Annotated in this window: 54 protein-coding genes (2 of these 54 only partly in view); 39 read left to right on the top strand and 15 right to left on the bottom strand. The window is 66.6% G+C overall.

From position 1 onward, the window contains the following. The 7 genes in view from E3O65_RS12420 to idi are tightly spaced (at most 30 nt apart) and all read right to left on the bottom strand, a layout consistent with a single transcriptional unit that may run on beyond the window. A protein-coding gene (locus tag E3O65_RS12420; protein ID WP_134364007.1) for a prenyltransferase crosses the window boundary here: on the bottom strand, nt 1-158 show its 5' portion. Its footprint begins 745 nt before the window's first position; only the first 158 of its 903 coding nucleotides appear in the window; the start codon lies at nt 156-158; its stop codon lies off the left edge, out of view. After that, complete coding sequence (locus tag E3O65_RS12415; RefSeq protein ID WP_134364006.1) at nt 151-459, bottom strand: lycopene cyclase domain-containing protein; 309 nt, start codon at nt 457-459, stop codon at nt 151-153. Before E3O65_RS12415 ends, E3O65_RS12420 begins: the two co-directional genes overlap by 8 nt. Next, nucleotides 456-815 carry a lycopene cyclase domain-containing protein gene (locus tag E3O65_RS12410; protein WP_134364005.1) on the bottom strand — a complete coding sequence of 120 codons (360 nt, stop codon included), beginning with the start codon at nt 813-815 and terminating at the stop codon, nt 456-458. The genes E3O65_RS12415 and E3O65_RS12410 overlap by 4 nt, the downstream gene beginning before the upstream one ends. Before the next feature lie 30 nt (nt 816-845). After that, nucleotides 846-2,450, bottom strand: coding sequence for a phytoene desaturase family protein (crtI, locus tag E3O65_RS12405; RefSeq protein WP_134364004.1), 1,605 nt, complete (start codon nt 2,448-2,450; stop codon nt 846-848). Beyond that, nucleotides 2,447-3,340, bottom strand: coding sequence for a phytoene/squalene synthase family protein (locus E3O65_RS12400; RefSeq protein WP_134364003.1), 894 nt, complete (start codon nt 3,338-3,340; stop codon nt 2,447-2,449). The genes crtI and E3O65_RS12400 overlap by 4 nt, the downstream gene beginning before the upstream one ends. Next, nucleotides 3,337-4,380 carry a polyprenyl synthetase family protein gene (locus E3O65_RS12395; protein ID WP_134364002.1) on the bottom strand — a complete coding sequence of 348 codons (1,044 nt, stop codon included), beginning with the start codon at nt 4,378-4,380 and terminating at the stop codon, nt 3,337-3,339. The genes E3O65_RS12400 and E3O65_RS12395 overlap by 4 nt, the downstream gene beginning before the upstream one ends. Continuing rightward, the gene (idi, locus tag E3O65_RS12390; RefSeq protein ID WP_134364001.1) at nt 4,373-4,912 is read right to left on the bottom strand and encodes an isopentenyl-diphosphate Delta-isomerase; all 540 of its coding nucleotides are present in this window, start codon (nt 4,910-4,912) and stop codon (nt 4,373-4,375) included. The genes E3O65_RS12395 and idi overlap by 8 nt, the downstream gene beginning before the upstream one ends. A gap of 156 nt (nt 4,913-5,068) precedes the next feature. Between idi and E3O65_RS12385 the strand changes: the two genes are divergently transcribed. Together E3O65_RS12385 and E3O65_RS12380 are read left to right on the top strand one after the other, a co-directional pair. Then, on the top strand, nt 5,069-5,596 hold the full coding sequence (locus tag E3O65_RS12385; RefSeq protein ID WP_134364000.1) for an adenine phosphoribosyltransferase: 528 nt from the start codon (nt 5,069-5,071) through the stop codon (nt 5,594-5,596). A 59-nt stretch (nt 5,597-5,655) separates the two neighbouring features. Then, nucleotides 5,656-6,102, top strand: coding sequence for an NUDIX domain-containing protein (locus E3O65_RS12380; protein WP_134363999.1), 447 nt, complete (start codon nt 5,656-5,658; stop codon nt 6,100-6,102). On the opposite strand, the gene E3O65_RS12375 is transcribed toward E3O65_RS12380, so the two are convergent. Next, the gene (locus E3O65_RS12375; RefSeq protein ID WP_134363998.1) at nt 6,099-8,555 is read right to left on the bottom strand and encodes an ATP-dependent DNA ligase; all 2,457 of its coding nucleotides are present in this window, start codon (nt 8,553-8,555) and stop codon (nt 6,099-6,101) included. The two genes, E3O65_RS12380 and E3O65_RS12375, sit on opposite strands and share 4 nt — an antisense overlap. Before the next feature lie 68 nt (nt 8,556-8,623). Between E3O65_RS12375 and ku the strand changes: the two genes are divergently transcribed. From ku to E3O65_RS12350, 5 genes are all read left to right on the top strand, one after another. Further along, complete coding sequence (ku, locus tag E3O65_RS12370) at nt 8,624-9,496, top strand: non-homologous end joining protein Ku (RefSeq protein ID WP_134363997.1); 873 nt, start codon at nt 8,624-8,626, stop codon at nt 9,494-9,496. A 48-nt stretch (nt 9,497-9,544) separates the two neighbouring features. Then, a complete protein-coding gene (locus tag E3O65_RS12365) occupies nt 9,545-10,162 on the top strand; it encodes a CDP-alcohol phosphatidyltransferase family protein (RefSeq protein ID WP_277870386.1) in 618 nt (205 codons plus the stop codon). Nucleotides 10,163-10,247: 85 nt separating this feature from the next. Continuing rightward, complete coding sequence (locus E3O65_RS12360) at nt 10,248-10,661, top strand: FHA domain-containing protein (protein WP_134364123.1); 414 nt, start codon at nt 10,248-10,250, stop codon at nt 10,659-10,661. Next, nucleotides 10,661-11,359: a transcriptional regulator FtsR gene (ftsR, locus tag E3O65_RS12355; RefSeq protein ID WP_134363996.1), complete on the top strand. Its 699-nt coding sequence runs from the start codon at nt 10,661-10,663 to the stop codon at nt 11,357-11,359. Before E3O65_RS12360 ends, ftsR begins: the two co-directional genes overlap by 1 nt. Nucleotides 11,360-11,471: 112 nt before the next feature. Next, nucleotides 11,472-12,023, top strand: coding sequence for a MerR family transcriptional regulator (locus E3O65_RS12350; protein ID WP_134363995.1), 552 nt, complete (start codon nt 11,472-11,474; stop codon nt 12,021-12,023). 62 nt (nt 12,024-12,085) lie between these two features. Here the strand turns inward: E3O65_RS12350 and E3O65_RS12345 are convergent, their stop codons facing one another. Then, the gene (locus tag E3O65_RS12345) at nt 12,086-12,892 is read right to left on the bottom strand and encodes a ParA family protein (protein ID WP_134364122.1); all 807 of its coding nucleotides are present in this window, start codon (nt 12,890-12,892) and stop codon (nt 12,086-12,088) included. 77 nt (nt 12,893-12,969) lie between these two features. Between E3O65_RS12345 and E3O65_RS12340 the strand changes: the two genes are divergently transcribed. Genes E3O65_RS12340 through def form a run of 3 tightly spaced genes read left to right on the top strand, consistent with a single transcriptional unit; the run spans nt 12,970 to nt 18,213 of the window. Continuing rightward, nucleotides 12,970-16,374 carry a pyruvate carboxylase gene (locus E3O65_RS12340; RefSeq protein WP_134363994.1) on the top strand — a complete coding sequence of 1,135 codons (3,405 nt, stop codon included), beginning with the start codon at nt 12,970-12,972 and terminating at the stop codon, nt 16,372-16,374. Between the two features lie 35 nt (nt 16,375-16,409). Beyond that, on the top strand, nt 16,410-17,663 hold the full coding sequence (locus E3O65_RS12335; protein ID WP_134363993.1) for a MinD/ParA family ATP-binding protein: 1,254 nt from the start codon (nt 16,410-16,412) through the stop codon (nt 17,661-17,663). Between the two features lie 58 nt (nt 17,664-17,721). Then, a complete protein-coding gene (gene def, locus E3O65_RS12330; protein ID WP_134363992.1) occupies nt 17,722-18,213 on the top strand; it encodes a peptide deformylase in 492 nt (163 codons plus the stop codon). 61 nt (nt 18,214-18,274) lie between these two features. On the opposite strand, the gene E3O65_RS12325 is transcribed toward def, so the two are convergent. Further along, nucleotides 18,275-20,107 (bottom strand): AMP-dependent synthetase/ligase, encoded by a 1,833-nt coding sequence (locus E3O65_RS12325; RefSeq protein ID WP_134363991.1) that lies wholly within the window; start codon nt 20,105-20,107, stop codon nt 18,275-18,277. 175 nt (nt 20,108-20,282) lie between these two features. On the opposite strand from E3O65_RS12325, the gene E3O65_RS12320 reads away from it, so the two are divergent. The 3 genes from E3O65_RS12320 (at nt 20,283) to E3O65_RS12310 (ending at nt 23,412) form a co-directional block, all read left to right on the top strand. After that, a complete protein-coding gene (locus E3O65_RS12320) occupies nt 20,283-21,230 on the top strand; it encodes an ROK family glucokinase (RefSeq protein ID WP_134363990.1) in 948 nt (315 codons plus the stop codon). Nucleotides 21,231-21,257: 27 nt separating this feature from the next. Next, complete coding sequence (locus tag E3O65_RS12315) at nt 21,258-21,947, top strand: lysophospholipid acyltransferase family protein (RefSeq protein ID WP_134363989.1); 690 nt, start codon at nt 21,258-21,260, stop codon at nt 21,945-21,947. 94 nt (nt 21,948-22,041) lie between these two features. Continuing rightward, entirely contained in the window at nt 22,042-23,412 is a 1,371-nt protein-coding gene (locus tag E3O65_RS12310) for a class II 3-deoxy-7-phosphoheptulonate synthase (protein WP_422386421.1), read from the top strand. Between the two features lie 104 nt (nt 23,413-23,516). On the opposite strand, the gene pknB is transcribed toward E3O65_RS12310, so the two are convergent. Both pknB and E3O65_RS12300 read right to left on the bottom strand, forming a co-directional pair. Continuing rightward, nucleotides 23,517-25,460, bottom strand: a complete 1,944-nt coding sequence (pknB, locus tag E3O65_RS12305) for a Stk1 family PASTA domain-containing Ser/Thr kinase (RefSeq protein ID WP_134363988.1) — start codon at nt 25,458-25,460, stop codon at nt 23,517-23,519. Between the two features lie 88 nt (nt 25,461-25,548). Further along, on the bottom strand, nt 25,549-26,853 hold the full coding sequence (locus tag E3O65_RS12300; protein ID WP_134363987.1) for a muramidase family protein: 1,305 nt from the start codon (nt 26,851-26,853) through the stop codon (nt 25,549-25,551). Between the two features lie 144 nt (nt 26,854-26,997). On the opposite strand from E3O65_RS12300, the gene E3O65_RS12295 reads away from it, so the two are divergent. After that, on the top strand, nt 26,998-27,342 hold the full coding sequence (locus E3O65_RS12295) for an Rv2175c family DNA-binding protein (protein ID WP_134363986.1): 345 nt from the start codon (nt 26,998-27,000) through the stop codon (nt 27,340-27,342). A 171-nt stretch (nt 27,343-27,513) separates the two neighbouring features. On the opposite strand, the gene E3O65_RS12290 is transcribed toward E3O65_RS12295, so the two are convergent. Further along, nucleotides 27,514-28,626, bottom strand: a complete 1,113-nt coding sequence (locus E3O65_RS12290) for a polyprenyl synthetase family protein (protein ID WP_134363985.1) — start codon at nt 28,624-28,626, stop codon at nt 27,514-27,516. 72 nt (nt 28,627-28,698) lie between these two features. Here E3O65_RS12290 and E3O65_RS12285 point away from each other — a divergent pair, with 72 nt between their 5' ends. From E3O65_RS12285 to E3O65_RS12180, 22 genes are all read left to right on the top strand, one after another. Then, nucleotides 28,699-29,076 carry a DUF3040 domain-containing protein gene (locus E3O65_RS12285; protein ID WP_134363984.1) on the top strand — a complete coding sequence of 126 codons (378 nt, stop codon included), beginning with the start codon at nt 28,699-28,701 and terminating at the stop codon, nt 29,074-29,076. A 264-nt stretch (nt 29,077-29,340) separates the two neighbouring features. Beyond that, complete coding sequence (mraZ, locus tag E3O65_RS12280; protein ID WP_134363983.1) at nt 29,341-29,772, top strand: division/cell wall cluster transcriptional repressor MraZ; 432 nt, start codon at nt 29,341-29,343, stop codon at nt 29,770-29,772. 96 nt (nt 29,773-29,868) lie between these two features. Continuing rightward, the gene (gene rsmH, locus E3O65_RS12275; RefSeq protein ID WP_134363982.1) at nt 29,869-30,822 is read left to right on the top strand and encodes a 16S rRNA (cytosine(1402)-N(4))-methyltransferase RsmH; all 954 of its coding nucleotides are present in this window, start codon (nt 29,869-29,871) and stop codon (nt 30,820-30,822) included. Further along, entirely contained in the window at nt 30,819-31,439 is a 621-nt protein-coding gene (gene ftsL, locus E3O65_RS12270) for a cell division protein FtsL (RefSeq protein ID WP_134363981.1), read from the top strand. The genes rsmH and ftsL overlap by 4 nt, the downstream gene beginning before the upstream one ends. A gap of 101 nt (nt 31,440-31,540) precedes the next feature. After that, the gene (locus E3O65_RS12265; RefSeq protein ID WP_241985572.1) at nt 31,541-33,334 is read left to right on the top strand and encodes a peptidoglycan D,D-transpeptidase FtsI family protein; all 1,794 of its coding nucleotides are present in this window, start codon (nt 31,541-31,543) and stop codon (nt 33,332-33,334) included. 13 nt (nt 33,335-33,347) lie between these two features. After that, the gene (locus tag E3O65_RS12260) at nt 33,348-34,892 is read left to right on the top strand and encodes a Mur ligase family protein (RefSeq protein ID WP_134363980.1); all 1,545 of its coding nucleotides are present in this window, start codon (nt 33,348-33,350) and stop codon (nt 34,890-34,892) included. After that, nucleotides 34,893-36,305, top strand: coding sequence for a UDP-N-acetylmuramoyl-tripeptide--D-alanyl-D-alanine ligase (locus E3O65_RS12255; RefSeq protein ID WP_134363979.1), 1,413 nt, complete (start codon nt 34,893-34,895; stop codon nt 36,303-36,305). Then, a complete protein-coding gene (gene mraY, locus E3O65_RS12250) occupies nt 36,302-37,393 on the top strand; it encodes a phospho-N-acetylmuramoyl-pentapeptide-transferase (RefSeq protein ID WP_134363978.1) in 1,092 nt (363 codons plus the stop codon). Before E3O65_RS12255 ends, mraY begins: the two co-directional genes overlap by 4 nt. Next, the gene (murD, locus tag E3O65_RS12245) at nt 37,393-38,919 is read left to right on the top strand and encodes a UDP-N-acetylmuramoyl-L-alanine--D-glutamate ligase (RefSeq protein WP_174722305.1); all 1,527 of its coding nucleotides are present in this window, start codon (nt 37,393-37,395) and stop codon (nt 38,917-38,919) included. The genes mraY and murD overlap by 1 nt, the downstream gene beginning before the upstream one ends. Continuing rightward, nucleotides 38,888-40,228, top strand: coding sequence for a putative lipid II flippase FtsW (gene ftsW / locus E3O65_RS12240; protein ID WP_134363976.1), 1,341 nt, complete (start codon nt 38,888-38,890; stop codon nt 40,226-40,228). Before murD ends, ftsW begins: the two co-directional genes overlap by 32 nt. Then, nucleotides 40,225-41,313: a UDP-N-acetylglucosamine--N-acetylmuramyl-(pentapeptide) pyrophosphoryl-undecaprenol N-acetylglucosamine transferase gene (locus E3O65_RS12235; protein ID WP_134363975.1), complete on the top strand. Its 1,089-nt coding sequence runs from the start codon at nt 40,225-40,227 to the stop codon at nt 41,311-41,313. Before ftsW ends, E3O65_RS12235 begins: the two co-directional genes overlap by 4 nt. A gap of 58 nt (nt 41,314-41,371) precedes the next feature. After that, nucleotides 41,372-42,769 carry a UDP-N-acetylmuramate--L-alanine ligase gene (murC, locus tag E3O65_RS12230; RefSeq protein ID WP_134363974.1) on the top strand — a complete coding sequence of 466 codons (1,398 nt, stop codon included), beginning with the start codon at nt 41,372-41,374 and terminating at the stop codon, nt 42,767-42,769. Between the two features lie 13 nt (nt 42,770-42,782). Next, on the top strand, nt 42,783-43,844 hold the full coding sequence (locus E3O65_RS12225; RefSeq protein WP_241985574.1) for a cell division protein FtsQ/DivIB: 1,062 nt from the start codon (nt 42,783-42,785) through the stop codon (nt 43,842-43,844). Nucleotides 43,845-43,984: 140 nt separating this feature from the next. Next, nucleotides 43,985-45,163 carry a cell division protein FtsZ gene (gene ftsZ, locus E3O65_RS12220; protein WP_134363973.1) on the top strand — a complete coding sequence of 393 codons (1,179 nt, stop codon included), beginning with the start codon at nt 43,985-43,987 and terminating at the stop codon, nt 45,161-45,163. 14 nt (nt 45,164-45,177) lie between these two features. Continuing rightward, a complete protein-coding gene (locus E3O65_RS12215; protein WP_134363972.1) occupies nt 45,178-45,885 on the top strand; it encodes a YggS family pyridoxal phosphate-dependent enzyme in 708 nt (235 codons plus the stop codon). Between the two features lie 35 nt (nt 45,886-45,920). Next, nucleotides 45,921-46,475: a cell division protein SepF gene (locus tag E3O65_RS12210; RefSeq protein WP_134363971.1), complete on the top strand. Its 555-nt coding sequence runs from the start codon at nt 45,921-45,923 to the stop codon at nt 46,473-46,475. 8 nt (nt 46,476-46,483) lie between these two features. Then, on the top strand, nt 46,484-46,783 hold the full coding sequence (locus E3O65_RS12205; RefSeq protein WP_134363970.1) for a YggT family protein: 300 nt from the start codon (nt 46,484-46,486) through the stop codon (nt 46,781-46,783). A 140-nt stretch (nt 46,784-46,923) separates the two neighbouring features. After that, nucleotides 46,924-47,547 carry a DivIVA domain-containing protein gene (locus E3O65_RS12200; protein ID WP_134363969.1) on the top strand — a complete coding sequence of 208 codons (624 nt, stop codon included), beginning with the start codon at nt 46,924-46,926 and terminating at the stop codon, nt 47,545-47,547. 28 nt (nt 47,548-47,575) lie between these two features. Next, nucleotides 47,576-48,088 carry a signal peptidase II gene (gene lspA / locus E3O65_RS12195; protein WP_134363968.1) on the top strand — a complete coding sequence of 171 codons (513 nt, stop codon included), beginning with the start codon at nt 47,576-47,578 and terminating at the stop codon, nt 48,086-48,088. 8 nt (nt 48,089-48,096) lie between these two features. Next, on the top strand, nt 48,097-49,017 hold the full coding sequence (locus E3O65_RS12190; RefSeq protein ID WP_134363967.1) for an RluA family pseudouridine synthase: 921 nt from the start codon (nt 48,097-48,099) through the stop codon (nt 49,015-49,017). A 107-nt stretch (nt 49,018-49,124) separates the two neighbouring features. Then, nucleotides 49,125-52,592: a DNA polymerase III subunit alpha gene (gene dnaE / locus E3O65_RS12185; protein ID WP_134364118.1), complete on the top strand. Its 3,468-nt coding sequence runs from the start codon at nt 49,125-49,127 to the stop codon at nt 52,590-52,592. 166 nt (nt 52,593-52,758) lie between these two features. Further along, nucleotides 52,759-53,541 carry a lysophospholipid acyltransferase family protein gene (locus E3O65_RS12180; protein WP_134363966.1) on the top strand — a complete coding sequence of 261 codons (783 nt, stop codon included), beginning with the start codon at nt 52,759-52,761 and terminating at the stop codon, nt 53,539-53,541. Here E3O65_RS12180 and E3O65_RS12175 read toward each other — a convergent pair. Beyond that, nucleotides 53,538-54,080 carry a flavin reductase family protein gene (locus E3O65_RS12175; RefSeq protein WP_134363965.1) on the bottom strand — a complete coding sequence of 181 codons (543 nt, stop codon included), beginning with the start codon at nt 54,078-54,080 and terminating at the stop codon, nt 53,538-53,540. The genes E3O65_RS12180 and E3O65_RS12175 overlap by 4 nt on opposite strands. 72 nt (nt 54,081-54,152) lie before the next feature. Here E3O65_RS12175 and hisD point away from each other — a divergent pair, with 72 nt between their 5' ends. The 3 genes from hisD to E3O65_RS12160 are packed head-to-tail and all read left to right on the top strand — an operon-like array spanning nt 54,153 to nt 57,019. Next, nucleotides 54,153-55,466, top strand: coding sequence for a histidinol dehydrogenase (hisD, locus tag E3O65_RS12170; protein WP_134363964.1), 1,314 nt, complete (start codon nt 54,153-54,155; stop codon nt 55,464-55,466). Between the two features lie 12 nt (nt 55,467-55,478). Beyond that, nucleotides 55,479-55,973 (top strand): transcriptional regulator NrdR, encoded by a 495-nt coding sequence (nrdR, locus tag E3O65_RS12165; RefSeq protein WP_134363963.1) that lies wholly within the window; start codon nt 55,479-55,481, stop codon nt 55,971-55,973. A gap of 8 nt (nt 55,974-55,981) precedes the next feature. Beyond that, a complete protein-coding gene (locus E3O65_RS12160) occupies nt 55,982-57,019 on the top strand; it encodes a quinone-dependent dihydroorotate dehydrogenase (protein WP_134363962.1) in 1,038 nt (345 codons plus the stop codon). Nucleotides 57,020-57,029: 10 nt separating this feature from the next. On the opposite strand, the gene E3O65_RS12155 is transcribed toward E3O65_RS12160, so the two are convergent. Next, a protein-coding gene (locus E3O65_RS12155; protein ID WP_166785742.1) for an App1 family protein crosses the window boundary here: on the bottom strand, nt 57,030-57,671 show its 3' portion. The gene runs 384 nt beyond the window's last position; only the last 642 of its 1,026 coding nucleotides appear in the window; its start codon lies beyond the right edge, outside the window; it ends in the stop codon at nt 57,030-57,032.

The following is a 57,671-nucleotide window of genomic DNA, read 5'->3' as shown; positions in this document are numbered from 1 at the left end:
AAGAACAGGGTGCCCACCACCAGCAGGGCGTCCACCCGGCCGGTCGTCACGACGTAGGCGGCAGCGAAGGGGAAGGCCGTATTGATCCAGCTCAGCGGCCGCGACGAGAGCAGAACCTGACGGGTCTTCCACAGTGGCGGGGTGCGGGTCTCAGTCATTCGTCTTTCTTTCCAGCAGGGCCCAGACCGAGGGCAGCAGGAGAGCTGCCCCCACGGGATAGGCGAAGTCTTCGATCGGGGCCAGGCCGATGCGCAGCCCGACGATCCTGGTGGGATCGTAATCGACCAGTCCGACACCGATCATGATGCTGTCGAAAACGGCAGTCAGCACGAGCACGACGGCCAGGGCGATCCCGGTGGCCGCGATGCCGCGCCGGGAGAGCCGGCCGCGGCGCACGGCCACGAGGAACACGACCGTCGCCAGGCCGAGGAAGAGGGTGTTCAGGAGGAGGTAGGTCATCCGTGCGTCCCCTTATCGATCCCGGGGCGGGATGCGTGGACAGCTCGCGCCGCCAGCAACAGGCGTGCTCCCTGCACGGCGTTCATGGTGAGGTAGCAGAGGAAGGTGAGGAAGAAGAATTCCTCCACGGGCAGCTCCGGGGCAAGCTGCAGGCCGGTCATCAGGGTGGTTTCGCCGCGGTAGAAGATGCCGAGGCCGATGCCGAAGAGGTCCCAGATCAGGAAGTAGGCGAGCCCGACGGTGAGCACGATGGATGCCTGCGCCGGGCTTCGCCAGAAGAACAGCCGGAACCGACGGTCGAGCAGCACCATCGCCCCGAGGCTCAGGAGCAACGTCAGCAGGTACGCGAACGTCACAGCGCTTCCCCGATCACAGTGTTTCCGGAGTCACGGGGCTTCCGGCAGCGGTGTCCGCATAGAGTTCGGCGCAGGCTCCGGGAGTGGGCCCGTGGTCGTGTCGCCGTTGATCCGCTTCAACAGGATTTCCGCACTGATCAGGCACATCGGGAGTCCGATGCCCGGAATTGTGGTGCCTCCGGCGTAGAACAGGCCGCCGACCTTCGCGGACGCGTTGGAACCGCGAAGGAACGCGCTTTGCCGCAGGGTATGTGCCGGGCCGAGGGCCCCGCCGCGCCAGGAGTTCAGGTCGTCGGCGAAGTCGCCGGGCCCCACGGTGCGGCGCACCACGATGCGGTCAGCCAGATCGGGAATGCCGGCCCAGTCGCTGAGCTGCCTGATGGTGTCGTCCGCGACCTTCTCGATAGCGGCCGAGCCTTGACCGTTGATGCCGCCGTGGCCAAGACTCGGGTCGGCCGGGATCGGCACCAGCAGGAACATATTCGTGTAGCCGTCGGGGGCGACACCAGGGTCGGTCGCGCTGGGCATGCACGCATAGAACGAGGCAGGGGAGGGCACACTGGTCGTCTTGCCGAAGATGCGGCCGAAGTTCTCGGACCAGTCTCTGGTGAAGAACAGACTGTGGTGCTGCAGTTCGGGCAGGTCGCCCTTGATTCCGAGCAGCACGAGCACGGCACCCGGGCCGGAGACGCGTTTCTGCCAGTAGTTCTCCGGGTAAGTCTGGGCGGAGGCCGGCAGCAGTTCGGTCTCCGTGTGGTGCAGGTCGGCGGCCGAGACGACGGTGTCAGCGTCGAGAGTGACGATGGCGCCGTCCGCAGTGCGGTAGCTGACGCCGGCGACGGCTGTGGTGGAGCCCGGGGTGGTGTGGATTGCGGTGACGCTCGCCTCGGTGATCACGGTCACTCCCTGGGCGCGAGCGATATCGGCGATGCTGTCGATCAGTCGGGTGAACCCGCCCTGGGGATAGAGCACGCCATCTGCCATGTCGAGATGGCTCATCAGGTGGTACATCGACGGGGTTTGGTCGGGGGAGGAGCCGAGGAACACCGCCGGGTAGCCGAGAATCTGGCGCAGCCGGTGGTCCTTCACATAGCCGGCCACGAACTTGTCCAGCGGCTGGAGCAGCAGGCGGGCCAGCCGACCGAGCCGCTTGAGGACATCCGGGACCAGCAGGGGCGTGAAGGAGGCAAAGCTCGTGTACAGGAACCGCTTCACAGCCATGTCGTACGTCTCTTTGGCCGAGTTGAGGTAGCGGTCGAGGGCCGCGCCCGCACCCGGCTCCAGGCTCTCGAACAGACGGATGTTGTCGGCCCGCTCGGCCGCGATGTCCACCGGTTCCTTCGTGTCCTCGAAGAACACCCGGTAGCCGGGGTCGAGCCGAGTCAGGTCGAGCTGTTCCGCGGAGGATGTGCCGAACAGGCGGTAGAAGTGGTCGAACACCTGAGGCATCAGGTACCAGGACGGCCCGGTCTCGAACCGGAACCCGTCGACCTCCCAGAAGCCGGCGCGGCCGCCGAGGGTCGCGTGCTTCTCCAACAGCGTGACCCGGTGGCCGTCGCGCGCCAGAAGCGCGGCGCTGGCCAGACCGGCGATTCCGCCGCCGATGACGACGGTGTGGGAGCCGGATGCAGTCATCGCTTCCACGCTCCCGGTCCGAACGATGCGGTCAGTGCAATCATCAATTTCTCCGGATCCGGCACCCGTACGCGGGCGCTCATCAGTGCTCGCGCGGGGGTGACTCGCAGTTTCGCCGAGAGACGGGCGAAGAGGTGGTGTGCGGCGGTGACCGCGCGGCGGCTGCCCACCGGGAGCATGGGCAGCACCCGGGCGGCTGCGTCCAGGTCGGCGTCCATGTCGTCGAGGAGTTCGTTCTTCTGCGTCTCGGTCATGGTCAGCAGGTTCACGCCGGGAAAGTAATTGCGGCCGAGGGCGTCCCGGTCGGCGGCCAGGTCGCGCAAGAAGTTGACCTTCTGGAAGGCCGCGCCGAGGCTGCGGGCGCCGGTTTCGAGCACCTCGAGGTCCTCCTTCGTGCGGGGGGTGTCCTGAACGAAGCAGCGCAGGCACATCAGCCCGATGACCTCCGCCGAACCGTAGATGTATTCGGCGACACCTGCGGCGTCGAACGGCGACGGGTCGAGATCCCGGCGCATTGAGGCGAAGAACGGCTTCGTCAGGCTGGCGTCGATCCTGGCCTCCCGCGCCGTCGCCGCGAAGGCATGCACAACGAGGTTGGTGCTGAAGCCGGTCACGATGGCCTGAGTGGTCTCCCGCTCGAGGGCGTCCAGGAGTTCTCGCTGGCCGTCGACACTGACACCGGCCTGGCTGGCCGCGCCGTCGACGATCTCGTCGGCCACACGCACAAGGGCGTAGATGGTGCGTACCTGGCCACGCACCCGCGGTGCGAGGAGCCGGGCCGCGAGGCCGAACGAGGTGGAGTAATGGCCGATGACCGTTGCGGAGCTGGCCCGCGCCGCGGCGTTGTACTTGGCGATGCCGGTGTGCTCGGCGGGTACGTCGCGCTTCATCGAGTGCGATTCACGGCGGTGCCGGCCAGCACGGTGAGCATTTCGCGCAGGGCAGCAGGCACGGCGGGAGTATCCAGGGCTGCCACGGCGCGGGCCGCATGGTCGGTGGCCAGTTCGTCGGCGGCCTGCAGTGCGCCGCAGGCCCTCAGCCGCTCCCGCACCAGCGCCGCTTCCTCTTCGGTGAGGTTCGACTTGCCCACGAAGGCGGCTATCTCGGCCCAGCCGGGCGTGGTGCCCGCGTGGGCGATCAAGGTCGTCTGCTTGCCCTCACGCAGATCGGTGAGGATGCTCTTGCCGGTCTTCTCCGGGTCGCCGAACACGCCGAGAATGTCGTCGGTGAGCTGGAAGGCCACACCGATCAGGCGGCCGTAGGAGCCGAGCACGTCGATCGCCTCCGGAGAGGCGCCGGCCAGGATGGCGCCCGCCTGCAGGGGAGCCTCGAAGGAGTAGACGGCCGTCTTCTGTTCCAGGGTGGAAACCACCTGCGCCACCGTCAGCGGATGCTTCGAGGCGGCGTTGGTGACGTCCGCCAGTTCCCCGGCGGCCGAGACGAAAACCGCGCGGTCGAGCAGGTCGAGCAGCCGGCCGCGCAGTTCGAGCTCTACGGGAAGCATCGCGAGGGCGCGGTGGGCTTCGCTGAGCGCCAGGTCGCCGGCCAGGATCGCGGCGGTGGCGGCCCACGCCCCTGCCTGGTCTCCGGCGCCGTGGGCAAGGGCTCGCTCGGTGAACCTCCCGGCGATGTTGGCCACTCCGCGGCGGGCGAGGTCATGGTCGATCACGTCGTCGTGGATGACGAAGGCCGTGTGCAGCAGCTCGAAGCTGACCGCGACGGGGGTGGCCAGGGTGAGGTCGGTGCCGCCCAGACCGGTGAACGCGGCCAGGACGAGAGCGGGACGCACCCGCTTGCCCCCGCTGCTAGCCTGCTCGAGAGAGTCCCAGAGGGCTACATAGTGATCGCCGTAGTCACTCGCCCGCAGGCGCGCAGCAGCAAAGAACCGCTGCAGTTCCGTTGCGACACCGAGCGTCTGGATTTCATGCATCGAAACTGGTCAATTCCCGCAGTTGCAGGCCGAGCCAGGGGCTGAACGCCCAGGGAGCGTCACGCACGGAACGCTGCAGGGCAGCGGGTTCGACCCACGCGAACTCCATGACCTCGTCGGCGTTGGGATGCGGGTCGGTGGTGGCGCTGGCGACGTAGACCGGGCAGATCTCGTTCTCGACGATGCCGCTGCTGTCGACGGCGCGGTAGCGGAAGTCCGGCAGTGTGATGCGGAGATCCGTGATCTCGAGTCCGAGTTCGAACCGAGCGCGGCGTTCGATGGCGTCCACGAACGCCTCCCCGGGCAGCGGATGCCCGCAGAAAGAGTTGGTCCAGACGCCCGGCCAGGTCTTCTTCGCCAGGGCACGCCGGGTGACGAGGACCTCGCCCGCGTGATTGAGAACGTGGCAGGAGAAAGCGAGGTGAAGCGCGGTGTCCGTATCGTGCACGCCGAGCTTCGGGGCCGTGCCGATTTCGCGGCCGGACTCGTCCAGCAGGACCACCAGTTCTTCAAGCACTTCGACCGGCCGCATTAGCAATCCCTTCGGGTGATTCAGTCACGATACCGGATAAAATACCTAATCATATTAGCTAAATCGAGGCTAGCACGGGGCCCTGTCCGAACCGGCCAATCCGGCCCGTCGGGAGGCCCGTGCGGCATGCGTCGGGCATGCGCTTAAGCTCAATGGGTGCCAACACCCGCTGCAGCCCATGTCCACTCCCTCCTGGCGTCCTACCCGGACTTTCCTCAAGAGGGAATAGTCTTCCGCGACCTCAACCCCGTGTTCGCGGACGCGAGCGCATTCCGGTCGCTGATCGATGAGCTTGCGGCTCGGTTCCAGGGTGAGTTCGATGCGGTGGCGGGCATCGAAGCGCGCGGGTTCCTGCTGGCCGCGGCCATCGGCTACGCGGCGGACGTCGCAGTGCTCGCCGTGCGCAAGGGCGGCAAGCTGCCCGGCACCGTGTTGAGCGAGGAGTACGACCTCGAATACGGCTCGGCGTGCCTCGAGCTCGAGGTCGGTCAGCTCGCTCCGGGCGCCCGCGTTCTGATCGTCGACGACGTGCTTGCCACGGGCGGCACCATCGCGGCCACCGCCCGCCTCGTCGAGCGAGCAGGCTACAAGCTGACGGGCGTCGGCGTTGTGCTCGAGCTGACCGATCTGGTCGGCCGCACCCGGCTCGGCGACGCCGCCGTGCACGCCATCGTGGCCCTGTAGCCTCGCCGGTAGCACAGACGCACGGTGTGTTTTGAGGTACCGAGGCGCATGCTTGGACCATGAGCACAAACGGTGACAGGTGGGTGTACGGGCCCGATGGCGGCAAGTTCTGGGGGCTCTACGGCGCTGCCGGCCTGCTCGTTCACCACGAGGAGCTGGGGGTCCTGCTGCAGCATCGCGCTCTGTGGAGTCATCAGGGTGACACCTGGGGTCTCCCCGGTGGGGCACGCCACGAGAACGAGAGCGCCCTGGAGGCTGCCCTGCGCGAAGCCGGTGAGGAGGCCGGCGTTCCCCCCGAGCTCGTCACCGTTCGGTTCAGCTCCGTGCTCGACCTCGGGTTCTGGTCCTATACGACGGTCGTGGTGCGCGCCACCCAGCGCTTCGAACCGGTGATCAGCGACCAAGAGAGCATCGCCTTGCGCTGGGTGCCGACCCGGCAGGTCGAGGCCCTACCGTTGCATCCTGGCTTCGCCGCCAGCTGGCCGGCTCTATCAGCCCGCCTCTAAACCCTGACCACCTCGGCCGGCGATTTGTCCGGTCGCCAGCCGCGCCAGACCGGGTGGCGCAGCCGCCCCCTACCAGTCCACTCGGAGAATTCCACCTCGCCCACCAGGATCGGGCGCACCCAGCGCGCATCGCGAGCGTCGGCGGCAGGGACGCCGGTGAATGGGTTGTCCCCGGCGGCGATGCCATCCAGTCGTTTCTGCACAGGGCCGAGGTCTGCGTCCCGGAACCCGGATCCCACCCGTCCGACGTAGACCAGCCCGTCTTCGTGCGGAATTCCCAGCAATAGCGACCCCACGGAACCCGTTCGGTGTCCCTTGCCCGGTCGCCATCCGCCGATCACCACCTCCTGGCTCCGATGGTGCTTGATCTTGATCCAAGACCGGGATCGCCGCCCTGCCTCATAGCGTCCGCTCCGGGTCTTGGCGACGATCCCTTCGAGGCCGAGTTCGCTGCTGGCCGCCAGGGCCTGGGCGTAGTCACCCGTGAAGACGGGCGGCACCTGCACGGCACCGGCACCGGTCACGATCTCCTCCAGCACGCGACGCCGGGCCGTGTACGCGAGGTCCAGCAGCGGCTCACCGTCACGTTCCAGCACGTCGAAGGCCAGAAACTGTACCGGCACGGCTGCCTCGGCCGCCTCGATCTGACGGCGGTCGGTCAGCCCCAGCCGAGTCTGCAACAGGCCGAAGTCCGGGCGTGCGTCGGCAGCGAGCGCGACGATCTCCCCGTCGAGCACCGCCGAGTCGGCCGCGAGCGCACCCGGCAGCGCCCGCACGATCTCGGGGCAGATGAGGGTCACGTCGGTCTGGTTGCGGGTGAACAGCCGCACCACAGGACCGGGCGACTGAACGGAGACGTACGCGAGCGCACGGACGCCGTCCCACTTCATCTCGTAGGTCCAGTCGTCGTCTTCGGGCATGTCGGCTGTGGGACCGAGCGTGGCCAGCATGGGCGCATACCGGGGGCGACGGGCGGTACCCGTGCCCGCCGCCGTGCCCTCGGCACGGCCCGCCGGCTTCGGCTTCATCAGGTGGATCAGCCAGTTCCGTCCGGATCCGTCGTGTCCGTCGGTGCGGATGAGTGCGAAGCGCCGCGTGCCGCCCAGCCCGCCGCCCGGTCCGCCGTGCAACACGGCGATGACCTCGTCGTCGCGCCATTTCTCCAGATCGAACTGGCCCTGGTCCCAGATGCTCACGGTCCCGCCGCCGTATTCGCCGGCCGGGATGTCGCCCTCGAATCGGGCGTATTCGAGCGGGTGATCCTCGGTGCGCACCGCGAGCCGGTTCTTCGCCGGGTCGGTCGGCACTCCGCGCGGAAGCGCCCATGACGCCAGCGCCCCGTCGTGCTCGAGCCGGAAGTCGAAGTGCAGGTTGCGGGCGTGGTGCTCCTGGATGACGAACGACCGCCCGGCGGATGTCTTCGGCGCACTCGTCGGCATCGGCTCCGGTGTGCGGGAGGCGTCTCGTTTGCCGAGGTAGACGGTTAGTACCCCGTCACCTGCCCGGTCACCGCGAGCACCGGCATCCGTGGTGCCCCGCCCCGAATGGGCCTCGAGCAGCGCGGCCAGCGGGTCCCCGCTGCGCTGCACCCGGTGCATCGCCTGCCTGTAGTCGACCTGCGTGAGCCCCGGTGCGGCCAGCTCCCGCCAGGTGCGTGGCATGGCGACCATCGGATGCAGCGTGCCGCGCAGCGAATACGGGGCGATGGTCGTCTTGGTGGCGCTGTTCTGGCTCCAGTCCACGAACACCCGGCCCGGCCGCAGCGCCTTCTTCATGTCGCTGACGACACGGTCCGGATGGTCGGCCTCGAGCGCCCGGGCCAGCTCGTGCGTGACCTGGGAGACCTGGTCCGAGGTGTGCGTGAGGTCCAGCGGAGCGTAGAGGTGGATGCCCTTGCTGCCGCTCGTGACAGGCAGCGGGTCGAGCCCCATGTCTCGCAGGATCGCCCGGGCCCAGCGGGCGACTTCCGCGCACTCGTCGAGGGTGACCCCCACGCCGGGGTCCAGGTCGAGCACGAGCCGGTCCGGATTGCGCGGGGTTTCACCGCGGTCGAACTGCCACTGCGGAACGTGGATCTCCAGGGCCGAGATTTGGGCCAGCCAGGTCAGCGTCGCAAGGTCGTTGACCAGCGGGTACTCGTCCACGTGGGTCGAGTGCTCGATCGATCCGCGTTTCACCCAGCTCGGGGTCGACTGGTCCAGGTTCTTCTGGAAGAAGACGTGTCCGGGTTCCTCCCTGGTTCCCACGCCGTGCACCCATCTCTTCCGAGTCGCCGGGCGGTTCGCGGTGTGGGGGAGCATCACATCCGCGATGAAGGCGTAGTAACCGAGAACGTCTGCCTTCGTGGTCCCCGACTCCGGGTAGAGCACCTTGTCGAGGTGAGTGAGCGTGATCCGGTGGCCGCCGACGGTGACGACCTGGCGGAAGTCCTCGGATGCCGGCCGCTTGTTCATGGCTCCAGCATGCCCTTGCGGCCACAGCGTGCCTAGCCCCCTCCGCACTCCGGGTGTCTACTGATCTCATGAGATCGATCTGGAAGGGCGCGATCACGTTCGGTCTCGTGAACGTGCCCGTCAAGGTCTACAGCGCCACCGAAGACCACGACGTCGCGCTGCACCAGGTGCACGACGCCGACGGCGGGCGCATTCGCTACCAGCGCCGGTGCGAGCGCTGCGGACGGGTCGTCGACTACGCGCACATTGACAAGGCCTGGGACAGCGGCGACAAGACGGTGGTCATCACCGACGATGACGTGCGCACGCTTCCAGCCGAACGAAGCCGTGAGATCGAGGTCGTCGAGTTCGTGCCGAGCGACCAGCTGGACCCGATCATGTACGAGCGCAGCTACTTCCTTGAGCCTTTCGGCCCGCCCAAGGCCTACGTGCTGCTGCGGCGGGCGCTCGAGGCCACCGACCGCACCGCGATCGTGCGCTTCGCTCTGCGGCAGAAGACCCGCCTCGGCGCGCTCCGGGTGCGTGGCGACGTGCTGCTGCTGCAGTCGTTGCTGTGGGGTGACGAAGTGCGCGCCGTCGAATTCCCGGTGCTCGAGGAGTCTGTGCGCATCTCCGCCCAGGAGCTCGAGTTGTCCAGCGCCCTGGTCGACTCCTTCGCTGCCGATTTCTCGCCGCAGGACTTCCGGGACGACTACCAAGACCAGCTGCGTGAACTCCTCGAGGCCAAGCTCGCAGCCGGCGCCACCGTCGACGCCGTCGATACCGAGCTGAGCTTGGGGCGGCAACCTGGTGAGGCAGAGGGCGGCGGGGGAGAGGTCCTCGACCTGATGGAGGCCCTTCGGCGCAGCGTCGAACGCAGCCGAGGAAAGGCGGAGAGCAATGCAACGGAGAAACCCGACAAACCGGCCGTCAAGGGTCGGAAACGGGCATCGGGACGCTGACCGGGCGCGCATTTCCCTTCGGCTGGCGCGTCGGTAGACTCGGGGATTGTGACAGGGCCAGAGGGAACAGTCGTCAGCTCGAAAGTGCTCACCGCGCCCAATCTGCTCAGCATGCTCCGTCTGGCCCTGGTACCCGTCTTCCTGGTCCTTCTGGTGCGAGGCGAAGATGCCTGGGCGCTCCTGGTCTTGGCCGTGGCCAGCTTCACGGACTTCCTCGACGGCTTCCTGGCCCGCCGCTTCGGCCAGATCACCCGGCTCGGACAGCTTCTCGATCCCGCGGCGGACCGCTTGTACATCTTCGCCGCCCTGCTCGGGCTGGCCTGGCGCGACCTGGTCCCCTGGTGGATCGTGCTGGTGGTCGTGGGGCGGGACGTGTTCCTGCTCGGCCTGGGTGTGGTGCTCGCGAACTACGGGTTCGGACCTCTTCCCGTGCATCAACTCGGCAAAGTTGCCACGTTCTGCCTGTTCTACGCGTTGCCGATGATAATGCTGGGAGAGGCCTTCCCCGGCGTCTCGGGGTGGTCACTCCCGGTGGGCTGGGCCTTCGGACTCTGGGGTGCTTTTCTTTACTGGTGGGCAGGCATAATCTACGCCGTCGAAACAGCCCGGGTTATTCGTCTCCCGCGGGTAAATCCGCCTCGCCGATCCGATACGCTGGAGGTGTAGGAGGTGCACGGTGATTGATTCCAAAAAGACGAATGAACCCCAACGCAAGGACGCGCCCGAGAATTATTCCAACACCGATACGACGATGACGTTCGGTCAGGAGTTCGCTGCACAACTGGCATCGATCGACGGTGACGTGACTGTCGAGGAACAGGAAGCCATCGCGGCTCTCCCGTCCGGTTCGGCTCTGCTCATTGTGCGCCGGGGCCCGAATGCCGGCGCCCGATTCCTGCTCGATGCGGACGTGACCACTGTCGGTCGCCATCCCAACGCGGATATCTTCCTCGACGACGTCACGGTCTCCCGTCGCCATGCCGAGTTCCTGCGCCGCGGCACTACCTTCGAGGTGAAAGACCTGATTTCCCTGAACGGAACCTACTTCGACGGGGTGCGGATCGACACAGCGCTGTTGCACGACGGCGCCGAAGTCCAGGTCGGCAAGTTCCGGCTGACGTTCTACGCCTCGCGGCACGACCTCAAGCTCCTGGCGAGCGAGTAGTGCCTGCGTCCGCCGCCCAGGCCAGAGCGCCGGGCGCGACGTCACTCCTCAGCATCGGCCAGGTGCTTGCGCGCCTGACCCCCGAATTCCCGGATCTGACCCCGTCGAAACTCCGGTTTCTGGAGGAGCAGAGGCTGGTCTCCCCGGCGCGCACGGAATCCGGTTATCGCAAATTCTGCGCCGGCGACCTCGACCGGCTGCGCCTGGTCCTGTCCATGCAGCGCGACCACTACCTTCCGCTCAAGGTCATCCGAGGTTACCTGAGCGACCTTGACGCAGGTCTTTCGCCCACCCTGCCCGGAGGAGTGACGCCGGGTCCGTCGATGCTGTCGACCGTGCGCCGACTCGACCGCGACGAACTTCTGCGCGAGGCCGGCGCCTCCGCGTCCCTGCTACACGACGCCGTCTCCGCGTCGATCATCCTGCCGGCCGAGTTCTACGGCGACGACGCGCTCAGCGTGTTGAAGGCACTCGTCGACTTGCAGCGCAGCGGTATCGAGCCTCGGCACCTCCGTGGATTCCGCGGTGCCGCCGAACGCGAACTCGGTCTGATCGAAAGTGCCCTCGTTCCGCTGTCACGCCGCAAGGACGCGTCGAGCCGGGCCAAGGCTGCCGAGATGGCGGTCGAGATCGCCGGGCAGCTCGAGGTGATCCGCGGTAGCCTGATCAGATCGGCCCTGGGTCGCCTGACCAAGTAGAACTGCCCGACACGCCAACTTCCTCTACCGGATGTCGTTGATCAGAGCCGTGACCTCGGTAGCGTAGATCCAGCGATCATTCGTATCGCAGTCCCACCCGAGAGGCGAACGTATGAGCGAGCTCAATCAGCGTGACGATGCCGCTCGCTACGGACTCGGCCTCCTCTTCACCGACGGGATGCCCGAGCTCGACGACAATTCTGGCTATCGTGGCGCCGTGGCGGCCCGGGCCGCCGGAATCAGCTATCGTCAGCTCGACTACTGGGCTCGTACTGAGTTGGTGCAGCCCACCGTTCGCGGGGCGGCCGGCTCCGGTACCCAGCGTCTCTACGGCTTTCGCGACATCCTGGTGCTGAAGCTCGTCAAGCGGCTGCTCGATACGGGCATCTCCCTGCAGCAGATCCGCACGGCCGTGAACCAGCTGCGCGAATCGGGCGTCAGCGATCTGGCGCAGACCACGCTCATGAGTGACGGTGCCAGCGTCTACCTGTGCACCTCGAACGATGAGGTCATCGACCTCGTGAGCCGCGGCCAGGGTGTGTTCGGCATAGCCGTGGGGAAAGTACTCCGCGAGGTGGAGACCAGCCTGGTCGAGCTCGACACCTTGCCGGTCGACCCGTCAGACGAACTCTCGGCGCGGCGAGGCAACCGTAAGGTCTCGTGACCGTTGCGCATTCCTCAGCCGCAGCTAAGGGCTGAGTTCAGCGGTTGACGCGCGCAGACCGGTCAGCGCTGCTCGGCGTATTCGCCGATGCGGGCCGTGCGCAATACGCGTTCGAGCAGCTGATCGAAGTAGCGTGCCATCTCCTGGGCGCTGTCGCCTGGCCAGGTGTGCAGCGGCTTCGCAGCACCCTGCGCTTGTTGCAGAGAGGTGCGCTCGGGCAGCTGGGGGCTGAGCACGAGGGGACCGAACATGTCGCGCAGTTCCTTGATCCGGAACTGATGTTCGAGTGAGGCGACCCGGGCGCGGTTGACGATGATACCGAGCGGCTGGAGCCGAGGGCTCAGACCGCGTCGGATCTCCTCGATCGCGCGCAGGGCACGGTCGGCCGCGGCGACGGAGAACAGACCGGGCTCGGTGACAACGGCGACCCGGTCGCTGGCTGCCCATGCCGTGCGGGTGAGGGCGTTGAGCGAAGGCGCGCAGTCGATCAGCACCAGGTCGTAGTCCTTCTCCACAGTGGAGAGGGCCTCCTCGAGCTTCCAGATGTCGCGGATGCTGGGGTGCGGGCCGTCGAAATTGATGGCCGAAGGGCTGCCGATCATCACATCGATGGTGCCAGGGCGCCCCCGCGTCCAGCCGCTGGGCACGATGGCGGCGCGCACGACTTTTTCCTTGGGGGAGGCGAGGACATCGGCGATATTGAGGTGGCCTGTGACCTCGATGTCCATTCCGGTGGAGACATCTGACTGCGGATCGATATCCACAACCAGAGTCCGTACGCCGCGGGCGAAGGCAGCAGACGCCAGACCCAGGGTCACTGTGGTCTTGCCTACTCCTCCCTTGAGGGAGCTAACGCTTAGTACGTGCACAAGTAGATACGTTACCTTCACTAGTCTTGGAGAACCTAACCGTCAGCTGTGCGCGGCATCACGCTCGAAAGGTCTGCATGTTCACGAAAATTCTTGTTGCCAACCGCGGGGAAATCGCGATCCGGGCTTTTCGGGCTGCCTACGAACTGGGTGCCAAAACCGTTGCGGTATTCCCGTTCGAGGACCGCAACTCCCTGCACCGGCTGAAGGCTGACGAGGCATACCAGATCGGCGAACCGGGACATCCGGTGCGTGCCTACCTCACGGTGAGTGAGATCATCCGGGTCGCCAAGGAGAGTGGCGCCGACGCCATCTACCCTGGTTACGGCTTCCTGTCTGAGAACCCCGAGCTGGCCCTTGCGGCCCGCCAGGCCGGCATCACCTTCATCGGTCCGGGCGAGCACGTGCTCGAAATGGCCGGCAACAAGGTCACCGCGAAAGAGCACGCCATCGCGGCGGGCGTTCCGGTGCTCAAGAGCAGTGCCCCCTCCCGCGACGTCGACGAACTGATTGCCGCCGCCGAGGAAATCGGCTTCCCGATCTTTGCCAAGGCCGTTGCCGGCGGCGGCGGGCGCGGCATGCGCCGCGTCGCGCAGATGAGCGAGCTCCGCGGCTCGCTCGAGGAAGCCATGCGCGAGGCGAACAGCGCCTTCGGCGACCCGACCATGTTCCTCGAGCAGGCCGTGCTGCGGCCCCGCCACATCGAAGTGCAGATCCTGGCCGACGCCACCGGCGAGACCGTGCACCTGTTCGAGCGCGACTGCTCCGTGCAACGCCGCCACCAGAAGGTCATCGAGATCGCCCCGGCGCCCAACCTCTCCGATGAGATCCGCCAGCACCTCTACGCGGACGCCGTCGCATTCGCCCGTTCGATCGGCTACGTCAACGCCGGAACCGTTGAGTTCCTGCTCGACACGGTCGGCGAACGCGCCGGCCAGCACGTGTTCATCGAGATGAATCCGCGTATCCAGGTCGAGCACACCGTGACCGAGGAGGTGACGGATGTCGACCTCGTGCAGTCTCAGATCCGCATCGCCGCGGGCCAGACCCTTCGCGAGCTCGAGCTCACGCAGGACAAGATCGTGTTGCGCGGCGCGGCTCTGCAGTGCCGGATCACCACCGAGGACCCGACCATGGGGTTTCGTCCGGACACCGGCAAGATCACCACCTACCGCTCACCCGGCGGCGCGGGCATCCGCCTCGACGGCGGCACGATCAACCCCGGCGCCCAGATCAGCCCGCACTTCGACTCGATGCTCGCAAAGCTCACTTGCCGAGGCCGAGACTTCGCCTCCGCCGTGACTCGGTCCAAGCGCGCCCTGGCCGAGTTCCGCATCCGCGGCGTGTCCACGAACGTCTCGTTCCTGCAGGCTGTGCTCGACGACCCGGACTTCGCATCCGGCAATCTGAGCACCTCCTTCATCGATGAACGACCCGAGCTGCTCCGTGGACGCGCGTCCAAGGACCGCGGAACGAAGATCCTCAACTGGCTCGCCGATGTCACCGTCAACAAGCCCAACGGTGTGCCGATCACGCTGCTCAACCCGGCCGAGAAGCTGCCGAAGCTCGATCTGTCCGCGCCGGCTCCGTCCGGCTCCCGCCAGCGGCTCCAATTGCTCGGGCCGGCCGGCTTCGCCGCCGACCTGCGTGCTCAGACGGCCTTGGCGGTCACGGACACCACTTTCCGCGACGCCCACCAGTCGCTGCTGGCGACTCGGGTGCGCACCCGGGATCTCGTGGCCGTGGCCCCGTACGTGGCCCGGATGACCCCGGAGCTGCTGTCGATCGAGGCCTGGGGCGGCGCCACCTACGATGTGGCGCTGCGCTTCCTCGGCGAAGACCCCTGGGAACGTCTGGCGTCGCTGCGTGAGGCACTGCCGAACATCAACGTGCAGATGTTGCTCCGCGGCCGTAACACGGTCGGCTACACCCCGTACCCGACCGAGGTGACGGACGCGTTCGTGCGTGAGGCGTCCTCCACAGGCGTCGACATCTTCCGGATCTTCGACGCCCTCAATGACGTGTCGCAGATGCGCCCGGCCATCGACGCCGTCCTGGCGACCGGCTCCTCCGTCGCCGAGGTCGCCCTCTGCTACACGGGTGACCTGCTCGACCCCGCCGAGAAGCTGTACACGCTCGACTATTACCTCCGGCTCGCCGAGCAGATCGTGGAGTCCGGCGCGCATATCCTCGCGATCAAGGACATGGCGGGTCTGCTGCGCCCCGCCGCCGCCGAGAAGCTCGTCACGGCGCTGCGGGAACGATTCGACCTGCCGGTCCACGTGCACACACACGACACCCCGGGGGGGCAGCTCGCCACCCTGCTGGCGGCCAGCCGTGCCGGCGCCGACGCGGTCGACGTGGCCAGTGCCCCGATGGCCGGCACCACCAGTCAACCGTCGGCATCCTCCCTCGTCGCCGCCCTCGCCCACACCGACCGCGACACCGGTATCTCCCTGCAGGCCGTGTGTGACCTGGAACCGTACTGGGAAGACGTGCGCCGGGTCTACCACCCCTTCGAATCAGGGCTGCGAGCGCCCACCGGACGCGTCTACAAGCATGAGATCCCGGGCGGCCAGCTGTCCAATCTGCGGACGCAGGCTGTCGCCCTCGGCCTCGCCGACGACTTCGAGCTGATCGAGGACATGTACGCCGCGGCCAACGACATCCTCGGCCGGGTGCCGAAGGTGACGCCGTCCTCCAAAGTTGTCGGTGACCTCGCTCTCTACCTCGCCGCCGTGCGCGCCGACCCGGTCGACTTCGCCGAGAACCCGGGTAACTACGACGTGCCCGATTCCGTGATCGGCTTCATGGCGGGGGAGCTGGGCGACCTTCCCGGCGGCTGGCCTGAGCCGTTCCGCAGCAAGGTGCTGGCCGGCCGCACCGTGCGCGTTGGCGTAACCGAGCTCACGACGGACGAGCGCGCCGCCCTGAACAGCGACAGCCTCACCCGGCGGGCAATGCTCAACCAGTTGCTCTTTCCGGCGCCGACGCGGCACTTCGAGCAGATCCGGGAGCTTTTCGGCGACCTGTCCGTGCTCGACACCGTCGACTACCTGAACGGTCTGCAGCAGGGTATGGAGCACGCCGTAGAAATCGCCAAGGGAGTGCGGCTGTACGTCGGGCTCGAGGCGATCGGCGAGGCCGATGCCAGGGGCATGCGCACCGTCATGACAACGCTCAACGGCCAGCTCCGTCCCGTGTTCGTGCGGGATCGCAGCATTACGGTCAGCACCAACGTCGCCGAGAAAGCGGATGCGAACCGGCCTGGCCAGATCGCCGCGCCCTTTTCTGGCGTGGTCACCCTTCAGGTTGAGGAGGGGGACACCGTCGAGGCCGGTCAGTCCGTGGCTTCGATCGAGGCCATGAAGATGGAGGCGGCCATCACCTCACCCATCGCGGGCTATATCGAGCGGCTCGCGGTTCCTCGCACCCAGCAGGTCGATGCCGGCGATCTGCTTGTGGTGGTGCGTCCACGCTAAGCTTGGTGCGATCTATCGACGAAGGGACTGATCTTTTGTCAGATAAGCGCGCAGGAGCCGAGTTTCCCGGCCGGGAACCCGCCGACGAGGATCTCGTCCAGGCGGGCGACGAGTATCACAGCGAGTTGCCACCTCACACGATCGTGAACCTGGCAGCGGCCCTTCCCGTTCAGGTTGCCTCCCCGGCCACGCACACGATCGAGATCAGTACCCCGGCTGTGCCGCGCGCCGATCGGTCGTCCGCCGCTGTCACCGGTGCGGTGCGGGCCCTCTCCGGCCAAGGTGTCGGCGATGCCGCGGGCCAGTCCCGCAGGGCGAGCCTGCGCACGAGTGCCAGCCCTGCCCCCGAATCCGCATCGCAGCTCACGTCGGACCGATTACTGGCGGTCAACCGTCGCACCAAGCCGCCGCCCCGCGGTGCCTGGAACAGCTTCGTCTTCGGCGCCACCCTGCACGTGGTCAACCTCGGCGACTCGGCCAAGGTGCGCGCCCACAAGCAGCTCGACGAGCGCATCCGCAAGGAATTCGCGGGTGGAACCCGGTTCGTGCCGATCCTCACGCGGAAGGGCGGAGTCGGCAAGACCACAGTCACGGCGCTCCTCGGTATGGCTCTGGCGGATGCCCGCGAGGACCGCATCATCGCCGTCGACGCCAACCCCGACCGCGGCACCCTCTCCGAGCGGGTGACAAAGCAGACCCGCTCCACCGTGCGCGACGTGGTGACCAAGGCCGCGTCGATCGGTGGATTCACCGATTTCTCCGCGCTCGTGTCGCGTGACGCGACCCGGCTCGACATTCTCGCCTCCGACACCGACCCGCTCCTGTCCGAGGCCTTCGACGAGAACGACTACAACGTCGTCGCCGACCTGGCGGCGCGGTACTACTCGATCATGCTCACCGACTGCGGCACCGGCATCGTGCACTCCGTGATGCGGGCCACCCTGCAGCGAGCCGACTCGATCGTCATCGTCTCCGGCGGAAGCGTCGACGAGGCCAGGCTGGCCTCAGAGACCCTGACCTGGCTTGAGGCCAACGGCTACGGCGACCTGGTGCGCAACGCGATTGTCGCGCTGAACACGGCCACGCAGGGCACGAACCTGGTGAAGCTGGAAGAGATCGAGTCGCATTTTCGGTCCAGGGTGCGGGAGATCGTGCGCATCCCCTGGGACCCGCAGCTCGCCGCAGGCAGTGTCATCTCCTTCGACGACCTGAAACCCATCACCCGGCTGGCGGCTCGCACGCTGGCCGCCCTCGTGGTCGAGGGGCTGCCCGCCGACCGAAACGTATAACCGCACCACACACCTGCATCACGCTGCACCATCGCAGCACAGACTTGGAGTTGCCACTGTGCCTGAGCGCCAGATCCGTCTCTTCGGAGATCCCGTCCTCAAGACCGTCTCCGAGCCGGTCGGCACGATCGACGCCCGTGCGAGGAGCCTGGTCGAGGACCTGGTCGCCAGCGTGCGCCTACCTGGGAGAGCAGGCGTCGCGGCATCCCAGATCGGAGTCAACCTTCGGGCGTTCAGCTACAACGTGGACGGAGAAATCGGGTACATCCTCAATCCGGTCCTGGTCGAGGTGTCGGGGGAGCCCGAACTCGTCGACGAGGGCTGCCTGTCGGTACCCGGACTGTGGTACCCGACGCGCCGCTACCCGTTCGCCCGGGTCACGGGCATCGACCTCGACGGCCAACCGGTCGAGCTGTCCGGTAGCGGCATCATGGCTCAGGCCCTGCAGCACGAGACCGACCACCTCGATGGCCTGCTCTACCTGGACCGCCTTGACAAGGAGAACCGTCGGGCCGCCATGAAGGAGATCCGCGAGTCCACCTGGTTCTGACACCGGTCCGGCGGTGGTCGAGCCAGACGAGCTCCGACCACCGCCCCTGATCAGCGGGCGACTAGCCCTTGACCGGGTTGACTCCGGTCACCGGGGCGCCGAGATACATGGCCTCGATGACACTGGCGAAGTCCCGCAGGATGATATCCCGTTTGATGCTCAGCTTCGGCGTGAGGTAACCGCCGTCCTCGGTGAGTTCGGTCGTCAGCACCGTGAACTTGCGGATCGACTCCGCGCGGGACACATGGTCGTTGGCGTGGTCCACGGCCCGCTGCACCTCGGCGAGCACCTTCGGGTTGACGGATGCCTCCGTCAGGGACATTCCCGCATCCTCGCCGTTGTTGTTCAGCCAGACGGCGAGCATGTCGGGGTCCAGCGTGATCAGCGCGGCGATGAACGGCTTGCGATCGCCGACGACGACCACCTGTCCGATCAGCGGGTTCGAGCGGATCGGGTCCTCCAACGCCGCCGGGGCGACGTTCTTGCCGCCGGCCGTGACAATGATCTCCTTCTTTCGTCCCGTGATGGTGAGGAAGCCGTCGCCGTCCATGGCGCCGATGTCCCCGGTGCGCAGCCATCCGTCGTTGAAGGACGCCGCGGTGGCCTCGGGGTTCTTCCAGTACTCCTTGAAGACGTTCACTCCCTTGACCTCGATCTCGCCGTCGTCCAGAACACGAACGGACACGCCGGGGAGAGGCGGTCCGACGGTTCCGATCTTGAACTTGGTCGTCAGTCCGACGGTCGTGGGGGCGGTGGTCTCAGTGAGGCCGTAGCCCTCGAGGATCTTGATGCCGAGGCTGTGGTAGAAGTGGCCCAGGTGCATGCCGAGCGGGGCGGACCCGGAGACGGCGTATTTCACGTTGCCGCCCATGGCGGCACGGAGCTTGGCGTAGACGAGACGGTCGAAGAGCGCGAACTTGACCTTCAGCATCAGCGGAACGCTCTTGCCCTGGTCGACCAGCATGGAGTGGTCGACGGCGACTTGGGCGGCCGCTTCGAAGATCTTGCCGCGGCCTGCGGCCAGGGCCTTCTGTTCGGCGGAGTTGTAGACCTTTTCAAATACGCGCGGCACCGCGAGCAGGAAGGTCGGTTTGAAGGTGCCGAGCGATTCGAGCAGCTTGCGCGTGTCGGGCTGGTGACCGACGCGCACGCCGGCGTGCACGCACAGCACCGAGATGAACCGGGCGAACACGTGCGCCGTGGTGATGAACAGCAAAGTGGAGGCGCCGTGTTCGTCCGTGAGGACATCCTTCAGCGCGACAGCGGCATTGCGGGATGTCTCGACGAAGTTGGCGTGGGTGAGCACGCACCCCTTGGGTCGGCCGGTGGAACCCGAGGTGTAGATCAGAGTGGCGATGTCCGACCCGATCGCGAGGGCACGCCGGCGCTCGATCTCCTCGTCGGGAACATCCGTTCCGGTGGCCGCGAGCTTGTCCAGGTCACCGAGGTCGATCTGCCACACCTTTTGCACGCTGGGCAGTTCGGGGTGCACCTCATCGAAGCGGGAGAAGTGCTCTGCGGTCTCGACGATCACGGTCACGGCGTCCGAGTCGCCCAGGATCCACTGGATCTGCTTGGGCGAGCTCGTCTCGTAGACCGGAACGAGCACGGCACCGGCGAACCAGGTGGCGAAGTCGATCAGTGTCCACTCATAGCGGGTCTTGCACATCAGGCCGATTTTGTCGCCGGGCTGGATACCGGCTGCGACGAGACCCTTGGCCAGTGCAACAACCTGGGCGTGGAACTCGGCGGTGGTGACGGGAATCCAGGCTCCGTTTCTCGGCAGTGAGAACAGCACGGAGTCGGGTGTCTCGGCGAGGCGATCGACCAGGAGGTCTGTGACGTTGGCTTGCGGGTCTGCGGGAACAATTGCGGGCAGATCGAACTGTTTCACGGTAACTCCTCTGGTACCGGGCGGGCATTTTGCCCTACTCTATCCACGTCGGTACGTGGAAGCGTACGTTTCGCCTGGCGGTGTCTTGATTCACTACACTCTAGAGGGGTCGCACCAGCTCCGTTGTTCGCCCGGTCGTGCGTTTCCTCCAGCCCCTCAACGAAAGAAGTCCGCCGTGCACGCCATTGGGATCGACATCGGCGGCACCAAAATTGCCGCGGCTCTGGTTGACGAATCCGGCACGATCGTCCGCTCCGATCGGCGACCGACCACCGCGAACGATCCTCGCGGCATCGAAGACGCCGTTGTGGCGATGATCACGGACCTGGCCGCCGGCGAAGAGGTCGTCGCCGCGGGGATCGCGGCAGCCGGTTTCATTGACGCCGCCCAGTCCACCGTCTACTACGGCCCCAACGTCAACTGGCGGCACGAACCGCTTCGAGCCACGCTCGAGGCCCGGCTCGATCTGCCCATCCTGATCGAGAACGACGCGAACGCTGCCGGTTGGGCGGAGTTCGTCTTCGGCGCCGGGCGTGGCTACAGCGATATGGTCACCCTCACCATCGGCACCGGCGTTGGCGGGGCGATCGTGTCCAACAGCCGCCTCTTCCGCGGCGGCTTCGGGTGTGCCGCCGAACTCGGGCACTTGCGCGTGGTGCCGGGCGGTCGCCTCTGCGGCTGCGGTGCCCACGGCTGCATCGAACAGTACGGCTCGGGCCGCGCCCTGCTTCGAATTGCGACCGAGTTGGCGGATGCCGGTGGCATCGGCCTCGGCCTTGCCGCGGCTCGCGAGCGCAAGGGCAAGCTCACCGGCAAGGAGGTCGGCCGCTTGATCCAGGAGGGCGACAACGGCGCCCTCGCGGCGCTGCGTCAGTTGGGCAGCTCGCTTGGCGCGGCCTGCTCGAGCCTCGCAGCCGTGCTTGACCCGCAGATCTTCGTTTTCGGCGGGGGAGTGGCCGCGGCCGGCGACCTGCTGCTCGAGCCGATCCGCGCCGCCTACCTCGAAAACCTGCCCGCCAGGGGATACCATCCTGAGGCGGAATTCGCGATAGCCCAGCTCGTCAACGACGCCGGAGTCGTCGGCGCGGCCGACCTGGCGCGGAAACACGTCTTCGCGCAGTAGGCTTTCCGGGTTACCGAGGGAGCAACGATGTTCTACTGGCTTATGAAAAACATTGTCATCGGCCCTCTGCTGTTGGCGATCTTCCGACCGTGGGTGGTCGGGCTCGAGAACATCCCCAAAGAAGGCGGTGTGATTCTCGCGAGCAACCACCTGTCGTTCATCGACTCGGTTTTCCTGCCGCTGGTCGTGCCACGGCGGGTCGTCTTCCTGGCTAAGAGCGAGTACTTCACCGGCAAGGGGCTGAAAGGCTGGGCGACGCGCCAGTTCTTCAAGGCCACCGGGCAACTGCCGATCGACCGGTCGGGTGGCAAGGCGTCCGAGGACTCCCTCAACACTGGCTTGCGCGTTCTTGGCTCCGGCGGCGTGCTCGGCATCTATCCGGAGGGCACCCGCAGTCCCGACGCCAAGATGTACCGTGGCCGCACCGGTGTAGCGCGGATGGTGCTCGAAGCCGAGGTCCCGGTCATCCCCGTGGCAATGATCGACACGGAGAAGGCTATGCCGACAGGCACCCGGGTCCCCAAGGTGCGCCGCATCGGCATCGTCATCGGCAAGCCCCTCGACTTCAGCCGGTTCGATGGCATGGAGGGAGACCGGTTCGTGCTCCGGTCGGTGACCGACGAGCTGATGTACGAGTTGCAGGCGCTGAGCCGCCAAGAGTACGTGGACGTCTACGCGACGAGTGTGAAAGAAAAGCGCGCCAGCCTGACCCGGTAGAATCAGAGGGTTGTCTGGGGGCCAGCAGGTCCCACCCCCACAGTGCGGTTCGCGGTATTTCGTGCGCCGGACCAGAGAAAAAAGGAATAGTCCCGTGGTAGACCCCACCGAACCAGTCGTCCTCGCAGAACAATCTGTGGTTGCCGGCCTGGACTATTGGCGCACCCTCCCGATCAAGCAGCAGCCGACGTGGCCCAACCCGGTCGCCGTTGCCGCGGCATCATCCGAATTGTCAACTCAGCCCCCGCTCGTGTTCGCCGGCGAGGTCGACATTCTGCGCGATCGCCTGGCGGAGGCCGCCAGCGGCCACGCCTTCCTCCTGCAGGGCGGAGACTGCGCCGAGACCTTCAGCGGCGCCACCGCGGAGCAGATCCGCAACCGCGTCAAGACCGTGTTGCAGATGGCCGTCGTGCTCACCTACGGCGCGTCGATGCCCGTGATCAAAATGGGCCGAATGGCCGGCCAGTTCGCCAAGCCCCGCTCGAGCGACTTCGAGACCCGCGGCGGCGTCACGCTGCCGGCCTACCGTGGCGACATCGTCAACGGCTACGACTTCACACCTGAGTCCCGCGAGGCCGACCCGGCTCGTCTGGTAACGGGCTACCACACGGCCGCGTCCACGCTCAACCTCATCCGGGCATTCACCCAGGGTGGGTTCGCCGACCTGCGCCAGGTGCACAGCTGGAACCAGGGCTTCGCCGCCAACCCGGCGAATCAGCGCTATGAAAAGGTGGCGAAGGAGATCGACCGTGCGATCAAGTTCATGATCGCCTGCGGGGCGGACTTCGAGGCCATGCGCCGCACGGAGTTCTACACCAGCCACGAGGGTCTGCTGATGGATTATGAGCGTCCGATGACGAGGATCGACTCGCGCACCGGAACACCGTACAACACGTCCGCGCACTTCATCTGGATCGGGGAGCGTACACGCGACCTCGACGGCGCCCACGTCGACTTCCTCTCCCGGGTGCGCAACCCGATCGGGGTCAAGCTCGGGCCGAGCACGTCCGTCGACGACATGCTGCGACTGGTCGACAAGCTCGACCCGAACCGGGAGCCCGGCCGCCTCACATTTATCACGCGGATGGGTGCCGGCACCGTGCGCGACGCCCTGCCACCGCTGCTGGAGGCCATCAAGGCCAGTGACGCCAAGCCGCTGTGGGTCACCGACCCCATGCACGGCAACGGCGTGACTACCCCCACCGGTTACAAGACGCGGCGCTTCGACGACGTCGTCGACGAGGTCCGCGGCTTCTTCGAAGCGCACCGGAGCGTCGGCACACATCCTGGCGGCGTGCACGTGGAGCTCACCGGAGATGACGTCACCGAGTGCCTCGGCGGCTCGGAGCACATCGACGAGGCTGCCTTGGCTACCCGGTACGAGTCGCTTTGCGACCCGCGCTTGAACCACATGCAGTCGCTCGAGCTCGCCTTCCTGGTCGCGGAGGAGCTCGCCGCCCGCTAGATGCGCGACCTCGGTGCCCGTTCCGCTCACCAGTGCCCGTTCTGCCGGTCACTCCGGTGCGGAACGGGCACTTTCGTACGGCGTGGCAGCGGTCTCGGTGGTGGTTAGCCGAAGGGGTTCGTCGGCTTGAGGGTGATGGTGCTGCCCTTTTCAGCGGGCGTTCCGGCCACGGGATCCGTGGACGCGACGTTGAGGAGAGCGGCGATCGCATCCGCCCCAAGATTGTAACTCAGCTTGAAGCCGAGGTCGGTCAAAGCCTGCTTGCCTTCATTCCACGGCATTCCGACGACGTCCGGAATGATGACTGGTTCAGGGCCGCGGGAGACCGTCAGGGAGTAGGTGTCGCCTACGCGCACCGCCCCCTCGTTCACGGGCACGGCACGGATGACGTTCCCGGCGTCGACGGAGTCGCTGTAGACCTCCTCCCCGGAATTTGCGAGCAGCCCCTTGTCGGCCAGGATCGCGGTCGCGTCGTCGACCGTCTCGCCGGCCACGTCGGGCACGGAACCCAGCGACACCACGAGGTTGACGTTCATGCCCTGGAAATAGTCTCCACCCTGAGATACATCCGTGCCGTCTAGTTCCCGAGTGGCCGAGATGACCAGGCCGGATTCCACGGTGTCGTCGAAGATGGAGTCGGTCGCGCCGATGCCCGCGTTAAGGTCGGTGACAGCGGCCGCCGCCGCGTCGCTGGACAGCCCGGCCAGAACGGGAAGCGTGATGGGCTGGGGGCCCTGGGACACGAGGAGGGTCACCGTGCTGTCTTTGGCGACCCGGGTACCCGATTCGGGGTCGGTGCTGGAGACCAGACCCGCGGGAATCGTGCCGCTGAACTCGGTGCCGAGCGCCACTTCCAGTCCGAGCGCCGTCAACTGGCTGGTGGCGTTCTCCGGGGAGGAGGAGGTCAGGGAAGGAACGGGAACGTCCGAGCCTGGGCCGCTGCCGAAGTACCAGCCGGTTCCCCCGGCCAGTGCGGCCAACATGATCACGAGTGCGAAGAGCCAGTAGCCGCGGTGCTTGCGCTTCTGGGCCTGCTCGGTCAGGAGGGTGGCATTGGCCGGGGCTTCCGCAGAGGCGTCGGCCGCGCCTCCGGCAGGAACGAGTGGGGTGGCGCCGAAGATCTGGGTGTCGGCCTCGGCCACCGCTGCGGTCAGCCCGCCCGGCATCACCATGGTCGACGCGAGGCCGGTCGCGGCGGGGGCCGGGCGCACCAGCTTGTCGAGGTCGAGCAACTGGTCGAGCATGACACGGGCATCGCGCGGACGTTGCTCCGGGTCGCGAGCGGTCGCCCACAGCACGAGTTCGTCGAGCTCGTGCGGAATCGTGGGTATGCGGACGCTCGGCATCGGCACAGTGTCGTTGGCGTGCTGGTAGGCGATCTGCATGGGCGCTTCGCCCACATAGGGCTGCTCGCCGGTGAGCATCTCGTAGGTCATGATGCCGAGGGCGTAGATGTCGCTGCGGGCATCCGCGATGCCTCGTGTGACGAGCTCGGGGGAGAGATAGGCGATCGTGCCGAGTAGCGCTTGGCCGGTCGCAGTGTTGTTGTTGACCGCGCGAGCAAGGCCGAAGTCGCCGATCTTGATGCGGCCGTCGTCGGCCAGCAAAACGTTCTCCGGTTTGAGGTCGCGGTGAACGATCCCGGCCTTGTGCGCGGCGGCCAGCCCCGAAAGCACTGCCTCGAGGATGTCCATCGTCTGCTCGCTGGTGAGGCGGCCGTAATCCTTCAGCAGGTCGCGCAGCGTGATGCCGGGCAGGTATTCCATCACCAGATAGGCCATGTCGGCGTCCTGGCCCTGGTCGTAGACGTTGACGACGTTGGGGTGCGCGAGGCGGGCGGCCGAGCGGGCCTCCTGCACGAAGCGGGCCTTGAACGTGTTGTCGTCGGCGAGGTGGCCGTGCATGATCTTGATCGCGACCCGGCGCTCGAGGCGCAGGTCGGTGGCGAGGTAGACCGTGGCCATGCCGCCACGGGCGATCCGCGAGCGCACCTGATAGCGGCCGTCTATCAGACGGCCGACCATGGGATCGGCAGGGGTATCGCTCACTAGTCGATTCTAGGGATCGCCGGACCGTTCCTCGCGCCGGGACACCCGAAAGTCGGGGATTTCAGGGTCGAACGGATGCCAGTACGTCTCAGCTGAGTTCGTCCAGCCACGCCCGAGCGGACGTTTCCCACTTGGCGTAGTGGTTCGGGTAGGCCGAGATCTGCACCGTCTGAGCGGCCTCGGTCACCGTCATCGATTCCCATCCCGGCACGTCCAGGAGTCCACGGGTGACGCCCGGGTTCGGGTTCACGGGACCGCCGAAGAAGGCGAGGCTGGCCCGCACCGGGTCGAGCACCTCGGCGGGGGAACCCCAGCCGGAGCTGGGCCGCTGCTGAAAGAGTCCGAGGGAATCGCGGTCACCGTGCTGCACGTTGCGCAGTCCGGACTCCTGAGCCGCGGCGGCCAGGGCGATCACGATGCCTGCGTCTCCGGCGCCGGCCGTTCGTCCACTGGCGATGATGATTTCGGCGTGTCGTCGCATCTCCTCGGTGAGCGGAGTGACCCGGCCGACTTCGGCCGACGGCGACGGAACCGGTGCGACCTCGGTGATCAGGACCGCTGGGTCGGTCGGGAGAGCCGCGGACGATGAACCGGATGGGACGCTGAGCACCTGCCCGGGGTAGATGATGCTGGACCACCCGAGGCCGTTGGCGTCGAGCACGGACTGCACCGACACTCCCGCCGCGGCCGCGAGGCCGCCGATGGTCTCGCCGGCCACGATCGTGTGCGTTCCGGATGCGCCGCCCACCGCCGCGACCGGCGCGGCGGCCACCGGGGCCGCCGCTGGGCCGTCGCCCGGCGGCAGCACCACGGACTGACCGGGAAAGATGATGCTGCTCGGGTCGAGGCCGTTCACCTGAAGCAGTGCGGACAGGGACAGCCCGTGGGCAGCTGCGACACCGGAGAGTGTGTCACCGCTCTGGATCACATATCGGGCGATCTCCGCGGCAACCGGAGCGGGGGCCGGCGCCGGCGTGGCGGCCTGCGCCGACAGGATCAGCGTCTGACCCGGAAAGATGACCGCTGACCAGCCCAGTCCGTTGAGGGCGAGCACGGATGCCGTGGAGAGGCCGAACCGTCCGGCAACGGCGCTCACGGTGTCGCCCTCGACCACCTGGTACTGGGTCGGTGTCGCTGTGGTGGGCACGCTCGTCGATACCTTGGCCGAAGCGGCGCCGGGCAGCAGACTCTTGCTCTTGAGCGGCTTCTTGGCGATGGAGGCGGCCTCCGCCGGAGAGGCCAGATTCAGGCTGATTGCAATTGTGCTGATCAGAACCAGCGGCACCGTGACCAGCACGCCCAGGCCACGCCGCTCGGTCGAGGCCGTCTGGCGGTGGCGCCCCTCGCTGACCGCTCGTGGGTCCTTGCTGTTCCTGCTGGCTCGTGCCGACATACCGCTCCCGTCGAGTGCGTGCGACAGCAATGCTGACACAGTTGTTCAGTCCAGCTAATCAGGTGGCCCCCGTTCTGGGTGACAACACGCGCGAAACCGGGCCGGAAGTTTGTCCAGCATCCCTAATCATGGGAGGCTTGAACCGTGACCGAATCGTTTTCAGATCAAGAGTGGCTGTCCATCCCAGACCTCGTCCGTGTGCTCGGCGTCAGCCAGAGCCGCGTGCGCCAGCTCGTCGACGACAGGCAGTTGATTGCCATCCGCCGGGACAATGGCCCGCTGCAGGTTCCCGCCTCCTTCCTCAAGGACGGGGCGCCACTGCCCGAACTTCGCGGCACCCTGATCGTGCTCGCCGACGATGGCTTCACCGACGAGCAGGCGATGCGCTGGCTCCTCGAGGTCGACGACAGTCTCGGAGTGCCCCCGGTCCAGGCACTGCTGGCGGGTCGCAAGGCCGAAGTGCGTCGGGTGGCTCAGGCCCTCGCCTAAGGTTTCCGGCCTGGAACGGCACCGCACAGCACCCTGCCGTATGCCCGTCTCGGACGAATTCAACGGTGAATTCGCCCGAATCGCACCTAAACACCCCGAAACGGCAGTTTCAGAACAGGATCTCCATCGAATTGGTTCGGCACCGGGCCTCGTGCTCGGCCGGGACCGTGCCTAGAACGCGCGGTGGGTCACCGTCTCGGCCAGCTCCATCAGCCGCGTCGTGACCGCGTCGGTGATCGGCGATCCTTCGAGGGCCGCAAGGGCCTCGGCGACGTTTGCGACGATGAGTGCCTCGATCCGTTCGACGGCGCCGCTGTCAAGGATGGTGCGTTGCAGCACTTTGATCTGGGCTTGCGTCAGTAGCGGGTCGCCAAGGAGAGCGTCCAATTCCCCGCGGGCCGTGTCCGTCAGCTGCGCTCGCGCCAGCGCGACCAACACGGTGCGCTTGCCTTCTCGGAGGTCGTCGCCGCTGGGCTTGCCGGTCACAGAGGCATCCCCGAACACACCGAGCAGGTCGTCCCGGAGCTGGAAGGCGATTCCGAGCGGCAGCCCGAACGCGCGCAGGGCGTCGAGGTGTTCCGGTCCGGCGCCGGCGAGAGCCGCGCCGATCACGAGCGGCGCCTGCACGCTGTACTTGGCGGATTTGAAGACGATGACCCGCAGGGCCCGGTCGAACAGCTCCGCCTCGGGGTAGGTCAGCCAGGCGCGCTCCTCGAGGATGTCGAGGTACTGGCCCACGGTGACCTCGGTGCGCATCCGGTTGAATTCCGCCCGAGCGCGGAGCGCAGCTGTCGCGTCCGGGGCGGCCGCGAGGCCTTCGTCGAGCAGCTCGTCGCTCCAGCCCAGGAGCAGGTCACCGAGAAGGATGCCGGCGGCCCGCCCGAATTCAATCTGGCTGCCTGCCCAGCCGCTCATTCCATGCATGCCCTCGAAGAGTTTGTGGGCGGAGGCGGCTCCGCGTCGGGTGTCGGAGTTGTCGATGATGTCGTCGTGCACGAGTGCCGCCGCGTGGAAGATCTCCAGTGCCGCTGCGGCGGAAACGATATGGGTTGGAAGGGCCTCGGAAGCACCGGCCTCACCGGCCGCTGAGCAGGCCCCGATGCTCTGCCATCCCCAGTAGCAGAACAGCGCCCGAAAGCGCTTGCCGCCACTGAGAAACTGCCGTGAGAAGTCCACCAATGGCGTGAGATCCGCGCTGATAGTGGTCACAATTGGCTGACGGGTTTCGAGGAATTCGTCGATGCGGGAATGAACCAGATCGATCACATGATTGCTTTGCGCCACCTGCCTAGCCTAGCCATCTCGGCGGGGTTAGAATCGATGAAGTACAGCGCGACCCCAAACAGGAGGAATGAGATGCCGCTTTCGGAACAAGAGCAGCGACTCCTCGAAGAGATGGAGCGCGGTCTCTATCACAACGACGCCGACTTCGTAGCAAACGTCGGGGGAACCTCCCTCCGGCCGAACTACCGCTCGATTTCTCTCGGGGTTCTGGCCGCGGTTGCGGGAATCGGCGGCCTCATCGCCGGCGTGGCCATCCAGCAGTTGTGGCTCGGTGTACTGGGTTTCGTCATCATGTTCGCCGGGGTTCTGATCGCCACCACTCCAAGCAAGAACGCCACACGGATGTCCGCAGCCCCCCGCTCGAGTCCGTCTCAGCAGCGCTCCCCGGAACGCGGCTTCATGGATCGCATGAACGAACGCTGGGATCGCCGCCAGGACGGCCAGCCATAACCATCCGGGTCTAGCTCCACTACGCTCCACCCCGCTCCACCCGCCACCAGCTGTAGGGCCGATCATCGGATCGGCCCTTTTTTTGTGCCTGGAAGCGGGCCGGATTGGATCAAGACGCGGGATTTCCCTCCACCTGCGCTTCCCAGTGTTTTTCTGGAGTTCAGAAGAATATTTCCCGAGAATTCCCGTGTTTTCCTGTCTGAGTGGATCAAAGTGGAGTAAAGTGGAGCACAATCTGACCTTGGCCGGAAGAGAGGGGGATAGATGTTTTTCGGCACCTATGCTCCCAAGCTCGACGAAAAAGGGCGCGTCATCCTGCCCGCGAAATTCCGCGACGAGCTCTCTCCAGGGATCGTCATGACCCGCGGCCAGGAGAACTGCCTGTACGTGTTCACAACGCAGGAGTTCGAGTCGTACTACACGCAGTTCTCCCGGGCGCCGCTCACGGACCAGGGTGCGCGTTCCTTCAACCGGTTGATCTTCTCCGGTGCGAGCGCCGAGATGCCCGACAAGCAGAACCGGGTGACCATTCCCGCGAACCTGCGCAGTTACGCCGGGCTCGACCGGGACCTGACCGTCATCGGAGTGGGCACCCGGGTAGAGATCTGGGACACGACCGCGTGGGAAACCTACCTCGCCGGACAGGAAGACTCATTCGCCAATATCGCCGAGGAGGTGATTCCGGGACTTATGTAGCTCCTGACGCCTGACCCCCAGCCGTTCCGCCTGACACACTTCCCCGGTGCCAGAGACGAATGGATGGGGATCAGGAATCAGGAACCACCCGGGACTATGGACATCAACGACATCCACACCCCAGTACTGCTGGACCGCTGCGTCGAACTGCTGGCGCCGGCGCTGGAACGGCCGGGCGCCGTGCTCGTCGATGCCACGCTCGGAATGGCCGGCCACGCCGAGGCGTTCCTGCAGAGATTCCCCGAGCTGGTCCTGGTCGGACTCGACCGGGACCTCGACGCTCTCGCGATCGCCGAAGAGCGGCTGAAACCGTTCCGCGACCGGATCCACCTGGTTCACACCGTCTACGACGGTATCCAGGACGCTCTGGAGGGCCTCGGGATCTCCGAGGTTTCGGGCGTGTTGTTCGACCTCGGCGTCTCCTCGCTGCAGCTCGACCGGGTTGAGCGCGGCTTCTCCTATTCCAAGGACGCCCCGCTGGACATGCGCATGGACAACACCAGCGATCTGACGGCTGAGCGCATCCTCGCCACCTACAGCGAGCAGGAACTGCGCCGAATCTTCCACGAGTACGGTGAGGAGAAGCTGGCGGCACGCTACGCCAAGGCCATCGTCGACGCGCGGGAGAACACTCCGTTCGTTCGGTCCGCCCAGCTCGTCGCGGTCATCACCGCTGTGACGCCGGTCGTCGTGCAGCGCGCAGGGCACCCCGCGAAGCGGGTGTTCCAGGCCCTGCGCATCGAAGTCAACCAGGAGCTCGCGGTCCTGGAACGAGCCATCCCGGCCGCACTCGAATCGGTCGCCGTCGGCGGACGCATCGTGGTCATGGCTTACCAGTCCCTCGAAGACCGCATCGTCAAGAAGGTCCTGGCGAAAGCGTCCGGCTCCACGGCTCCCGCCGGACTGCCGATCGAACTTCCCGAACACAAACCGCTGTTCAAGCTTCTGATCCGGGGTGCCGAACTGGCCTCGGACGAGGAAAAAGCCATCAACCCGCGTGCCACGCCGGTTCGACTTCGCGCCGCCGAAAGACTCAGGAGAGCCGAATGAGCGACAACCTCGCCCGCGTCCTACGACCTACCTGGGAGAGCACCCCGGGCCACGCCCCGGCGGAGGAGCCCCGTCATATCGAGATCGTCTCCCCGCGCAGTCAGCGGAGGGCACGTCCGAAGATCGCCTACGCCCTCTCGGCTGTGACGGGCGTGGCTGTGATCGTGATCGCCCAGCTGCTACTGAGCGTGGGCATCTCCCAGTCGGCGTACGAGGTGTCCCGCCTTCAGGCCAGCCAGGTCGAACTCGGACGCACGGCCGAAAGCGTGACCGAAGACCTGGTGCGGGTGTCCTCGCCGCAGAGCCTGGCCGCCAACGCGGAAGCCCTCGGCATGGTCAGCAGCTCCAACCCCGTCTACCTGCGTCTCTCCGACGGCGCCGTCCTCGGCGCGCCGGCCTCGGCCATCGGAAGCCAAGCCGGTTCGGCGAGCCTGGTGCCGAACGCGCTGCTCGCCGGCGTACCTTTGGTCACAGAACTGCCGCAGAACACCGGTCAGGGCGCAAGCCTGGGTGGTTCGGTCGCCAGCCCGGCGGCGGAACCGGTTGTCGCGGCATCCGTGTCCGCAACCGTGCCCGCCGAGGCGCCCAACGCTCTGCCGACACCCACGACCCGCTAGGCGGTTCGTACACCGGGTGGTTTTCACCGCCCTCCCGTCCCGTCAGCTTCGTTCCCAGAACGTTCCACACCCGCGGCCCCGGCCGCAGTCAGGATTCGCAGGTGGCGAGCAACAGCCGTTCGAGCAGCACCCGGTCGAGCCGGCGACGGAGCGCGGCGACGATCGTCATGCTGCTCCTGTTCGTGACGGTTTTCGTGGTGCGGCTCGTCGACATCCAGGTGGTGCGGGCCGACACCCTGAGCGCCGACTCGCTCGGCAACCGTTCGGTCGAGCAGCCCGTCTTCGGTTCCCGGGGTGACATTGTCGACTCCAATGGGGTCGTCCTGGCCGGAACGGTGATGCGGTACAACATCACCCTGTCGCCGCGGAACGCCAAGGAATTCGAGCGCACCACCGACACCGGAGACGTGACCGTGACGCTCGCCCAGGCGGTCGCGGAGGTGGGTGCCCTGACCGGGCAGAGCGGCGACGAAATCCTCAAGGTCATCTCCGACGCCCTCGCCGCCGACAAGGACTCCGACTATGCCGTCGTCGTGCGCGCTGTGGACGTGTCGGTGTTCCGGGCCATCGACGCACTCGACATCCCCTGGATGTACGCCGAGAAGAACCCGAGCCGGGTCTACCCCGACGGAGCCGTGGCCGGCAACCTGGTCGGGTTCGTCTCGTCCGGCGGGGAGGCTCAGGCCGGCATCGAACTCGGCCAGGATGCCTGCCTGGCGAGTACCAATGGCACGGAGACGTACGAGAAGGGCGCGGACGGCGTGCGCTTGCCCCAGAGCACTGTCACGACCAGGACGGCCAGGGACGGCGGCGACGTCGTCACGACCATCGACTCCGACCTGAACTGGTTCGTGCAGCAGGCGCTGGCCAAGCAAGCAATCGCCACGGGAGCCGCCTGGGGCAACGTGGTGGTGCAGGAGGTCAAGACGGGCAAGCTCGTCGCCGTCGCCGACTACCCCTCGGTCGACCCCAATAACGTCAACGGCACCCCCAACCCCGATGACCGCGGGTCGCGAGCCTTCACGGCATCCTTCGAGCCGGGGTCGACGTTCAAGGCGCTCACCACGGCATCCGTTCTCGACGCTGGCGCGGCCACTCCGCTGAGCCGCATCGTTGCGCCGTACCGATACCTGCCGCCCAACGGGGCCAACGTGAACGACAGTTCCAGCCACCCCGACCTGAACCTCACCCTGACAGGCGTGATGATCGAGTCCTCGAACACGGGCATGTCCAAGTTCGGCGAACTGATCAGCGACCAGCAACGCTATGACTACATGACCAAGTTCGGTGTGGGCTCGACCACCGAATCGGGCTTCCTCGCAGAAGACTCCGGCATCTTGCACCCCTGGGAAGACTGGGACAACCAGACCAAGTACGCCACCATGTTCGGCCAGGGCCTCACGACCACGGCCATCCAGGTGTCGAGCGTCTACCAAACCCTGGCCAACAACGGCGTTCGGATGCCCGTGCAGTTGGTGGCAGGCTGCCGCCACGCCGACGGCACCATGACCGAGGTTCCGGAAGCGGTCGGCACGCCGGTCGTATCGGCCACGGCTGCCCGCGACACGGCCGACATCCTCGAGATGGTGTACCAGAAGGCCTGGCTGGCAAAGACGTGGGAGATTCCGGGATACCGGGTGGCCGCGAAGACAGGAACGGCGCAGATGCCCGACGGTCAGGGCGGCTACACCAAGGGATACCTGGTGTCGGTCTCCGGCTTCGCTCCCGCGGACGATCCGCAGTACGTCGTTTCGGTTAGCCTCGCCGATCCTGTTAAACTAAATTCTTCCGCCGCACCTGCTCCGGTCTTCCAAGAGGTCATGAGTCAGGTGCTGAAGAAGTACCGGGCAGTCCCATCGGGCGCCACCGCGCCTGCCCTTCCCGGTACCTGGTAAGAAAGCGAGCCCCGTGACCGAATTGGCACCTTCGGCTCTCCGTCCTCAACATCCGGTCCCCAGATCGTTGTCGGGACTGGTCGATGAATTCGAACTGTATGTGCATGGCGACGTCGATGGCCTCGAGGTCACCGGCGTGAGCCTGAGCTCCCGAACCGTTCAACCCGGAGACCTCTATGTCGGCGTTCCCGGACGGGCCAGTCATGGCGCGTCCTACGCCGGCGGCGCCCGTGAATCCGGCGCAGTCGCTATTTTGACCGACGAGGAGGGCGCGATCCTGGCGGCTGACTCCGGTCTGCCGATTCTGGTGACCCCGGATGCACGCGCCGCTCTCGGAGCCGTCGCCGCGTGGATCTACCGCACCGACGCGAACCCGGCCACGCTCTTCGGCATCACCGGCACCAACGGCAAGACCAGCGTGGTCTACCTGCTCTTCGCCCTGCTGAACCAGCTCGGAGTCGTCTCCGGCCTCACCTCGACGGCCGAGCGACGCATCGGCGACCTCGCCGTGGTGAGCTCTCTGACGACCCCGGAGGCGACCGAGCTGCACGCCCTGCTCGCCCGCATGCGCGAGGCGGAGGTTCGAGCCGTCGCCATCGAGGTCTCGGCCCAGGCCTTGAGCCGCCACCGGGTCGACGGCCTCGTCTTCGACGTCGCCGGGTTCACGAACCTGAGCCACGACCACCTCGACGACTACGTGAGCCTGGACAAGTACTTCCAGGCCAAGCTTGAGCTGTTCCAGCCGGATCGCTCCAAGCGCGGTGTCATCACGGTCGACTCCGACTGGGGCCGCCGAATCGTCGACGAGTGCCGCATCCCGGTGACCACGTTGAGCAGCAATCCCGATGTCGAAGCCGATTGGCACATGTCCATCGTGTCCGAGAGCGCCCTGTACACCGAGTTCCTACTCGAGGGGCCAGAGGGCCGCCGACTGCAGACCCGAGTGCCCCTGGTGGGCTGGTTCATGGCCGCCAACGCGGCCCTGGCCATCCTGCTCCTCGTTGAATCCGGTTACGACTTGGAGGCGATCGCCCATTCCCTCGACCGCGACGGCGGCATCGACGTGTATATCCCCGGCCGCGCAGAGCGCATCTCCGGCGACACGGGCCCGCTGGTCTACATCGACTACGGCCACAGCCCGGACGCATTCCTGAACACCCTTGCCGCCATCCGCAAGTTCACCCCCGGCCGCCTGATCATGGTCTTCGGCGCCGACGGCGACCGCGACACCACGAAGCGCGCCGACATGGGCGCCATCGCCGCCCGCGGAGCGGATATCGTCGTCGTCACCGACTTCCATCCCCGGTTCGAAGACCCCGCCGCCATCCGTGCAACCCTGCTCGCCGCAGCAAGGGAGGCCGTACCCGGCGGTGAGTTCCACGAGGTCCCGGACCCCCGAACGGCGTTTCGAACGGCGCTCTCCCTAGCGAAAGAAGGCGACGCGATCTTGTACGCGGGACCAGGCCATGAAAATTACCACGAGGTTGCCGGCGTGAAGATCCCCTACTCCGCCAGGGACGACTCTCGCCAGGCGCTGCGCGAAGCGGGGTGGCTGTAGATGATCGCCCTCACGCTCGAGCAGATCGCCCTGGCCGTCAACGGCACCCTGCATCTTGAGGGCAGCGATCTGACGAACGACGCGGTCACCGACGGCATGGTGCACACCGACTCGAGGGACACCGTGCCCGGCTCGACTTTCGTCGCCAAGCCGGGCGAGGTGACCGACGGCCATCTGTTCGCCCCGGCCGCCGTCGAACGCGGCGCAACGCTGCTGCTTGTCGAACGCCACCTCGACCTCCCCGTGGCCCAGATTGTGGTGCCGGATACCGTCACCGCCCTCGGTGACCTGGCCACGTTCGTCGTGGCTCACGTTCGAGCGGCCGGAAACCTCAAGATCGTCGCCGTCACCGGGTCCAACGGCAAGACCACCACGAAGAACCTGATCCGAGCGGTGCTCGAACGGGTGGGACCGACCGTCGCCGCCCGCGCATCCTTCAACAATGAGGTCGGCGCACCGCTGACCATGCTCGAGCTGACCCAGGACACCCGGTTCCTGGTGGCTGAAATGGGTGCCAGCGGCGTGGGCGAAATCGCCCGGCTGATCCGCATGGCACGCCCCGACGTCGGCATCGTGCTGAAGGTCGGCCTCGCGCACGCCGGCGAGTTCGGCGGCATCGAGGCCACCGTCATCGCGAAGACCGAGATGGTCTCCGAACTGCTCGCGACGGATGTCGCCATCCTGAACGCCGACGACCCGCGCGTCGCCGGGATGGCAGCCAGCACCGCCGCCCGGATCGTCTGGTTCGGCCAGTACGGTGACTCGGGCGTTCGCGCCACCGAGGTGCACGCTTCGGCGACGGGCACCACGTTCACCCTTCGGCTGACCTCGGGCGAGAGCCGCCAGGTCGCCTTCCGAGTGCTCGGCGAGCACCATGTGATGAACGCCCTGGCCGCCGCCGCGGCCGCCGAGGTACTCGGCGTCGCCATCGACGACATCGTCTCGGCCCTTGAGTCGGTGCACACCGCCGAACGCTGGCGAATGCAGGTGTTGGGCGGCCGCGATGGGGTGACCGTCATCAACGACGCCTACAACGCCAGCCCCGACTCCATGACTGCGGCGTTGAAGACCCTCGCCCAGATCGCCGTTCCAGGGCGGCGCACCATCGCCGTGCTCGGCGAGATGAGCGAATTGGGCGAGCTGGCCGGCGAGGAGCATGATCGCGTCGGGCTGCTCGCGGTGCGCCTGAACATCTCCCAGCTCGTCGTGGTCGGGCGAGCCGCCCGGCGCATGCACATCAGCACGATCAATGAGGGGTCCTGGGACGGGGAGTCGGCGTTCGTCGAATCCGCGGACGAGGCCTTTGAAATGCTCCGTGACACCGTGCAACCGGGGGACACTGTACTCGTGAAATCATCCAATTCCGCGGGCCTGCGATTTCTGGGCGACCGCCTGGGAGAGTGGTTCTCGTGAGAGCACTCCTGATGGCGGGTGCCTTCTCCCTCGTCTTCACCCTGACGCTGACGCCGCTGTTCATCCGGCTGTTCCACAAGCTGGGATGGGGACAATTCATCCGCGACGACGGGCCGCAGAGCCACCACGCCAAGCGCGGGACCGCCACCATGGGTGGCATCATCCTCATCATCGGAACCGTGGTCAGCTACTTCTCGGCCATGTGGATCACCGGCACGCACATTCCGATTTCGCCGCTTCTCGTGCTGTACATGATGGTCGGACTCGGTCTGGTCGGCTTCATCGACGACTTCCTGAAGACCCGCAACCAACGCAGCCTCGGACTCGGCGGCTGGGCGAAGGTCACCGGCCAGGTCATCGTCGCGGGCTCCTTCGCGCTGCTCTCGATCCAGTTCCCGAACATTCACGGCGTCACGCCGGCCTCGACCCAGATCTCCCTCCTGCGAGACCTGCCGTTGGACTTCATGAAGCTCGGCACGGTCATCGGCATCTCCCTCTTCGTGATCTGGATCTGCCTGATCGTGGCGGCCACGTCAAACGGCGTCAACGTCACTGACGGACTCGACGGACTCGCCACCGGATCGTCGATCCTCTCGATCGGCGCCTTCATCGTGATCGGCTTCTGGCAGTCCAACCAGGCCCGCTACGGCGGCGCCGACGTGGCCGACCTGTACCGGTCCTACGACGTGCGGGACCCGCTCGACCTGGCCATCGTCTCCGCGGCTATCGTCGGCGGTCTGATCGGCTTCCTGTGGTGGAACACCTCCCCGGCCAAGATCTTCCTCGGGGACACCGGTTCGTTGGCTATCGGCGGCGCCCTCGCCGCGCTGGCCATCCTCAGCCGAACTGAACTGCTGCTCGTGCTGATCGGCGGCCTGTTCGTGATCGAGGCCGGATCCGTCATCGTTCAGCGTGCCTACTTCAAGGTGACACGCGGCAAGCGCATCTTCCTGATGAGCCCGATCCACCATCACTTCGAGCTGAAGGGTTGGGCGGAGGTCACGGTTGTGGTGCGCTTCTGGATCATCGGCGGCCTGCTTGTGGCGGCCGGCGTCGGCACCTTCTACCTCGAGTGGCTGGCCAGCTAGTGAGCGCACCTCACTCCGCGCGCCTGGACGGTCTGACCAGCTGGCACGCCGACTGGTCCGGTTTGCGCGTGGCCGTGCTCGGCTTGGGCGTCACGGGCTTCGCGGCCGCCGACACCCTCACCGAGCTGAGCGCCGACGTGCTTGTCGTGGCTGGCAACGCATCCCCGGACACCATGCGCCTGCTCGAGGTGGTCGGGGCTGGCCTGGTGCAGGCTGCTCCGGGCATCGTGCCGGAGGAGCTGATCACACACCGGCCCGAACTCCTGATCGTCTCGCCGGGATACCACCCCGACCACGCCCTGCTCCTCTGGGCCGCCGAGACCGGGATTCCGGTGTGGGGTGACATCGAGCTGGCCTGGCGCCTGCGCGACAAGGTCGGCCCGCCCGCCGAATGGATCCTCGTCACGGGCACCAACGGCAAGACCACGACAGTGCAACTGACGGCCACCATGCTCGCCGCCGCCGGCCTGCGCGTCGCACCCTGCGGCAACATCGGTGTGCCCGTCCTGGATGCTGTGCGCGACCCGCAGGGGTGGGATGTGCTCGTGGTCGAGCTCTCCAGCTACCAGCTGCACCACTTGCCCCGCACGGGGCCCGGTGCCCTCGTGCCGCTCTCCAGCGTCTGCCTCAACATCGCCGACGACCACCTCGACTGGCACGGTTCCGCCCAGGCCTACCGCGACGCGAAATCCACCGTCTACGCCAATACCCGGGTGGCCTGCGTGTACAACAAGGCTGATGCCGCGACCATGCGGATGGTCGAGGACGCCGACGTGTCGGAGGGCGCTCGGGCGATCGGCTTCGGACTCGGCGTGCCTGGTCCGAGTGACTTCGGCCTGGTGGAAGGCATTCTGTGCGACCGAGCCTTCCACGAGGATCGATTCGACACTGCGATCGAGATTACGACCGTGCAGGAGCTCCGCGAGCGCGGACTCGCCGCTCCGCACCTCCTGGCAAACATTCTTGCCGCCAGTGCCCTGGCTCGATCCTTCGGTGTCTCCTCGGCCGTGATCCACGACGCGCTCGAATCTTTCCGCCTTGACGCGCACCGGATCGAAATCGTGGCAGAGTCGGCCGGCATCCGCTGGATCGACGATTCGAAGGCCACGAACCCGCATGCTGCGGACGCCTCGCTCACGGCGTTCGACTCCGTCGTCTGGCTGGTCGGCGGTCTGCTCAAGGGTGTCGACGTCGACGCCCTGGTTGCCCGGCACGTCGGCCACCTGAGAGGTGCCGTCATCATCGGCCTTGACCGCTCCGTGTTGCGGGACGCATTCCGGCGACACGCGCCCGAGCTGACCGTGTTCGAGATCGAGTCCGACGACACTGGTCAGGTGATGCCGGGGGCCGTGCGCCGTGCGGCCGACCTGGCCGAAACCGGTGACGTGGTGCTTCTCGCCCCGGCTGCGGCATCCATGGATCAGTTCAGTGACTACGCAGAACGGGGCCGGCTGTTTGCCGAAGCCGTGCATGAGCACCTGGGAGGTGAGGCGGATGAAGACTCCGCCCAGGCTTCCGGCGCCTAGGCAGGTCGCGCCGAGGTCGGCCGCGCCCCGTTTGGGTTCTCCACGCCCGGTCGCCGCAGCGGCACCCGCTCCCGTTGCGCCGGGCGCAGGTGCCGGGACCTCCACGCGCATCCACTTCGGACGCGTGTTCAAGGTTGAGTCCACGAGTTATTTCCTGCTGCTGGGCACCACCCTGTTCCTCGTCGTCTTCGGCCTGATCATGGTGTTGTCGTCGTCGTCCGTCGATTCCTACCTGGAGAACACGGGCTTCTTCGGCACCGTGCTGCGGCAGGGCGGGTTCGCCCTGATCGGCGTTCCCGTGATGCTTATGATCAGCCACCTGCCACTGAAGTTCTGGCAGCGCGTGGCCTGGCCCATGCTCATCGTCGCGTGCCTGATGCAGTGCCTGGTCGTGTTCACACCACTGGGCTACGAGATCGCCGGCAACACCAACTGGCTGTCGATCGCGGGCGTCCAGTTCCAGCCCTCCGAGGCGATCAAGCTGGCCCTCGTTGTCTGGCTGGGCGTGATCCTGTCGCAGAAGCAGAACAAGCTCGACGACTGGCGACACGTGTACATTCCGGTCTTCGGCGTCGGCGGCGGCGCGGTGATGCTCGTGCTCATCGGCGGTGACCTCGGAACGGTCATGATCATGGCCGGAATCCTCTTCGGCGCGCTGTTCTTCGCCGGCGTCCGACTGCGCATGCTGGCCTTTCCCCTCGCCGTGGGGGCCGTGCTCGCGCTGCTCATGGCGGTGACCAGTTCGAACCGGATGACGCGCATCCTCAGCTTCATGGGGGCGGGGTGCGAGGAACTCGACGGTCCCATCTCCGCGGCCTGCTGGCAGCCCCTGCATGGCACGTGGGCACTCGCCAGCGGGGGCGTCTTCGGGGTGGGGCTCGGCAATTCCAAGGCGAAGTGGTCCTGGCTGCCCGCTGCCGACAACGACTACATCTTCGCGATCATCGGCGAGGAGCTCGGGCTGATCGGCGCCGTCGTCGTTCTGTTCATGTTCATCCTGCTGGCTTTTGCATTCCTGCGCATCATGCGCACAACCACCAGCATGCAGGCCCGCGTCTCGACGGCCGCCGTTCTGGTCTGGCTGATCGGTCAGGCTTTCGTCAACATCGGCGTGGTCCTCGGGGTGTTCCCGGTTCTGGGAGTTCCGCTGCCGCTCGTATCCGCCGGAGGCACTGCCCTGCTCACGACGCTCGGCGCGATCGGGATCGTGCTGTCGTTCACCCGGGGCGACCGATCGAACACCGCCCGATCGAATACCGACAGATCGAACACCTCGCTGCGTGCCGCGTCATCTGGAGACGACCAATGACCACCTATCTGTTCGCCGGCGGCGGTACCGCCGGCCACGTCAACCCGCTCCTGGCGGTTGCCGACACCATCGTGGGGCGGCAACCGGATGCCACGGTGATCGTGCTCGGCACCCGCGAAGGTCTGGAGGCCCGGCTGGTTCCGGCCCGCGGCTACGAACTCGTCTTCACGCCGCGGTTGCCGTTCCCCCGCCGACCAAACCGTCAGGCGGTGACCTTCCTGCCTCGGTTCAATCGAGCCGTGGGCGATCTGGTCACCCTCATCCGTGAACGGAACGTGGACGTCGTCGTCGGCTTCGGCGGCTATGTGTCGACACCGGCCTACCTGGCGGCGTGGCGGGCCGGCGTGCCGATCGTCATCCATGAGGCGAACGCCAGGGCGGGCCTGGCCAACCGGCTCGGCGCCTGGCTTACCGGCCACGTCGGTGTGGCCTTCTCCGGCACCCGGATTCGCCACCCGCACGTCGTTGGCATGCCGCTCCGGCCTGAGATTGCCGCGCTGGACCGGGCCGAGGCGCGACCGGAGGCACTGGCCTTCTTCGGATTGGACGCCGAACGGCCCACCCTGCTGGTCACCGGCGGCTCGCTCGGCGCGCGTCGAGTGAACAACACCATCGCCGAGTCCGCCGGCAACCTGATTGACGCTGGATGGCAGGTGCTGCACATCACGGGAGATCGGTCACCCGTGGAGGATCCCGCCCTGGCCCACTACCGTCTGGTCTCCTACTGCGACCGGATGGACCTGGCGCTGTCAATTGCTGATTTCGCGGTGTCGCGCGCCGGAGCCGGCACGGTCTCCGAGCTGAGTGCCCTCGGCATCCCCGCCGTGTACGTGCCGTATCCCGTGGGCAACGGCGAGCAGCGCTTCAACGCCGCGGACGTCGTCGGTGCAGGGGGAGGGATCCTCGTCGCCGACGCGGACTTCCTGCCCGACTGGGTTCAGGCAGAGCTGATTCCGGTGCTCACCGACCGGGATCGCGTGGGGCGGATGGGCGTCGCCGCGGAATCCGCCGGTCGGTTGGACGGCTCGGCGAGGATGGCCGACTTTATTGCGGCTGCCCTGCCCCAGCCCCAACGGCTAACGTAGTTTCAGCACTCGCGTGCGCACACCAGCATTTGTCTCCAACTGAGAAGAGCCAGTAACCGTGATCAAGCCCGACCTGAACCTCACCATTCCCCGTGACCTCGGCACGGTGCACTTCGTGGGCATCGGCGGTTCGGGGATGAGCGGGATCGCGCGGCTCTTCCTCGCTGCCGGCCACACCGTGACCGGGTCGGACCTGCGCGAATCCGACAATGTGCTGGCCCTGCGGAAGTTGGGTGCACACGTCGTCATCGGCCACGCCGCCGAGAACGTGGGAGACGCGGACAGCCTGGTCGTCACGGGCGCACTCTGGCAGGACAATCCGGAGTTCGTCCTCGCGAACGAGCGCGGACTGCCTGTCCTGCACCGGTCCCAGGCCCTGGCCTGGCTGATCGAGAAGCACCGCCTCGTCGCCGTCGCGGGCGCCCACGGCAAGACCACCTCTACGGGCATGATCGTGACGGGCCTGCTCGGTCTCGGCACGCATCCCAGCTTCGTCAACGGCGGCGTGATCGAGTCGCTCGGCGTGTCGGCGGCCGCCGGCACCGACGACCTCTTCGTGGTGGAAGCCGATGAATCCGACGGCTCGTTCCTGCTCTACAACACGGCGGTCGCCCTGGTCACCAACGTCGACCCTGACCACCTGGACCACTACGGATCGCTTGAGGCGTTCGAGGCGGCCTTCGTCGAGTTCGCGCAGAACTCCACAGAATTCGTGGTGATCTCCTCCGACGACGCCGGCGCGGTCAAAGTCACGAAGCGGCTCGCCGGCCAGAGGGTCATCACCTTCGGCGAGGATGCCGCGGCGGACGTGCGCGTGCACTCGGTCGTCACCGACGGGCCGGTTCGCTTCGGCGTGGCCTGGGCCGGGCACGACTACTCCGCCACCCTTCGCATCCCCGGGCGCCACAACGCTGTGAACGCCGCCGGTGCCTTCGCGGTGCTGGTCGGACTCGGATTCGACCCGGAGGCGTCCCTGGCCGCCATCGCGGAATTCGGCGGCACCGAGCGCCGATTCGAACTTCACGGCACCGTCGGCGGGGTCAGCGTCTACGACGACTACGCGCACCACCCGACCGAGGTCGCGGCGGCGCTGTCCGCCGCCCGCACGGTGGTCGGCGCCGGGCGGATCATTGCCGTGCACCAGCCGCACCTGTACAGCCGCACGCGCCTGTTCGCTCAGGAGTTCGCCCACACGCTCGAGACCACGGCTGACCAGACCATCGTGCTTGGCGTCTATGGCGCTCGGGAAGACCCGGAGCCCGGCGTCACTGGAGCCCTCGTGTCCGACAAGTTCACGGATGCCTCCAAGGTCGTCTATGTGCCGGACTGGCAGGAAGCCGCGGACTACGTGGCGGAGATCGCTCGCGACGGCGACTTCGTCGTCACGCTCGGCTGCGGAGACGTGTATCGGATCGTGCCCCAGCTCCTCGCCTCACTCACGCAGGCGCGCGGATGACCCGCAGCCGCGCATGAAGCGGCCTCAGGGCTACGACGCTCAGGCGCCGGGCCCGGCCGCGGTTACCACCCCCGAGACGATAACTCCGAAGCCGGGAGCGCTCAAGACGGGCTTGCGGAGGACGGGCCTGCCGAGGACGGGAGCGCCGAAGTCACGCGCCGCGAAATCAGGTGCCACGACCTCGATCGATCAGACCTTCACAGAGCCGATCACCCTTCCCGAACCCGCCGGGCCGATCGCTCCGGTGTCGCCGTTGCGGGCGCCGTCCACGACCACGACCACGACCGCGCCGCCCCCCATGCCCCTGACTTCGGCAGGGGCGAAGCGCAAGCTTCGTGCAGCGCGCCGCGCCCGCAGACTCTACGAACGGGAGGAAGTGCGCCGGTTCACCTGGCGCTCCCGCCGGCGCAGGAACGCCTGGTTGGGCTCCCTGGGAGTCGTGGCCGCCTTGATCGCCTTCGTTCTGCTCGGTACGTTCTCGCCGCTGATGGCGCTTCGCACCATCGAGGTCGTCGGAGCGAACCGGGTTCCGGCGGAGCAGATCCAGTCCGCCCTCGAGGGCCAGCTGGGCACTCCACTCCCGCTCATCGACTTCGCCGACGTGAAGCAGGAACTGTCCGCTTTCACACTGATCCAGAGCTACGTCACGGAGAGCCGCCCACCGAACACCCTCGTCGTTCGCATCGTGGAGCGGGAACCCATCGGAGCCCTCATGACCGAGTCAGGGTTCGATCTCGTCGACGCGGCCGGAGTCGTGATCCAGAGCAGTGCGGAACGCCCCGCCGGGTACGCCACCATCGATGCGCGGGCCGGGGTGGGCAGCGCCGGCTTCCGGGCGGCGACCGCCGTGATCGCGGCATTGCCGCCAGACATCCGTTCCTCGTTGGACACCGTCACTGCCGCCACCAAGGATGACGTCACGCTCACCTTGTCGGGAGGGGCACGCGTCGTCTGGGGGAGTGCGGAGAGGAGCGACTTCAAGGCGGTCGTGCTCGCGGCCCTGATCGTCACCAATCCGGTCGGCAGCGTGGGCGAATACGACGTGTCGTCTCCGGACAGCGCCGTTCTTCGCTGAGAACTTGGCAGATCTTCGCGACACGCGGGCGCGCCTCCCCAAGCCGGATCGGCTGGCGCATAACTTTCTAATCAGGAATTGCATACTCAGCATAACTTTAAACTTCGAGTAGAGGTTTAGGGTTCCACCGGAGGCCGGACGTGTCAACAACAAATCAGAACTACCTCGCAGTCATTAAGGTTGTTGGAATCGGTGGCGGCGGTGTCAACGCCGTCAACCGTATGATCGAGCTCGGCCTCCGCGGAGTCGAGTTCATCGCCATCAACACGGATGCCCAGGCGCTCCTGATGAGCGACGCCGACGTCAAACTCGACGTGGGCCGCGACCTCACCCGCGGCCTCGGAGCCGGCGCCGACCCGGAGGTCGGCCGCCGCGCCGCAGAGGATCATGCCGAAGAAATCGAGGAGGCCCTGGCCGGCGCGGACATGGTCTTCGTCACGGCTGGCGAGGGTGGCGGAACGGGCACCGGTGGCGCGCCGGTCGTCGCACGCATCGCCAAGTCGATCGGCGCGCTCACCATCGGTGTCGTCACCAAGCCGTTCGGTTTCGAGGGCAAGCGCCGCCAGGCGCAGGCCGAAGCCGGCGTCGCGTCACTCAAGAACGAGGTCGACACCCTCATCGTCGTGCCGAACGACCGCCTGCTGGAGATCAGCGACCGCGGCATCAGCATGCTCGAGGCCTTCGCCACCGCCGACCAGGTGCTGCTCGCCGGTGTGCAGGGCATCACCGACCTGATCACCACTCCGGGACTGATCAATCTCGACTTCGCCGACGTCAAGTCGGTCATGCAGGGTGCCGGTTCGGCGCTCATGGGCATCGGATCATCCCGCGGCGCCGACCGTGCCATCAAAGCAGCTGAGCTGGCCGTGGCCTCTCCGCTGCTCGAGGCCTCCATCGATGGCGCTCACGGGGTGCTGCTCTCTATCCAGGGTGGCTCCAACCTCGGCATCTTCGAGATCAACGACGCCGCGCGTCTGGTGCAGGAAGCCGTGCACCCCGAGGCCAACATCATCTTCGGTGCCGTCATCGACGACACCCTGGGCGACGAGGTGCGCGTCACCGTCATCGCCGCCGGTTTCGACGGGGGTGAGCCCGGGGCCAAGGCCGTCGAGGTGCGCCGTGCGGACCTGGTCGCCGCGGGCGTTGCCGCGGGAGTGGGCGCCACGGGTGCTGCGGCGACCGGCGCTGTCGACCCTGCTCCGTACACGGATGCGGCTGCCTCGTCGGTCTGGTCCGGCGTCGAGCCCGGAGCGGCCGTTGCCGACCCGGCCTTCGAAGAAGACCCGGACGACCTGGACATCCCGGACTTCCTCAAGTAACCCGTTACGCCGAGATGAGTGATGTCGTCCTGCCCCAGGCCCAGCCTGCCGGTGGCGGACTCCCGGAGCGACTGAATGCAGTCCGCTCCGGGATCGCAGCCGCGGCAGCGTCCGCCGGGCGGGACGCTTCGGAGCTCACCACGATTGTGGTCACCAAGTTCCATCCGGTCGCCCTGATCGAGGAACTCGCCGCTCTCGGAGTACAAGACGTCGGGGAAAGCCGGCACCAGGAGGCCCAGGGCAAGGCAGAGTCGATGGCAGGCCTCGACCTCACCTGGCATTTCGTGGGTCAGGTTCAGGGCAAGAAAGCTCGGCAGGTGCGGGCATACTCCACCGTCATCCACTCCGTCGATCGGGCCTCTCTCGTCGATGCGCTCGCCTCGGACGCCTCGGTCGTCGACTGCTTCATCCAGGTCAACCTGACGGATGACCTGGGTCGCGGTGGTGTGGTCCCCGAGGAGTTGGACACCCTGGTCGAGCGGGTGCTCGGCACGACTGGACTCCGGCTGCTCGGGCTGATGGCCGTGGCTCCGATCGGGACCCCGCCCAGGCGCGCCTTCGCCCGGGTTCGAGAATTGGGCGAGCGGACGCGGCGCCTCGCGCCCGAGGCAACCTCCCTGTCCATGGGCATGTCCCAGGACTACGCGGAGGCGATCGCCGAAGGGGCGACACACCTTCGAATTGGCACAGCAATCACCGGCAAACGTCCGTTGTCCGGTTAATCTGAATAAGTAGAATCACCAACACGGAGGTCGAGATGTCCAACCCGCTCAAGAAAACCATGGTTTACCTGGGTCTGGCAGACGAGGAACTCGAGTACGAGGCGCCTGCTGCTGCGCCTGCGTCGACGGGCCCCCACTCGACGGTGTCGAACGCCGCGGCGTCCAAATCCGCCGCACCTCACTCCGCTGCGAACTCGTCGCACACTCCGTCTTCGCACTCCAATGGCGCATCCGCTTCGGCGGGTCGCGCCCCGGTGACACCGCTGCGTAAGACCTCCGCTCCCAAGAATGTGGTTGCCTCAGACATGAATGAAATCCTCACCGTCCACCCGCGCCAGTACAAGGATGCCCAGGTGATCGCGGAATCCTTCCGCGACGGGATCCCGGTCATCATCAACCTGTCTCAGATGAGCGACGCCGACGCGCGCCGCCTGATCGACTTCGCCAGCGGTCTGTCCCAGGGCCTCTACGGCAAGATTGAACGCGTCACGGCCAAGGTGTTCCTGCTCTCTCCGTCGCACGTCGTCGTGTCCGGCGACAATGCTGCGGAGGACTCCGACGCCGAGGCGTCCTTCTTCGCGCAGTCGTAGTCTCCGCCGTGTTACTCGTGAACGTGATCGGAACGATCGCCTACTACGCGCTCCTGCTCTACTTTTTCGTGATGTGGGGCCGGTTCATCATCGACCTGGTGCGCAGTGTCAACCGGTCTTGGCGGCCGCAGGGTTTCCTGCTGGTCCTGACCGAGTTGGCCTACTCGTTGACCGACCCACCGATCAAATTCTTCCGACGGCTTCTGCCGCCGCTGCGCATGGGGCCGATCGCCTTCGACTTCGGCTGGAGCATCACCATGCTCTGCGTCATCGTCGCCATGTCGATCACAGGGTTCATGCGCCTGTAGGTACCGCTCGTTCCTGACTTGGCATGTATTCTGGTCCGACGGCGTGCTGGGCTGACGCGGTTCGATTCGTCGTCGGACCTTGATAGCGTTGGTTGAACGCAAACAAATGTTCGCAATTCAAGTTTTAAGGGTGGAAAGCCATGGCGCTAACTCCGGAAGATGTAGTCAACAAGCGGTTCCAGTCGACTAAGTTTCGCGAAGGATACGATCAGGACGAGGTCGACGACTTCCTCGATGAGGTCGTCGTTGAATTGCGACGACTGACTGCGGAGAACGAGGAGCTCAAGGCTCGCGTTTCCTCCGGCGGCGGCGCGTCAGAGTCCGTCGTCGAGGCAGCACCGGCCGCTGAGGCCGTTGCCGAGCCAGTGGCCGCTCCTGTCGCCGTGGCCGCAGCCGCACCGGCTAGTGCCGAGCCGGTCGACGAGACCGCCGGAACGACCAACCTCCTTCAGCTGGCCCGTCGCCTGCACGAGGAGCACGTCAAGGAGGGTGCCGAGAAGCGCGATGCTCTCATCGCCGAAGGCCACGCGACCGCAGCTCGCCTTGTTGCCGAGGCCGAGGCCAAGCAGCGCGCCCAGCTCACCGTCCTCGACCAGGAACGTTCCGTTCTTGAGACCAAGATCGATGACCTGCGCACCTTCGAGCGCGAATACCGCCAGAAGCTGAAGAGCTACATCGAGACTCAGCTGCACGACCTCGACGCCACGTCGCCGGTCGAGGCGAGCAACGCCTCGAAGCCGAGCTACCAGAGCTTTGGCGCCTAAGGTCTCAACGAAGAAGCGCCCCGGTGCGTTGATCCTCCTGGCCGTCGTGGCCCTGGGGATCTACGCTCTGGATCAGATCAGCAAGTACCTCGTCGTCAGCACACTGACCGAGGGTGACATCGTCCGGGTTCTGGGAGACGTGCTGCAAATGCACTTCGTCCGGAACCCGGGCGCTGCCTTTTCCCTGGCTGCCGGAATGACCTGGATCTTCTCCATCATCGCCGTCGCGGTGGTGGGCCTCATCGTCTGGTTCGCCGGACGCATCCGCTCACTTGCCTGGTCTGTCGTCTTCGGGCTGCTGCTCGGCGGGGTGTTGGGCAATTTGACGGACAGGCTGCTGCGGGAGCCGTCCTTCGGACTCGGGCACGTCATCGACTTCATCTCCACGCCCTGGCTGATCCCCGCCATCTACAACGTCGCCGATATGGCGATCGTGTCGAGCATGATCATCTTCATGTACCTGACCATTCGCGGGGTCGGCCTCGACGGAATCCGCGCCGACGCTTCGGACACGTCCGAGCCCACCCAGTTAGCATCCTGATCCTCCCCATGGAAACACGCTCTCTCCCCCTGCCGGACGGCCTTGCCGGAGTTCGCGTCGACGCCGGCATCGCCAAACTGCTCGGCTTTTCGCGCAGTTTCGCGGCCGAGGTCTGCGAGGCCGGTGGGGTCACCCTCAACGGTGTCGTGGTCGGAAAATCGGACCGCCTGCACGGGGGAGCTTGGCTGGAGGTGTCCTGGCGGCCTCGGGAAGCCTTGGCCATCGTGCCCATCGCGGTACCCGACCTCACGATCGTGCACGACGACGAGAGCATCGTCGTCATCAACAAACCCTCCGGAGTGGCCGCGCACCCGAGTGTGGGCTGGACCGGGCCCACCGTTGTCGGGGCACTCTCAGCGGCCGGCTACCGCATCGCGACCTCCGGGGCGAGCGAGCGGGCCGGGATTGTGCACCGCCTCGATGCTGGCACCAGCGGCCTGATGGTCGTCGCCAAGTCGGAGACCGCGTACACGGCGCTCAAGCGGGCGTTCCACGACCGCGAGGTCGAGAAGATCTACCATTCAGTCGTGCAGGGTCACCCCGATCCGAGCACGGGAACCATCGACGCCCCGATCGGCCGCCATCCGCGGTCGGATTGGAAGTTCGCGGTCATCGCAGGCGGCAAGGATTCCGTCACCCACTACGAGACGCTCGAAGCTTTTCCGGCGGCGTCATTGGTGGAAGTACACCTGGAGACGGGGCGCACCCACCAGATCCGGGTGCACATGGCCGCCCAGCGTCACCCGTGTGTCGGCGACGCCATGTATGGCGCCGATCCCTCCATCACGGCGCGTCTCGGCCTGACGCGGCAGTGGCTGCACGCCAAGCAACTGGCCTTCCACCACCCGGACACCCGGGAGTGGGTCACCTTCACCACCGACTACCCGAAAGACCTCTCGCATGCCCTCGACGTGCTGCGTGACGCCTGACCTGTAGCGCCCAATTCCAACACCTCGGAGCCGTTTTGTCCTCTCAGAATAAGTCGGGTGGATCGAAGGATTCCTTCGTGCACCTCCACGTGCACAGCGAGTACTCCATGCTCGACGGCGCGGCGCGGGTCAAACCGCTGATCAATGCAGCCATCGAACAGGGTATGCCCGCGGTCGCCATCACAGACCACGGTAACGTCTTCGGGGCCTTCGACTTCTGGCGCACCGCGACCGAGGCCGGCATCAAGCCGATCATCGGCACCGAGGCGTACATCACCCCCGGGACGGACCGTCGGGACAAGACGCGGGTGCGCTGGGGCACGAGCGGCCAGAACCGGGACGACGTCGGTGGCGCCGGTTCGTACACCCACATGACGCTATTGTCCGAGACCACGGCCGGCATGCACAACCTCTTTCGGCTCTCGTCCAAGGCAAGCCTCGAAGGCTATTACTTCAAGCCGCGCATGGACCGCGAACTGCTCTCCGAGTTCTCCACCGGGTTGATCGGCACAACCGGCTGCGTGGGTGGCGAGGTGCAGACCCGTCTGCGGCTCGGACAGTACGACGAGGCCAAAAAGGCGGCCGGCGAGTTCCAGGACATCTTCGGCAAGGAGAATTTCTTCTGCGAAATCATGGACCACGGCATCGACATCGAGCGCCGCACCATGACCGACCTACTCAGACTCGCCGGTGAGCTGAAGCTGCCGCTCGTGGCCAGTAATGACCTGCATTACACCCACGCCCACGACGCGACCGCGCATGCGGCCCTGCTCTGCGTGCAGTCCGCGTCGACCCTCGACGATCCGAACCGCTTCAAGTTCGACTCCAACGAGTTCTACCTGAAGACGGCCGCGCAGATGCGGCACCTGTTCCGCGACCACCCGGAATCCTGCGACAACACCCTGCTCATCGCCGAGCGGTGTCAGGTGGAGTTCAACACCAAAGCCAACTACATGCCTCGGTTCCCCTGCCCCGAGGGAGAGAACGAGGAGAGCTGGTTCGTCAAGGAGAACGAGGTCGGGCTGGCCAAACGCTACCCGAACGGCATCCCGGACGAGGTGCGCAAGCGCGCCGACTACGAGATCGGCATCATCATCCAGATGGGGTTCCCGGGCTACTTCCTGGTCGTGGCCGACTTCATCATGTGGGCCAGGCAGCAGGGCATTCGGGTCGGCCCCGGCCGTGGGTCGGGCGCCGGCTCGATGGTGGCCTACGCCATGGGCATCACCGACCTCGACCCCCTCGTGCACGGTCTGATCTTCGAGCGGTTCCTCAACCCGGACCGTGTCTCCATGCCCGACTTCGACGTGGACTTCGACGAGCGCCGCCGCGGTGAGGTCATCCACTACGTGACCGACAAGTACGGCGAGGAACGCGTCGCGCAGATTGTGACCTACGGCACGATCAAGGCCAAGCAGGCCCTGAAAGACGCCTCCAGGGTGCTCGGCTTCCCCTTCGGCATGGGCGACAAGCTCACCAAGGCCATGCCCCCGGCCATCATGGGCAAGGACGTGCCTTTGACCGGCATGTTCGACAAGGACCACCCGCGCTACCGGGAGGCGGCCGATTTCCGGGCCGTGATCGAGTCAGACCCGGAGGCCCGCACCGTCTTCGACACAGCCCTCGGCCTGGAGAACCTCAAGCGCCAGTGGGGCGTGCACGCAGCGGGCGTGATCATGAGCTCCGACCCGTTGATCGACATCATCCCGATCATGAAGCGTGAAGCGGATGGCCAGGTCGTCACGCAGTTCGACTACCCAGCCTCCGAGGCCCTCGGTCTGATCAAAATGGACTTCCTGGGGCTGCGGAACCTCACCATCATCGACGACACCCTTGACAACATCGCGGTGAACCGAGGGCACCGCCCGGTGCTTGAAGAACTCGGACTGGACGACCCGGCCGCCTACGAACTACTCGCCCGCGGTGACACCCTCGGCGTGTTCCAGCTCGACGGCGGGCCCATGCGGTCGCTGCTGCGCCTGATGAAGCCTGACAACTTCGAAGACATCTCGGCCGTCATCGCGCTGTACCGGCCCGGCCCCATGGGCGCCAACTCGCACACCAACTACGCGCTGCGCAAGACGGGGCAGCAGGAGATCATTCCGATCCACCCGGAACTCGAGGAGGCGCTGAAGGACGTCATCGGCACCACCTACGGTCTGATCGTGTATCAAGAGCAGGTCATGTCGATCGCGCAGAAGCTGGCCGGCTTCTCCCTCGGCCAAGCGGACCTGCTGCGCCGGGCGATGGGCAAGAAGAAGAAGTCGGAGCTGGACAAGCAGTTCGAGGGATTCTCCGGCGGGATGGTCGCCAACGGGTACTCCATGGAGGCCGTGAAGACCGTCTGGGACATCTTGCTTCCGTTCTCCGACTATGCCTTCAACAAGGCGCACTCGGCCGCCTACGGCGTGCTGTCCTACTGGACCGCCTACCTCAAGGCCAAATACCCGGCCGAGTACATGGCGGCCCTGCTTACGAGCGTCGGCGACTCCCGCGACAAGTTGGCGCTGTACCTGAACGAGTGCCGCCGGATGGGCATCCAGGTGCTGCCGCCGGACGTGAACGAATCGATCGGGTACTTCGCGGCCGTGGGCACGGACATCCGGTTTGGGCTTGGAGCGGTGCGCAACGTGGGCTTCAACGTGGTCGACGCGATTCGTGCCGCCCGCACGGAGAAGGGCGCGTTCGAGTCGTTCCACGACTTCCTGCGCAAGGTGCCGATTCCGGTGGCCAACAAGCGCACGGTCGAGTCCCTGATCAAGGCCGGCGCGTTCGACTCTCTCGGCTCGACCCGCCGGGCCATGTTCGAGATCCACGAGGCCGCGGTCGAGTCCGCAGTCAAGATCAAGCGCGACGAACAGCACGGCATGGTCGGCTTCGACTTCGACAGCCTGTTCGACGACCCGCAGGCTACCGAGCAGGTTCCCGAGCGTCCTGAATGGACCAAGAAGGAAAAACTCGCGTTGGAGCGGGACATGCTCGGACTCTACGTGTCCGATCATCCGCTGGCCGGACTCGAGATCCCGCTGGCCAAGCACGCCAGCACGACCATCGTTGACCTGGTGGGGTCGGAGCAGACCCAGGATGCCGACACCGTCACCATCGCGGGACTCATCACGAGCGTGCAGCACCGAATCGCCAAGAAATCGGGCAACCAGTACGGCATCATCCAGGTCGAGGACTTCGGCGGCGAGATCGCCGTGATGTTCATGGGCAAGGCCTACCAGGAGTTCTCGCCAGACCTGATCAGCGACTCCGTCGTGGTCGTGCGGGGCCGAGTGAGCCTGCGCGACGACGGCATGAACCTGCACGCGTACAGCATCTTCGCGCCGGACGTGGGCCAGACCTCCGACACGGGAACGCTGACTATCACGTTGGCCGAGTCGCGGGCCACGACTGACACGGTGACTGCGCTGGGCGAGGTCATCACCCGCCATGTCGGAGCGTCGGAGGTTCGGCTCAAACTGGTCAAGGGTAACGTGGCGCGGGTCTTCGAGCTGCCCCACCAGGTCAAAGTCAGCGCCGACCTGTTCGGGGAGCTCAAGAGCCTGCTCGGGCCGAACTGCCTCACCTGAGCTGGTGGCGCAGGTTGTGGAAGGGCGCGCACGGTCTACCGTGCGCCCCCTTCCACAGGGTGCGCCGCGAGGGGGAGCCGGGCTCGCCGGGATCGGCCGCCGGGGCTCGCCGAATGCTGGTGTGGATCGCGTCGAAGAAACCGCGCACAGGTCGTAGCCTTGAATCATGAGCACAGGCACGCGGGAACCTCTGTACACGACGGCTGTTCTGGCCGGGCGAGCCGTCTTCGGCCTGCTCCGGTTGAAGCCGGCCGTGACCGGACTGAAGAATCTGCCCGACACCGGGGGAGCGGTGCTCGCCATCACACACTTCGGCTACATGGACTTCGCCCTGGTCGAGTGGATGCTGTGGCACAAGAACCGCCGCCACATCCGTTTCATGGCCAAAAAGGGAGCATTCGACCAGAAGCTCGTCGGGGTTCTGCTGCGCGGGATGCGGCACATTTCGGTCGACATGAAGGCTGGCGCTGCCGCGTATGCCCAGGCCGTGACCGCGCTGCGCGAGGGAGAACTGCTCGGGGTCTTCCCGGAAGGCGGGGTAAATGCGTCCTTCACGGTGCGGGAGCTGAAGTCGGGTGCCATCCGGATGGCCGCCGAGGCCGGAGTGCCGGTCATCCCGATCGCCGTCTGGGGTGGTCACCGAGTGCTCACCAAAAATCACAGGCCGGCGCTGCGCGAGGTGTTCGGCGTGCCCGTGCGATTCGCCGTGGGGGAGCCCTTCACGGTAGCCGAGGGGGAGGACCCCCAGACCCTGACATCCGCGCTGCACCAGACGCTGCAGGGACTCGTCGATGGGCTGCAGAAGGCCTACCCGGTGGATGGGGGCGGCCAGTGGTGGCAGCCCCGGCACCTGGGCGGCACGGCCCCCACGCCGGAGGAGGCCGCCGTGGCCGAGGCCGAACGGCGCCGCCTTCGGGACGAAGCCAGGTCGGACCAGGCGGAAAGCTAGGCCTCGGCACCGGGCACCCGGTAGGAGCGCTCGTAGTACAGCAGGGCCTCGTCGTTCTCGCCCATGCCGCCTTCCTCGATCTTCACCACCACGACGGCGCTGTTGTGCACCAGCGTGCGTTCGATGATTCGCCCGACCATCCACGAGGTGACCCCCGTCAGCACGGGCAGGCCGTGCGGTCCCGACTGCCAGTGGTCGCCGACGAAACGCTGATTCGCGGGACCCGACATCACCTCGGCGACGGCACGATTGTGCGCGCCGAGGATGTGGATGACGACCCGCTCGCTCTCGGCTATCGCCGGCCAGGTGCTGGCTGACCTGGCCATGTTGAAGGTGGCCAGCGGCGGAACCGACGACAGCGACGCCAGCGAGGTGGCGGTGAATCCCACCGGGGCGCCGTCCGGGCGCAGCGCCGTGATCACCGCGACACCGGCGGCGTGACGCCGGAAGGAATGCTTGAAGGCGGCCAGGTCCAACGGTGCATTGGGATCTTCGGCCAGCGGTACGGTGGCGGGCTGGGGTACTTCGGTGTCGCTCATGTGACTGAATCAATCTCCTCGCCATTGAGCCTATTCCCGGTGGACGGGAGTTGATGGCTAGGCTGGAACGCGATGATCCAGACTATTGACCTCCGAGGGACCCGGCCCACTCCGGCGGAATTGCTTGCAGCCGTGCCGCGTGCGCTCACCGACGTGACCGCGGCCAGCGACGTCGCAGCCGAATTGATCGACGATGTGCGGGCCAGAGGCGAGGATGCCCTCCGCGACCAGGCAGAACGCCTCGACCGGGTGCGCCCGTCCCATGTGCGGGTTCCGGCGTCCCACGTCACCGAGGCACTGGCCGGGCTCGACCCCACGGTGCGCACGGCCATCGAGGAGACCATCCGTCGCGTGCGCATCGCCAGCGCGGCCCAGGTGCCGCCGCAGGTGACCACCACGATCGCCGACGGCGCCACCATCACGCAGCGCTGGCAGCCGATCAACCGGGTCGGCCTGTACGTTCCCGGCGGCAAGGCCGTCTACCCTTCGAGCGTCGTGATGAACGTGGTTCCGGCCCAGATCGCCGGCGTTTCCTCGATCGCGCTGGCGTCGCCGCCGCAGAGTGACTTCGACGGGCGCGTGCACCCCACCATCCTCGCCGTGGCGGGCCTGCTCGGCATCGACGAAATCTACGCCATGGGCGGGGCCGGCGCGGTCGGCGCCTTCGCCTACGGTGTTCCAGGGCTCGGACTGGATCCCGTGCAGCTCGTCACCGGCCCCGGCAACGTCTATGTGGCCGCCGCCAAGCGGCTCGTGCGCGGGGTGACCGGCATCGACTCCGAGGCCGGGCCCACCGACATCCTGGTCATCGCGGATGCTTCCGCCGACGCGCGCTTCGTCGCGGCCGACCTCGTCAGCCAGGCCGAGCACGACGAACTGGCCGCGGCCATGCTCGTCACCGATTCGGTCGAGCTTGCCGACGCGGTCTCCCGACACCTGGTCGACCTGATGCAGAGCACGACCCACAGCATCCGGGTCACCGCGTCCCTGAACGGGCGCCAGTCGGGGATCGTGCTCGTGGATGATCTCGCGGCCGCGGCTGCCTTCAGCAACGCGTTCGGTCCCGAGCACCTCGAGATCCAGACGAGCAACCCGGATGCCGTGCTCGCCCTGATTGAGAACGCGGGCGCCATCTTCCTCGGCCCGCATTCGCCCGTGAGCCTCGGCGACTACGTGGCCGGCTCGAACCACGTGCTGCCGACGGGTGGGCAGGCCCGGTTCTCCTCCGGACTCGGCGCCTACACCTTCCTCCGCCCTCAGCAGGTCGTCTCGTACAGCAGGGAGGCCCTGGGCGAGGTCGCCGACCACATTGCGGCCCTCTCCACGGCCGAGGCGCTGCCCGCGCACGGCGACGCCGTCACGGCTCGATTCGCTCCTGGCCTGTAGGCTGACACAACCATGTTCTGCCCGTTCTGCCGCCACCCGGACTCCCGAGTCATCGACTCGCGCACCAGCGACGACGGACTTTCCATCCGCCGGCGTCGGCAGTGTCCCGAATGTGGGCGCCGGTTCAGCACCACCGAGACCGCCAGCCTGAACATCGTCAAGCGCAGCGGGGTCGTCGAACCGTTCAGCCGCGACAAGATCGTGGCCGGCGTTCGCAAGGCTTGCCAGGGACGTCCGGTGACGGATTCCGACCTGGCCATGCTCGCCCAGCGGGTGGAGGAGACGATCCGACAGACGGGTGCGTCTCAGGTGAAGGCGAACGAGGTCGGGCTCGCAATCCTGCCTCCTCTGCGCGAACTCGACGAGGTAGCCTACTTGCGGTTCGCCAGCGTATACCAGGCCTTCGATTCGCTCGAGGACTTCGAGACTGCCATCTCCCGGCTGCGCACCGAGCCGGCAACTGAATCCGGCGCGGCAGCAGGCGCCAGCCGATCACCCGAACTGTAGGAGCCCCGGTGTACCCGCTCGTCTTCAGGTTCGTTCTGACCTGCCTCGACCCCGAGCGGGCCCACCATCTGGCGTTCACCGTGATCCGGGCGCTGCCCACGCTCGGGGTTGGCAGGCTCGTGAACCGTTTCATGCGGCCGCGCACGGATCTCTCGGTGCACACCCTCGGCCTGCGCTTCGAGTCTCCCTTCGGCGTTGCCGCGGGGTTCGACAAAGACGGTGGCGCTGTCATCGGGCTCGGCCAGCTCGGTTTCGGGCACGTGGAGGTGGGAACGATCACGGCAGTCGCCCAGCCGGGCAACCCGAGACCGCGACTGTTCCGCCTGGTCCGCGACCGCGCGGTGATCAACCGGATGGGTTTCAACAACGCCGGGGCCCGCGCCGCCCGGGTGCGCCTTGCCGGGGTGCGCGCCGTGACAGGCCGCCCGGTCCTGGGCATCAACATCGGCAAGAGCCGCGTGACCGCGGTCGAAGACGCCACGTCCGATTACCTGATGAGCGCCGCCCTGCTGGCGCCTCTCGCCGACTACCTGGTGGTCAACGTCAGCTCACCCAACACCCCAGGCCTGCGCGGGCTGCAGGAAATCGACCAGCTCGCACCGTTGCTGCGGGCGGTGCAGGCCGAAGCCGGCAGCACACCACTGCTCGTGAAGATCGCGCCCGACCTGGCCGACGACGAAGTGACCCGCATCGCCGCCCTCGTCGTGGAGCTAGGCCTCGACGGCATCATCGCGACCAACACCACCATCTCGCGCGCGGGCCTGGCTACGGATGCCGCAACAGTCCTGGCGGCCGGCGCCGGCGGGCTGTCCGGGGCGCCGCTGCGTGACCGTTCGCTGGCCGTTCTGCGACTGATCCGGGCACGCGTGCCCCGCGACCTCTGCGTGATCTCCGTGGGCGGGGTGGAAACCGCGGAGCACGTGGCCGAGCGCCTGGCCGCAGGAGCCACGCTCGTGCAGGGCTACACCGGTTTCCTCTACCGCGGGCCGCTCTGGGCACGCCAGATCAACCGCGGCCTCGACCGCATCCTGTCGATGACGCCCTGATCGCCAACTTCTAGATCAGGCCCTGCTCGGCGAGCTGGCTGGCCAGGGCGGAACCATCCGGACCGTACATCCAACGCTCGCGCGGTTCTTCTGGGCCGTCTTTCATGCGGCGCCCGGCCAGAACGGCCTCGCTGGCTGAGAGTTGCCGGATCGCGACGGCCTCGACGCTTCCCGGGAAGTCGCGCTGGAACTCGCTGTAGATGGCTTCGTCGTGCTGGCCATCGTCGCCGATCAGAATCCAGCGGATGGCCGGAAACTCCAGAGCCAGTCGGCGCAGGTTCGCCCGTTTGTGATCCTGTCCGCTGCGGAACCAGCGGTCGTGGGTGGGGCCCCAATCGGTGAGTAGGAGAGCTCCGGACGGATACAGGTTGCGGGACAGGAATCGCGTCAGCGTCGGCGCGACGTTCCAGGCTCCGGTCGACAGGTAGATCATCGGCGAGCCCTCGTTCTCCGCGGCGAGTCGGTCCAGCAGGACCGCCATCCCCGGCGTGGGAACCCGGGCGTGCTCGTCAAGGACGAAAGTGTTCCAGGCGGCCAGCAGCGGGCGGGGGAGCGTTGTCACCATCACGGTGTCGTCGACGTCGGAGAGGATTCCCCGGGTCACCGACGGCGCCACGATGAACACCGGCGCGTCGACCGGTGCGGCCGTGTC

This window comes from Cryobacterium breve, assembly GCF_004402375.1.
Classification (GTDB): Bacteria; Actinomycetota; Actinomycetes; order Actinomycetales; family Microbacteriaceae; genus Cryobacterium; species Cryobacterium breve.
Note: the sequence above shows the minus strand (reverse complement) of the source record. Positions and strands in the feature narration are given on the sequence as shown.

Bases quoted from the DNA above. Each gene is read 5' to 3' on its own strand.
- E3O65_RS12255 (WP_134363979.1), top strand. From the start codon at position 34,893: ATGATCGCCCTCACGCTCGAGCAGATCGCCCTGGCCGTCAACGGCACC.
- hisD (WP_134363964.1), top strand. From the start codon at position 54,153: ATGATCCAGACTATTGACCTCCGAGGGACCCGGCCCACTCCGGCGGAA.
- E3O65_RS12360 (WP_134364123.1), top strand. From the start codon at position 10,248: ATGACGTTCGGTCAGGAGTTCGCTGCACAACTGGCATCGATCGACGGT.
- E3O65_RS12340 (WP_134363994.1), top strand. From the start codon at position 12,970: ATGTTCACGAAAATTCTTGTTGCCAACCGCGGGGAAATCGCGATCCGG.
- nrdR (WP_134363963.1), top strand. From the start codon at position 55,479: ATGTTCTGCCCGTTCTGCCGCCACCCGGACTCCCGAGTCATCGACTCG.
- E3O65_RS12175 (WP_134363965.1), bottom strand. From the start codon at position 54,080: ATGAGCGACACCGAAGTACCCCAGCCCGCCACCGTACCGCTGGCCGAA.
- E3O65_RS12225 (WP_241985574.1), top strand. From the start codon at position 42,783: ATGAAGCGGCCTCAGGGCTACGACGCTCAGGCGCCGGGCCCGGCCGCG.
- E3O65_RS12235 (WP_134363975.1), top strand. From the start codon at position 40,225: ATGACCACCTATCTGTTCGCCGGCGGCGGTACCGCCGGCCACGTCAAC.
- dnaE (WP_134364118.1), top strand. From the start codon at position 49,125: ATGCTCGACGGCGCGGCGCGGGTCAAACCGCTGATCAATGCAGCCATC.
- mraZ (WP_134363983.1), top strand. From the start codon at position 29,341: ATGTTTTTCGGCACCTATGCTCCCAAGCTCGACGAAAAAGGGCGCGTC.
- ftsW (WP_134363976.1), top strand. From the start codon at position 38,888: ATGAAGACTCCGCCCAGGCTTCCGGCGCCTAGGCAGGTCGCGCCGAGG.
- ku (WP_134363997.1), top strand. From the start codon at position 8,624: ATGAGATCGATCTGGAAGGGCGCGATCACGTTCGGTCTCGTGAACGTG.
- E3O65_RS12180 (WP_134363966.1), top strand. From the start codon at position 52,759: ATGAGCACAGGCACGCGGGAACCTCTGTACACGACGGCTGTTCTGGCC.
- E3O65_RS12375 (WP_134363998.1), bottom strand. From the start codon at position 8,555: ATGAACAAGCGGCCGGCATCCGAGGACTTCCGCCAGGTCGTCACCGTC.
- E3O65_RS12380 (WP_134363999.1), top strand. From the start codon at position 5,656: ATGAGCACAAACGGTGACAGGTGGGTGTACGGGCCCGATGGCGGCAAG.
- ftsL (WP_134363981.1), top strand. From the start codon at position 30,819: ATGAGCGACAACCTCGCCCGCGTCCTACGACCTACCTGGGAGAGCACC.
- E3O65_RS12395 (WP_134364002.1), bottom strand. From the start codon at position 4,380: ATGCATGAAATCCAGACGCTCGGTGTCGCAACGGAACTGCAGCGGTTC.
- crtI (WP_134364004.1), bottom strand. From the start codon at position 2,450: ATGACTGCATCCGGCTCCCACACCGTCGTCATCGGCGGCGGAATCGCC.
- E3O65_RS12415 (WP_134364006.1), bottom strand. From the start codon at position 459: ATGACCTACCTCCTCCTGAACACCCTCTTCCTCGGCCTGGCGACGGTC.
- idi (WP_134364001.1), bottom strand. From the start codon at position 4,912: ATGCGGCCGGTCGAAGTGCTTGAAGAACTGGTGGTCCTGCTGGACGAG.
- E3O65_RS12400 (WP_134364003.1), bottom strand. From the start codon at position 3,340: ATGAAGCGCGACGTACCCGCCGAGCACACCGGCATCGCCAAGTACAAC.
- E3O65_RS12190 (WP_134363967.1), top strand. From the start codon at position 48,097: ATGGAAACACGCTCTCTCCCCCTGCCGGACGGCCTTGCCGGAGTTCGC.
- E3O65_RS12285 (WP_134363984.1), top strand. From the start codon at position 28,699: ATGCCGCTTTCGGAACAAGAGCAGCGACTCCTCGAAGAGATGGAGCGC.
- E3O65_RS12300 (WP_134363987.1), bottom strand. From the start codon at position 26,853: ATGTCGGCACGAGCCAGCAGGAACAGCAAGGACCCACGAGCGGTCAGC.
- E3O65_RS12350 (WP_134363995.1), top strand. From the start codon at position 11,472: ATGAGCGAGCTCAATCAGCGTGACGATGCCGCTCGCTACGGACTCGGC.
- rsmH (WP_134363982.1), top strand. From the start codon at position 29,869: ATGGACATCAACGACATCCACACCCCAGTACTGCTGGACCGCTGCGTC.
- E3O65_RS12215 (WP_134363972.1), top strand. From the start codon at position 45,178: ATGAGTGATGTCGTCCTGCCCCAGGCCCAGCCTGCCGGTGGCGGACTC.
- E3O65_RS12315 (WP_134363989.1), top strand. From the start codon at position 21,258: ATGTTCTACTGGCTTATGAAAAACATTGTCATCGGCCCTCTGCTGTTG.
- E3O65_RS12210 (WP_134363971.1), top strand. From the start codon at position 45,921: ATGTCCAACCCGCTCAAGAAAACCATGGTTTACCTGGGTCTGGCAGAC.
- E3O65_RS12200 (WP_134363969.1), top strand. From the start codon at position 46,924: ATGGCGCTAACTCCGGAAGATGTAGTCAACAAGCGGTTCCAGTCGACT.